We start from the raw sequence: 54,601 nt of genomic DNA, 5'->3' as shown, positions 1-54,601 counted from the left end.
GGGTGACCCCGTCGATGGCGACTCGCATCTCTGCCATGGTCAGACCCCCTCGGGAACGGGCGTGGCCGCCTTGAAGTCGCGGCCATACGCCGCGCCCGCCTTGTCGCTGGCCTTCAGGGCCTTGACGATTTGCTTGGTCTTGGTGCCCTCGGGCTGGATGCCCTGCTTGCGGGCTTCGCGATACAGGGACAGCTCCGCGTCCCACTGCTTCTGCACGGTGGCGTCGCCGCCGCCGATACCGCAGTAGGCGATGCGCATGTTCGCCGCGCGAGCGCACTCGCCCCAGGTGGCGTGATCCCGGGTGGGGCACCCGGAGCGGCAGTTCTCGCTGGTCACGAGGGCTCCTGAGTGAAGTTCGATTCGGTCACACTGACGCCGGCCGCGATGAGGGCGGCCTTCGTCGCGTCGTCCACGACGTGCTCGTGGCCACCCATGTAGCAGTGGGTGGCTGCGGCGATCTCGTCCTGGGTGGGGTACCGCACCGCGCGGTACGTGCCGCTGGAGTCCAGGATGGTGATACCCTGCGTCAGCTTGTAGAAGCGCATCAGGGCACTGCCCGGGACTGCCGGCCCCTCATCCACCGTGGGGGGCCGGAACAGCCACGTGCTCATCAGGACGCGTTGACCGTGGAGGTCGTCTCGGCGCGGATCAGCGCCTCGTTGCGGTAGATCTTCCAGCCCGCGACGCCGTACCAGCCCAGCGGCCGGAAGCGGCCGAGCTTGTCCGTGATCGGCCCCGCCGTCACGTGGAACTCCTCGGCGACGGCCTCGGCCAGCGCCTCGCGGCCCGCGTAGTACGTGCGGAAGCGGCGCACCGTGTTGTCGCCGGTGCCGGCGTCCACGGCGTTGTAGCAGCGGGGGGACTCGATGTAGAAGGCCCCTTCGTACGCGCCGAGTTCGCCCGCCCAAATGTTGCCGGCGGCCGAGTAGTTGTGCGGGTCACGCCAGGCGGCGGCGCCGGTCTCGGCGCGCAGGTCGTGGGAGACCTCCGGGTGGATCGCAGCCCAGTACAGGCCCTCCTTGCGCGGGACCGCCTTCGCGGCCCGGAGCTTGACCGGCGCGAGCCGGGCGATGGCGGAGTTGAAGGAGTCGGTGGCCGTCATCGTGGTCGCCGCCGGAGTGGAAACGGACCCGTTGGTGACGTACGAGACGTTGCCGCCCTTGCGCTGGATCACGTTGGTGCCCGAGCGCAGCTCGGTCTGCACGACGCGGTCGATGCTGTCGGCGGCGTTGTACGCGATGATGTTCGCGATGGCCGGGTCCACGTCGGACAGCGAGAAGAGGAAGAGCTTCCGCGTACGCAGGATGACGTTGCCGTACTCCTGGAGCGTCAGCGTGGTCTGGGTCGGGTTGCCCAGCGCCACGGAGTCGGGGTCCGTGGTCTCGCTCAGCGGCGTGGTCGCCGCCGCCATGTCCTGGTAGCGCTCCAGGACGATCGAGCCTCCGGGGCCCGTCAGGTTCGCCGGCCGCTTGTCAGCGACGGCGCGGAACATCGGCTCGTCACGGAGAGCGAAGCCGAATTCCTTGTCGAACGCGGTCTGGACCGCGTTGCTCATTGCCGAGGTGTCGGTGTACGCGTTGGCCATAGCCTCTCACCTCCCGGTATCCCGGGATGTCGAAGTGTCGGGGAGAGGTCAGGTCGGGGGCTCAGCTCCAGTTGTGCTGGTTGCCGTGAGCCTTCATCAGCTTGTGGAAGTCCTCGCGGGAGTCGGCGGCGGCGAGCGCCGCTGCGATCTCCTTGTCCGAGCCCTGAGGCGGGGCCACGCCCTGCGTGCCCTGCTCCATCATGCGCTGCATCTCCGCCTGACCGTCAGCCGGAACCGTGGAAGCCGGCGGCCCCTGCGGGGTCACCTCGCCCTGCGTCTGCTCCCCCTCGGGGAGCTTCGCCAGAGCGCCGCCGTTGGCGGTCAGCCACTCGTCCAGCTTCGCGGGGTCGCCCTGGTACAGGCCGGCGGCCTGCGGTGCGTACCCCTTGGCCTTGAGCGTGTTCTCCAGCTCGGAGCGCTGCTGAGCAGCCTTCAGGCGGTCGTTCTCCGCCTTCAGCTCGTTGACCTGTCCCGAGAGCTTGGCCAGCCCCTCGCGGAACCACTTGGGTCCCTGCTCGGTCTGCGCGCCCGTCTCGCCCATGGTCGACGCCTCGTCGCCCTCGTATCCGAAGTCGTACTCGCTCACTGCCACTCCCGTGTCTCTTCGCGGCCTGCTACTCCCCCCGGGGGAGGGGTCTCGCGCTCCGCTACCGGCCTTCAGCAGGGGACGGGGCCGGTCGGTCCGTCGGCGCGGAGAGTACATCGGCTACGCCGCTTTAACTAGCGGTGCTAGTTAAAGCGGCGTGCGGACAGCACGAAGCCCCCGACTTCGGTCGGGGGCTGGTGCTTGCTACGCCTTGTGGCGGGTGGTCTGAAGTCCCCGCCTCGTCACCGCTTCAGAACCGGCTTGAGCGCTACGTACGACGATACCCGGCATTCAGCCCCTGCGAGGTAGCTGCGCGCCCGCCTGCGAAGGCGGCCCGCTCCTGGGAGCGCAGGCGCTTGCCCTTCTCGAAGGCGCTCTCCGTGCCCATGGAGGGCGCGGCCCCGGGCGTGAAGACCTCCTGCTCCGCCTCGCGCTGGCCCCAGCTCGTGCCGTACACCGTGGCGAGGCCGCTCATGGCCTCGAAGCTGTCCGCGATGCGGGCGTACGCCGCCTCGGCGTCCTGACCGCCGATGCCCAGATCCGCATAGGACTCCAGGTCCAGGCGGTCGAGCTTGAAGCCGCGCCGCAGGGCGGCGGCGCCGATGGCGGAAGCGCTCATCTGCTTCTTCAGTACGGGCTCGGCCCGCTTGCGGTCCAGGAAGTACGCGGCGATGTCGGATTCGCTGACGCCGTACATCTGCTTCATGGCGTTGCGCGTCGTCGGATCGGTCTGGTTGACCCGCTCCATCGCCATGTCCACGCGGCTCTTGATCTCCGTCGGCGAGACGTCGCCGCCGATCCAGGACGTGAAGTCGGCCGGGTTGTCGTAGAACCCCTTCGGCATGCCGGCCGATTCGAGGATCTGGCGGTAGCTCGCCTCTGCGGCCAGGTACTCGCCGGGGTTCAGCACGGCCAAGCCCGCCTTGCGGCGGACCTCGTTCCCGGCGAAGCGCTCCTTGTACTCCTTGGTGTCCTGGAGCAGGAGCGCGATGGTGTCCGCGCCGTAGCCCTGCTTGACGTACTCATAGATCTTCCCGGCCAGGGACTCCAGGCCGAAGCGCTTGAACTCGTTGGACAGCGCCAAGTAGGCATCACGGTCGGAGCCGGTCAGATACTCCGCCCAGTTCGACCCGTTGCGCCCGGCTGATCGGGCGGTGCGGTCAGGGAGGGCGGGCGGCTTGGCCGCGTTCGCGGTGGGCATCAGTGGGTCACTCCAAAGGCGTTCAGCACCTGGTGAGCGGTGGAGAACATGCTCTCCCGGGCGTTGTTGGTCTTCTTCCAGAGCGGGTCGGAGCGTACGTCAGTCTCGAACTGCCACAGGGGCGTGGTGCCCTTGGCGGTCATCGCCTTCGAGACGTGCTTGTTGAAGAGGTCCACGTCGCTCTCGGGGAGTTCGAGCAGCGTGGAGACGGTCTTGAGGTACGGCGATGCCAGATCCATGACGTTCTGCCCGGCGAGGATCTGATCGCGGTACGCGGTGTACCGGGCAGCCGCCTGGCGGCGGATCTGGTCCTCGACCGTCGTCGCGGTCGACCTGCCGGAGACCACTGACTTGGCCTGGTCGCGGTACCAGCTGGAGCTGTACCGCAGCCCGTTGGCGTACGCCACGCCGTGCAGCTTGTCGAAGACCTCTCCGGCTTCGCCCCACATCATCTCGCCGTGCAGGCCCACCTGCGTGCCGAGCCAGTCCTTGACGCGCTGATCGCTCCAGCCCAGCGCGAGGCTGTTGTAAACAGCCTGCGTGAGCAGCTTGGACGGCTTACCGCCGCCCATCTGATTGCCCAGTCCGACCTCCACCGCGAGGCGGTTGAGCTTCGCTCCGGCCGCTTCGCTCTGCTGGCGAAGCGTCGCGGGATCGGTGTGCTTGGTCGTGAGGTACTTGCGCAGGGAGTCCGGCTGCGTGCGCCACCAGTTGGAGTTCTTCAGAGCCGCCTGGAAGCGCGCCGGGCTCCACGAGCCCGAGACGGCCTGTCCGAACAGCTTCTTCAGCTCCGCGCTGCTGTTGATCAGATTGGCCGACAGGCCGTACTGCTCGGCCAGCTCGTTCGCGTCGAGCTTGGGGACCACGGGCGCGGCGCCCGTGGCGGGAGCAGCGGGAGCGAAGCTTGTCGTTGAACTTCCGAGACCGCCGCCCTTGTAGCCGGCGGCGCGGCTCATCACGGAGTCGACGTACCCCTTGATCGAGGGACCTCCGGGCTGAGCCCGGGTGGACATGTGCAGGCTGGCCTGGCCGCTGTACCAGGCGCTAGCCGCGCCGCGGTAGCCGTACTTCTTCACGTAGCCGCCGAGGACGCCGCGAACCACCGCGTCCTGCGCTTCGGGGTTGTTCAGGTACTCCTGCGGCGTGAGGCGCCGCCCGTAGTACTTCGCGGTCCACGAGGGGACGTTCGCACCCATGACCTGATAGCGCCCGTACGCGCGGTCGCCACCCACCCACACGCCGACAGCCTTGTAGTTGCCGCCGGACTCCTGCTGAGTCAGCGACCACAGGAACGCCTCGAAGGTGATGTCGGCCATCAGTTCACCAGCCCCATCTGCGCGAGCACGTCACGCCCGATGCCGAGCGTCTTGTCCACGGCACCCCGCGTCCTGCCCCATTCGGGGCCGCTGCGCACCATCTGCGTGAAGTCCGTCAGGCTCATCGGGGACGGCTGGCCGTCAGGGCCGGAGCGGTTCAGCGCCGCCTTGATCTTCGGCGAGAAGACATCCACGTCCGACTCGGGAAGCTCCAGCTCCTGTGCGAGCGCCTGGCGGTAAGGCTGCGCCAGATCCTGCATGCTGGCGCCGGCAAGGATCTGTTCGGACCAGGCCGGGTAGAGCCCGGCCGCCTGCTCGCGCAGGCCGGCGGTGATCTTCTCCATGCTCGTCAGCCCTCTGACGAGGTACTGCGCATTGTTCAGGATGGACTGATCCGTGACGCTGACGCCGAGGCTGTACGCCTCGCGCCGGATCGCGGATGCCGCCTGACCGGCCATGCCGCCCAGGGTCTTCTCGGCGCCAAAGCGTACATACTGACCGACGAAGTTCATCACCTGCTCCTCGGCCCAGCCCAAGTGGACCATGTTGCGCGCGAGGAGGTCGACGTTCGTCGGCGACAGGATCGCGCCCACCTTCACGGCGATCTGCTGCGCCTGAAGGCGCGCGGCTTCCATGGTCGCCTTGTAGGTCGCCGGATCGGTTTTCGCCTGGGCCTGCGCCTGACGAGCGGTCTCTGAGGTGGTCTGCCACCACTTCGTAGTCTTCACCTCGGCCTGGAACTTCTCGGGCGTCCAGGTCTCCTCGACCGCCTGGTTCAGCTTCTTCCACAGCTCGGGCTGGCTCTTCATGAACGCGTAGCTCATGCCATACGCCTCCGCCAACTCCGTGGCGTCGAGCTTGGGCGCGACCTCAGCGGCTTCGCCGCCGCCGGACGCGGCATTCGCGTCCACGCCGGGGATTCGGCGTCCGCCCATCCAGCGGTCCATGTAGTAGCCCTCGGCAAGCGAGGAGATCTTCACGGGCTTGCCCGGGGCGGGGGCATGGATGAACTTCCCCCCGCCCATATAGATGCCGACGTGGTCGGGGCCGGAGCGCTTCCGGTCCGTGTCGAAGAAGACCAGGTCTCCCGGGCGCAGCGCGTCCGGCTGCACCGAATGACCTACGTTGATCTGGTCGTACGTCACCCGCGGCAGCTCGATGCCGTACGCCTTGTAGACCTGCTGGACCAGACCCGAGCAGTCAATGCCGTTCCGCAGGTCGTTGCCGCCCCAGACGTACTTGACTCCCAGGCTCTTGCGAGCCAGCTCGACCAGCTCTTCACCTCGCGCCATGGCTACCCCGGGTTCCCGAAGATCAGGTTCTCCAGCGCGCCCTGGTAGGTCGTGACCGCCTGGTTGACGCCGTACTCCTTGGTCTTCTTGATCTGCTGCTCGCCGATCAGCTTGCGGCCCTCACCCGTGAGGCCGCCGGAGGATTGCGTCTGCTGGGACAGGGCCTGGCCCGTGTCCATGTCGTACTGCGTGACCGTGGTCTGGGTGACCGGGCTCGACGCCTCGGCGGCGTTCAGCGCGCCCGCGAAGGCGGCCAGCTCCCCGGCGCCCGGGTCGCGGCCCATGAGCTGCTGGAAGAGCCCTGTGGCCACGGCCCTGGCCGTGTCCGGATCAGTCAGGTCGGTGCGCGTGTCGAGCTGGACGGCCCGGCCGCCGCCAAGGTACTTGCCGGGGCCGGCGAAGCGCTTCTCGCCCGTCTGGGTGTTGATCTCGAAGGCGCCCTGCTGCTTCCAGACGTCCTTCTGCGTGCCTCCGGCCGCCTTCACATAGCCGTCCAGCAGGTCGTACGGGCTGACCTGCTTGCCCGTAGCGCCGTACCGCCCGGCGGCCTTGACCAGCTTCTGCCAGGAGTCTTCCGCCTCCAGCGCGCCGGAGCCGACAGGCACCAGCCCGGCGACCACCAGCTTGCCGAGGAAGTCGCTGCGCTTCTTCGGCGTCCACTGGTAGAAGTCGTTCATCGCCTCCTGCTCGGACAGCCAGTTGATCGTCTCCTTGGGCATGAGCCCGTACTTCTCGTCCCGGGCGGAGGGCTTGAGCGTCTTGCCCATGAAGACCCGACCGCCGGTCGTGGCCGCGCCGGCGCCCATGATCGCCTTGAGCGCTTCCAGCTCGCCGCCCTTCGGCTGCGGGCCTGCGGTGACCGCCATTACGCCACCTCCTCCGCTTCCTCTTCGAGGACCTTGTCCACATCCACTCCCAGGTCACGAGCCAGGTACCTGCTGTGCAGGTCCCCAAAGCGGGTGTCCGCCTCCGCCAGGTCGTCTACGTATCCGGACCAGGAAAGGCGCAGGTCGGAATTCGACTTGGCGCCCAAGTCCTTTGAGCCGCCTGCTGCATCGCGGCGACTCAGTTCCTGCACGATCGCTGACCGGGCGGTCAGGTAGTTACGCAGGCCCTTGAGGTCCGTGCGGTTGGGGTTATCCGCCAGTGGCGATGACGCGATCTGCTCAAGGGCCGGGACCATCCGGTCATACTTCTGCGAATCGAAGGTATTGAAGTCCTTCGACCACTCTTCGTTGTAGTACGGGTTTGGCGACCCGTCCGGGAGGAGCCGGTCTCCGATCAGCTTGGCGACGGCGCTCTTCATGGCGGCGAACTGCTCAGCGCCAGGGTCGCTGAATCTCTTGAACCCAGCGGAGATGAGCTGCGCGCGGATGACGTTCTGGAGCTGCGTGAACTTGCTCCACCCGCGCCGACGCTCGTTCTCCGTCATCGCCTCTTCGGCGCTGAGCTTCCGCCGCTGCATCTCCGACCCGCCAGGGACGAGCGGGTGGGTGAGCTGGTAGGTGTACGCCTCCGGCGAGAAGGGGCCGCTGCCCTCCGGGCCGATGATGAGCGCGCCCAGCTCGGGGTTCTGCGCCAGCAGCTCCTCGTACTCCTTGGACAGCTCGACAGCCTTCGCCGTCGCCTCGGCACCGACGACGTTCTTCGAGGTCGCCTGAGCGAAGATGAAGTAGTCCTCACCGAAACGGGCCAGAAACTCCTCGTCCGCAGTGCGCGGGTCGCGACGTCTCAAGGCGTTGTACTGGTCACGGTAGAACTGGTACTGGTCCGGCTTGCCGGTGGCGAAGGGCTGCGTGAAGGCGGACGCCGCGGAGAAAAGCCAGTAGTTCCGCGTCATGTCCGCGATCTCGCGGGCACTCGGCATCGGCTTGCCCATGTTCGCGTGCTCGTAGGCGGCGCGCTGCATGATCTGGAGCTTCACGCGCTGGTAGCGCTCATCCGTGGTGTCCCACGCGGTGAGGAAGTTCTTCACCGTCCCGGGCAGGGTCTGATCCGCGACGCGACCGAGCGGCGTGTTGCCGAAAAGCGGGGACCCGGCCGTGGGGCCGTGGGGCAGGATGCCAAGATGCCGGGCGACCTCGCCCAGCTTCGGCTTGTCCTTGACGAACTCGTTCACGGGGATGGCCACCATGGGCCCCGTTCCGGGATTGAAGAAGGGGTCTCCCTGCGTGACGATGTTCATCGAGTCCTGGCTGATCGCCCAGTTGCCGCTGGAGTCCATGCCCAGCGCCTTGCCAATCGGGCCGTTGGCCACGAAGCTCGGGATGCGTGCCAGGATGACGCGATCCCCCTTGGGGATCATCTTCTTCTCGACCTTGCCGGTCTTCTCGTTATAGACCAGCGCCGTGCCGTCGCGGTCGATCTTGTTGCCGTCGCGGTCCTGCATCCACCCGGCCGCCGCCGGAGCGTTGTAGATGACGCCCGCGTACCCGACCACCTGGGGGCGGTCCGCGATGATGCGTGCCCAGCGCTGCCACGCTTCGGTTGTGGCCGCGAAGAACGGACTGACGAAGCGGAGCATGTGCCCCGCGTCCGAGCGGTGCGCGATGTCGAAGACCAAGCGCCGCGTGTCCTTGAGGGCGAGCCGCCGAGCCGTCTCGGCAATGCGGTCCGCGTCCTTCTGGGCGATCTTCGCGCCCTGCTTCAGCTCCTGCTGGGCCAGCGCCATGGCGTGCCCCTCGTAGAGCTGATTAAAGAGGGGGTGGCGGGACATCCTGTCCGCCGGAATCGAAGCAGCGTACTTGTACCACCAGTCGATCACGCGGTCAATGCCGCGAGACAGGTGGTTCGAACCGGCGAGCGCTTCGCCCAGCTGCGTGGTGTGTACGTTGAAGGGGTGCTCGCGCCGCTGCGCCGCTGCGCGCAGGACGTCGTGGTCCAGCTCGCCCCTCAGGGCGGCCTCGCGCAGCATCGGCGTGGGCAAGTACTCGTTCACCTCGTGCCAAACCGAAGCGGCCAGCTTCTGCGGCGTGGCGTACTTGATACCCAGGCGCCGGCGGTATGCCCGGCCCTCGGGGGTCCGGGAGAGCCAGTGCGCCAGCTGCTCGGGCGTCTCGCCCTTCACGGCGCGGAGCGCGAAGGCGTCTTGCATGATCTGGTGGTTAACCGCCTGATGCCAGGACGAGATGAACTTCTCCGGGTCCTGGGCGTACGAGATCGCCACGCCCTGCTTGCCGTACGCCTTCTGAAGGTTCGAATGCACGAGCTGCTTGTTCCGGGCAAGCATGGTGCGGAGCGAGTCGTCCGAAGAAATCATCTTCTGGAAGTACTCGCCACGCTCGCCGGCGAGCGCCGCCGGGAGCACTGTGCCGGGAGCAACCTCCACGCCCTTGTTCAGCTGGGAACTCTGGCGGTGGCCGCGCTCCAGGGCCGTGGAGATCTGGCTCAGCTCCGCCTCGGCGTCGGCCCTCCGGGCCGCCAGGTCAGCAAGCTGCTCGTCGTACTCGCCCAGCTTCGAACGCGGGCCGATCAGGCGCGTCTTCAGGCGCTCCTCGGCTCGGGCGATCTCGCCCGCATGCTTGTCCACCAGCTTCTGGTGAGCGGCAATCGTCTTCGCGTCCGTCGTCGCGGGGTCGAGCGCGTTCAGGCGGTTCGTCGCCCGGCGGTGCCGGTCGCGAGCGCGGCGGATGGAATCCTTGTGGATCATCTCGCGCGTCTGAACTTTCGCGCGCAGCACGTTCGCCTGGGGCTGGAGGAGCTTAACCTCCTCATCGATGTACTTCAGCCCCTCCTTGGCCGCAGCCTCCTGGGCCGCGTAGTGCCGCTGGGGCTTCCACAGTGCGAGGTTCGTCGCCAAGTTCTTGACGCCGTACCCGGCGCGGAGCGCCATGTTCGCGGCGCCAAGGCGGGCGACCTGGCCAACGAGGTCGTCCCCGAGAACGCGGGGGATGTAGCCGAGACGGAAAAGCGTGGCGAACTTCCACAGGTGGTTCATGTAGTCGAGGCTGTTAACCATCCAGTCGGTGTTGCCGATGGACCGGGTCCGCAGTGCCTTCAGGGCGCTGCTGTGACGCGCGAGCGTGGTGTCCAGCGCGTTGAGGTCGACCAGGACGTGGTCGTTGGCGAGCCTCGTGACGAGGTTCGGGTGAACCGCGAGCTTGCCGCCCTCGCCCATAAATTCATCCAGGTGAATGCGACGCCCGCCTTCGGTGACGGCGTCCGTGGAGTAGCGACGCAGTCGGTCCTGGCCGGCGGTGATGTTCGCCTGGTACTGGCCGTAGAGGGTGGCGGCCTCCTCCGGAGTGAAGCCGTGCTTCGCGGCGACCTTCTCGACGCCGAGCTTCTGGACCTTGTCCAGGTAGGCCAGGCGGTCGCCCTCGGTCTTGGTGATCAGGTACTCGTTCAGGAGCGACTGCCGCTCTGCGGCCTGGATGCCCGGGATGCGGGCGATCTGCCCGCGCAGCTCGGCAACGGAGTCGGCGTGGATGTCGTCCACCGAGATCAGCCCGTTGGGGTGCGCCTCTCCGAAGCTCCTCACCACCGTGAGGTTCGGCCCGAAGAAGTCGTTCGCGTACACGCGAGCCGTCGCGATGCGCGACGTCGGCGCCTCGCTCGTCCCCAGGGCGGGACCCGAGCGGTAGCTGGCCGCAGCTGAGGTGCGGCGGTGAGCACGATCGAAGGACCAGCGGGTCAGGTTCACTGCGTCCAGCTCGCCGTAGTGGTCGAGCATGGCGCCGAAGCGGCTGACAAGGTCCTCGTCCGCGTTGATCTGCGCGGTCAACGTCTTGATCCGGTCCTCCACCAGCGCCTGCGCGCGGGGGTTCTGCTGCGCGATCACGCGCGGGAGCGCCAGGTCCAGCTCGGAGAGCCGGGCGGTGTCCTGCTCCAGGCGCTGCGCGGCGACCGCGTTGCGCTCCTGGAGGAGCGCTCGGGCCTGGACGTCGCCGAGCGACGTACGCAGGAACAGGTTCACTTCCTCCGGGGAGCGGAGCGAGGAGATGATGCCGCCGGCCCGGGGGCCGAGCGCGCTCTTCTTGAACATGCTCAGGTTGTTGATCAGCGCCGGGTTGTCCCGGTTGGCCCAAAGGAAATCCTGCGCCCTGCCCATGGTGCTGTTGGCCATGATGGAGTCGATGTCGTCCGCGCTCCACCCTTCCGCAGGGCGGGGCTTGACAACGGCGCTCGTACGCACGGCGCCCGCGACCTTCCCGCCGAGAACGACGGGGTCGAGCCACCAGCGGGTGGCGAAGTCGGTGGCACCGGAGGCGAAGGTGAACCAGCTCTGGTCGCGGCGGATGCGCTCGACGGCGCGGTTGCCGACGACCGGCATTCCTGCCTGGCGCAGCAGCTCCTGCTGCTCGTCCTCGCCCATGTCCTTCCACCCGGGCGGCAGGTAGGCCGCCTCTGGTGTGGCGTAGAGCGGCTGGTTCTTCATAATGTCTTCGACTTCGCGGTGGTTCGCCCAGAACGCTTGCCCAGGGCTGACGTGCTCCGCCACGCGCCACGCCTGCGACCACGTCGAGCCCTTGAAGATGTTGCCGACGCCCTTGTCCTCGGCGGTCGTGCCGGCGAGCAGGAAGGTCGAAATCGGCTGGGAGATCGCGTTGTCGTACGTCCACTCCAGGCCGGCCATCGTCTTTTCGATGGGCTTCGCGCCGGGGCGCAGGAAGTAGCTCTCAATCGCGCGGGCCGAGGCGGTGTCCTTCTCCTCGGGGCCGATGTTCTGCACCCAGCCGCCGACGACCGGGACGACGATTGCGGCGTCCCGGATCTCCTTGAGCCAGTCACCCAGTCCCACTCACGCCTCCATCGGAGGCAGCGGAGCGGTGGCGTCCGGGTAGACGTTGAAGTCGGTGGGCGTCTTCTGGAGTCCGTACGCCAGGCCGTACCCCATCGTGTCGGGGTCGGCTCCGTTGAGCGCCATGTCCACCGCGAGTGCGGGGGTGTCCGGGAACAGGGAGACCATGTTCCCGAGCGCGTTGAACCAGCTCATCCCCATCAGGCCATGCCCTTCAGCTGACGCACGAGGTTCCGGGCCGCCTTGCTGGCGCCCGGGTGATTGGCCATCGATTCGAAGACCGGCAGGTACTTGACCAGGTTCTTGAGGTCTTCGTCCGGCTGGGACGGCAGACCCAGGGCCTCCAGTCCCGGACCCGCGCCCGCCGCAGCGCCGGCGGTCACCGGCTCGTCGGGCCGCTGCGACGGCTCACCGAAGCCGATGAGGTCCGCCGTCAGATCGACCGGCGCCGAAGGCGCAGCAGCCTCGCCGCCCGGGGAAGCGGCGAGCGGAGCAGCCTGCTGGAGCTGTTCCAGGTTCTGGCGCTCGCCGTACGCGCCGCCCGAAGGCGCGCGCACGGGCTGGCCCGGACCGCCGTCCGTGCGCTTGCTCAAAGCCCCCGGCCCGGAGACCGGGGCGGGGGAGGACGGCTGACGGTATCCACCGCTGGCCATGGGCTCCTCCTTGCTACTAATCCCAGCGGGACTAGTAGTTAGCTACTAGTGGTAGTAGTTAGCGCGGCTTGCGGCTGTCGTTGGACGAGGTCGGACCGGGGGTCGCGCCGAGCGTGGTGTTGCTCCAGCCGGTGACGCCCGGCGTGGTGGTGTTGCCGCCGGAGTCGCCGCTGTTCCCGCTCGCCTTCGGCTGCTGGGTGTGGACGGTGTCCATGCCGCCCTGGAGGTGCTGGAGAGGCTTCGAGGAGCCCTCGTGGAACGGGTCGCCGGTCAGTCCTTCGGACATGAAGATCACTTCCTGTTCTTCGGGTCGCTGTGGTCGTCGCAGTACTTGGGCTTGGCGCCCTTGCCGGAGCCTTCGCGCCGGAGCTTGGTGCAGGAACGGACTACACAGAACGAGTCGGAGAAGTCGGGCTCAGTCTCGGCGTCCGAGTGCTCGCGAAGCTTGACGGGACATCCCAGCCAGTGGGTGGCCACGCCGTTCTCGGCCGGACGGCCGCAGGTCTCGCACGTCATGCCGGAACCGCTCTCTTGACGGAGGTGGACAGGGAGGGCTTGCCGCCCGCCGTGAGACCGGCGAGCATCGACATCATGTCGGGAGTCCCGCCGGGGCCCATCTGAGCCTGACCCGGGGCGACGCCCCCGGGAGCGCCCGTGTTCGGGTTCATCTCGAAGGGCACCCCGGCGCCGCCCTCTTCGGCGCCGGGGGCCCCGGGCGGAGCCGCAGGCGCGGGAGGCGCGGGCTCCGGCTGGAACGCCTTCAGGACTGCCTCGTGCATCGGGATGCCCTTCTCGCGCATCTCGATGATGGAGGCCGCCTGGGCGAGCACCATGGTGGGGTCCATGCCCTGCTGGGCGAGGATGCCGGCAGACGACAACATGGCGAACACGCCCTGCTTGAGGGCGTCCGTCGTCTGCTCGATATCCACCTGCGCCTGCATTTGCGCCACGTCCATGTCCTGCGGAAGCTGCCGCTGGACGAAGTCGCGGGAAACGAGCTGATCGCCGCGGAGCTGGAGGAGGAAGACCAAGGCTTGGTTGGGGTTCATCCCGGAGGCAAAGCCGTACGACACCGAGACGGTGTAGTTGCCCTTGATGTCCTTGGACGGCGTGTAGCTCTCCTCGAAGGGAGTGCCGTTGATGACGCCGGAGATGGTCTTCTTCTGGTCAGGCCAGAACTTCTCGTCCATCTCGAAGCACAGCTCCAGGGCGCGCTCCAGCGCGTCCCCGATCATCATCTGGCCCGTGGCGATCTGGATGTCGTAACCGCCGTTCAGAGCGTCCACGCCCCGGCCGGTGATGATCGAGGCGTCCACGTCGCCCGTGGCCGCGGCCGGCGTGCGCGTGCCGCGCATGACCTCGCGGTCCAGAATGGACTCCTGCTGCCAGGCGACCGCGGGGACGTCCTGCCCGACGCGCCTGATTTTCTCCGGTGAGTTCGTGCGAATGATCGCGTCGTCCCCCATGGGGATGCGCTGGACGTCCGTCGGGACCGCGAGCGGCCCGCGCACGGTCTGCTGCGTGGCCTGGAGGCCGAGCATCGCCATCTTGTTGCGCGCGAGCATCGGGTAGATGACGTCATCGAACTGGCCGCGGTCTTCGCCGTCCCACTGGGGCTTGGTCGCCACGGCGACCGGCACCTTGCCGAAGCGGTTCGGCGTCACCATCAGAACGAGGTTCGAGCGCTCCGGCATGTAGAGGACGTAGTCGTACGCGTCGCAGAACTTGACCAGCTCCAGCTCGGTGTCGCCGGAGACCGCCTTCCCGAAGGGGTCGCGCTGCTTCCCCAGGATCGCTTCGGCGTGCTCGGGGAACTTCGCGGCGAGCGACTGCGCCTTCTCCCGCCAGACCTTGGAGTACGAACGGACCTCGCCGTTCAGCGTGTACTCGACGTACGTCTTCATCGGGTTGTCGAGCCGGATGCGAGGGCGGGCATTCGCGAAGTCCGGCTCGACAACGAACGGCAGGGAGCCGTAGGTCAGGTACCAGTCGGCACCGGTCGGCATCTGCTTCTTGAGCCGGGAGTCCGTGACGTAGGAGTACGCGATCTTCGTCTTCTTCGCGACGAAGCGCTTGCCGCGCTCGGAACTCGTCACACCGGAAGAGCAGTTGATCGACGGGAGCGGTGCCAGGTTCTCGGCGAGCTGGCGAGCAGCCGTGTCCAGCACGTTGGCCGTGACGGGCCGGGGCCACGCGTCCGGCAAACTGCCCGGTTGGATGTTGTTGATCTTCTGCGCGCGAGCGTCGAAGACCGTCTGGTGACGGCCGTCCCGCTCGATCGCGTCACGTCGCAGCGCTGCGACGCGCTGTGCGATCGGGCTGATATCCCGCATGCCCACCTCCCGGCGGCGAAGTGTACGTCCTGTACAGAGCCGCGCTAGCGGCGCCGGGTCAGCCCTTCAGGCGGAGCGCGAGCACGTCGGCCACCTTCTCCGCGAGCGCCGAGACCTGCGCGTCCGTCAGGCCGGTCGCCTTGATGCCGTCCACCTTCGCGGAGAGCGCCGAGACGGCCTTCGCCAGGCCGACGACGGAAGCCGAGGTGTTGTTGAGCAGCCCCCAGGCGTCGGTCTTGCCCTGCCCCTTGTACTGCCAGCCGCTGTACGGCACCTGCGCGTCGTAGATCTTCTTGAGCTGGGCTGCCTGCTCGGGGGTCATGTCGTCCTCCTCGATGGGTGCGGGCGATCCGTTCGCCCGGGCGACGATGCCCGGGAAGACGATCTCCCTGAACTGCTTGATGCGGGCCTTGCCGGGACAGGCCGTCCCGCTGACGGACCACTCCGGGAAGAGGGAGTGGTAACCGAAGCCCGGGTCGGTCGCCGTACGGCAGATGCGCAGCGGGATGCCGTGCGTCTTGTGCAGCCAAACGCCGAGGTCGATCAGCGCCGTCATCTGCGCCACGGTCCAGGGGTCCGTGTGCTCCAGGTTCGAGGCCGTCTCGATAGACACGGCGCCGGTCCCGTCGGACCGCAGGTTGGCCCGATAGTTCGCATCGGCCTTGGTCTGGGTGCCGATGAACTGTCCGAGACTGCCGTCGAAGTCCAGCCCAAAGTGGCTCTCCAGGCTGGTCGAGTCGCGCCAGTACTCGTAGATGCGACGCTCGTCCCACGGTGCCGCGATGCTGTGCATGATGAACTGCGTCGGCCTGATGGCCGCCTGCTGGTCACTCTCGGGCTGGAGTTCTAGCCTGATGGCGCCGGGATACCAGGCCATCAGCGGATCACCCCCTGTTCCAGGAGTCGCCCGACGACGGCGATCATGAGGCCCTTGTTCTGCTCGGGGACGTCCGCCCAGGGCTTGCGGGACGCCTCGCGGGTCTCGTAGCCGTGATTCGGCGCCAGTTCCTCATATGCCTCGTGGAACCGGCGGGCGATCTCTTCTGCGTGCTCAGCCATCACGCGCGCTCCGGCCAGTGCCAGGTGCCGCCCTCGTACGCCTCGGAGTGGACGCAGTCCTGATTGAAGAACATGCCGGTCGGGTTCAGCACGGCCAGCGAAACGACCGGGCCCCGCAGGTGCGGCCCCTCGTGACGTACCTCGGTGATGATGGCGGCGCGGCACTGCGAGGTGTACTCGCCGCGAGGTGTGCCGTAGCTGACGTAGTGCACGACCCGGCCCACGCTGGGCTTCTGTTCCACGACGTTCTCCTTCACCATCCCAGGGAGCCGTTCCAGGCTCCGGCGCCCTGCTGTTGCAGGGCGAGGTCTATGTCCACGACCATCTGGTTCGACTGGTCGTACTCCGAGGTGAACTCGGAGCTGTTCAGGTGCCAGCCGCCGTCGCCGGCGCCCAGCATCAGCTCGCGGCAGCGGATCTCCGCGAACCACAGCGCCATAACGGTGTCGGTCAGGCCCTTGGTCTCGGGGAACCAGGCGCACAGCTGCTCGATGAGGGCGCGCACGCCCTCGGACTGCGTCTGCGACGGCAGGCGGATCAAGTTCCGCCCTTCGCCCCACCCCTCGAAGAGCGTGGCCATGCTCGCCACGCCGAAGTCGCTGTCCCACTTGTTGGAGTTCGTGTGGTGCGGCGAGATCAGGCAGCCACGGGCGTGGAGGTACGAGCGGATCTCGGCGTCCTGCACGATGGACGCCTGGTACGCGTTCTTCTCGATCCGCCATTCCTGGATGCCGTACCGCTCCGTCAGGCGCTTGATCTCCGCACGCATGCGGTGCGGCGGCATGCCGCGCTCGTTGACCACGTCCAGCACCCACCGCTGACCGGTGCGCCGATCGAGGCCAACGATCAGCATCGCGGTACACCCGGCGGCGGCCGGGTCGAGCCCGGCGATCACGGTCAGCCCCTCCATGCCGTGCTGGCGGTGATCCGACTGCCCGGCGAACATGCGGCCCGGGTACCGGGCGCGGTCCACGCAGCCCTGCACGTCCTCCTGCTTGAAGACCGCGTCGTCGGCCACCTGGTCCTGCATATAGACCATGGACCAGTTCCGCGGCGCCATGCGGCTGCGCTTGCGCGCGAGCGCGGGGCCGGGCCATGCCGGCCACATGCCGTCAATCGGCCAGCCCTCGGCGATGGCCTGGTTCCGGGCCGCCTTCGAGACGGGCGGACGGTTCGTCCGCGGCCAGAGGGTGACCCAGTCCTTCGGGTCGTCGGCGAAGTGCAGGACCGCCGGCTGCGTCAGGTACGTCCAGGGCGACTTGCCGTCGGAGTAGTACTTCGGCTGAAGGATCTCGGAGTACAGGTCCACCGTCGCCATGCGCGTACCCACGAGCAGCATCCGGCCGCCCATGTCGGCCACGCGGGAGCCGACGATGTTCTGAATCCAGTCGATCTGCGCTTCGTACTGCTGATGGTTCGTGTTGTCCACGCAGTCGTCCATGATGACCAGATCCGTACGCGTGCCGTAGATCTGGCCGCCGAGGCCCACGGCTTCGCATGTGTAGTCCTTCTCGCCGGAGTCCACCCCGGCCACGCGGATCTGCGTGTTCGTCCAGGTGCTCGCGCCCTCGGCCCAGCCGCCAGGCGGGCCGAAGTCCCGCTGAAGCTCGGCGTACGCCTTGCTCTCGGCAAGCCTCTGCTTGATCGCGAAGAGGAACTTCGCGGCGAGCGACTGCGTCTTGGAGATGATCAGCACGCGGATGCTCGGGTCCTGGCAGATGCGCCACACCACGTAGTTCGTGGTGATGACAGTGCTCTTCGCGTGCTCGGGCGGCGTGTTGACGAGAATCGTGTCCGGGTCGCCCTGGATGTAGCGCTGCGCGGGATGCAGGTCCCGCGGCGGACGGCCCTCCAAGAGGTCGTACCACTGGAGGTGGTGTGCGGCGAGCTGCGTGTCCAGGTACCTCGCGCAGAACTCCGGGAAGTCGGGGACTTCCTTGCGCGCGGCCTCCGCGCCCTCCACCTTCGCCTGAAGTGCCCGGTCGATCAGGTCGCGGTAGTCCGGATCGGACTTGCGGTAGTACTCGTGCGTCTTGCGCGAGCAGCCGGCCTGTCGGCAGCCCTCCTCGATCGTGCCGCCCATGCGGACGGTCGCGATGATCGCCTTCTTCTTCTCCGCGGAGCTGAGCGTGCTGTTGCGGCGGTCCCTGGGCTTCAGGGGCGGCAGCTTCTCGGGGTCGGCAACGAGCTTGACCATCAGGCGGCTTCGGTGGTGACCAGGCAGCCTGTGGGCGTGATGCGCGTCAGCAGGCAGGAGTCCACCCAGTCCTGCCACTTGGGCTCCAGGGAGCCCTCCAGGATGACCACGTCCACCCGGCGGCCGTAGGTCGGCCCGCCAGGCATGACCGCATGCACGTCAGCGGCAAGGTCCTGGCCGCGAAGGACGTCGTTGCAGCGGCCGGGGTCGGGGACTACGGCGAGAATGCGCGTGTGCGGGTCCTCCGCAAGGAGGTTGCGGATGTAGTCCTCCGTCTTCACGCCCAGCTCCCCGGTTCCTGGGGGCCCGTCAGGGGGCCCGGCTGGGGGCGGAGGCTACATCCGGAGAAGCGAATCCACACAAGCAAGGGCTTTGCCTTCGCATTACCTTGCTTTGCCAATCCTTTACCCACGACACGCCGTGCTGATTTGCTTTTAGGTACCTTGCGTCAGCTAAGCTCGACCCAGCGAAGCTCGACCGGAGGAAAAGCACCTCCGCTCTCGCTTGAGCGGCCTGGAGGCCGCAGCATCGCCCCTGGTCAGGGGCGCCAGGCCCGCACCAGCGGGCCTTCTGCATGCTCGGGCCCAAAGGGCCCTGGAGCTGCCGGCCATAAAGGCCGGCGCAGAGCTGGGGGGTTTAGCTTCGAACGATGGGTTGACACCATCGCTCGCGCTCGGCCCCGGGTTTAACACCCGGGGGTCAAAGGTGAGCATGAGCCTTCGAAACGAAGGCAGCAGGGGGGAGAGCAGGCCCCTGAGGGGGCCGAGCGCGAGCAAACGAGGCGGACGGCCTCGCTTCAGCTTCGCTTCCGCTCTGCTGCCGAGCACAGCAGGGCCTCCGGCCCACTGCCCTTATGGGCAAGCTGCCGCCTTCGGCGGCAAGCTGAGGGGGAGCAGAGCTGCGGCCTGATGGCCGCTGCTGTCCACACACCTACCGGTGTGTGAGCTGCGTCCACCCATAGGTGGACAGCGCGCACGCGCGTGAGGCTTCGCCTCCCGCACCATCGCCGCCCGATGGCGGCGAAGCTGTCATCCCCTCAAGCACACGGCCTTGATGGCCGTGAGCTGTCGTACGCGGGCGTACGAGGCTGACGCCTCGCCGCCGCTCTCCTTCCGCCTTCCGGCGGAAGAGCTGTCCCCGTGACTCTGGGCCGCCGTAGCGGCCCTGCTGGGGGTAGAGCGCCGGCCTGGTGGCCGGAGCACGCGCACGCGCGCGAGAGGGCCTGTTGCGCCGCTTCTCTGCCGCCCGCAGGCCGGCTTCCGCGACCGCGGGCCGCATCGCCGGCCCGACCCGGGGTAAGCGTCGGCCTACGGCCGAAGGGCAGGGAGCATGCCGCCGTTCCCGGCGCGCGAAGTCTCCCTGCCGGTGCCCCGTGTGGCGCCTGTGACCTGCGCATCTGTTCGATGCAGCTCTCCCGGCCGATGGCCTTTCACGCCCTGCGCACATCCAGTGGTCTACCGCTCCGCATCCGGCGATCCGGACGATTCAAGAGAGAACCAGATTCTTGACCCTAGTGAGGCAACCCTCATTAGTGCAGGTCAGTGACCTAGACCAAAAGATCTTCGAAGAAGTTCGAGCGATGGGCTTGACCGGATATCCGGATGAGTGCAGTCTTAGGTCATCGCCACCGAGCAAGCCCAAACGGGCAAGAAACGGTGACGTTCGAGTGAGTCGAACTGCCCGTACTTCACGGGAAGTTCACAAGCTCGGCAGCGCCCGGAGCCTCCGCCCGCAAGGGGGAACGCGAAGAGAGCGCCAGTGCCTTGAGAACCGAATATCGAGATCTAGTGGGTGACGCACCGGACGTCGCGAGACCTGTACAGCGGCCCACGAAGGATGAGCGCGGATGAGAAACCGCGTGGATGCAATGCCGTGAGGCGTCGCGTCAGTGCACACGCCCCCTGGCACTGAGAAGGGGGCCGGTACGCAGCAACCGTGATGCTGCACGCGGCCTACGGGCCGCACGCAAGCAACGCAAGACGAAGACGAACGAGCCCGGCCGGGCCGGCAAGTAGGTTCCGGACTACGTGCCACTCCATTCGGTTGGGTTCAACGTGCGTACTGGTTCAAGGCCAGTCACGCCGGCCAGACGGCCGGGCTCGTTCGTCACTCGTCAAGTCGGCAGGGCCTGATCTCCCTGTCGGCCTGATGAGCCCCGATCAGTCAATGGAGAGGAACTGATCATGAGCGTTACCGAAGAGACGAAGCAGTGGTGCACTGACAGGCAGCACCCGTGGGTGACCTACAACCCGTGGCTGCACCGCAGTTACTGCCGTTGCGGCGAGCGCCAGGAGGACGGCGAGCGCCCCATGGACTGGCTGGCGAAGCGCGAGGTCTTCTCGTGCGGGGGCAAGTGATCATGAGCGGATACACCGACTGCGCATGCCGCGACTGCATGGACACCGTGGTGAGCAAGAACCCGGCACGGCCGGAGCTGTGCGAGTTGTGCCACGCCGCTGGGTGCGGCGACCCGGACGCCACGACGTGGCCGGAGTGCCAGCGCGACGACGCGAACAGGGGCGAGTTGACCATCCGCGATTGGTGGCTTGCCGAAGCGCGCCGCTACCTGGCACACGCTCGAAGCAACCGTCACAACCCGAGCATCTGGCACCAGGCTATGGCCGATGTCGCCTGGTGCAGGCGCATGACGCAGTGGACGTACTGACATGGCCGACCCCCGCATCACCCGCGCAGCGGCGCTGTACGCCGCATGGCTGGACGCGCACTCGGAGGCGTGAGATGCCCACCGTCAACATCAGTGAGCGTTTCGACGAGATCGATCGCGAGGAGAGATTTGGCCCCCACCGCAGCTCTCACCTTCGCGTGATCAACGGACGACTGTTCGCCTTCATACAGATGAAGAATGCCCGCGGCAAGGTGGTAGCGATCAGGGTTGCGGTCGCAGACCGGCCAGGCTACGTCCATGAGTTCACCCGCTGATCCGCAGCAGCATCGGGCGCACCTCAACGCAGGTGCGCCCCCTTGCTCTTACGGGTGAGAGCGCCGCCGGCTGATCCCTGGCGGTCCGATCTTCGGGAGAGGGAGATCATCATGAACGCCGATCTTGTCGGCACTGCGCCGCAAGTCGAGTGGAGCGATGCGCAGATGCGCGAGGCTCTGCGCATCGTGCTGCGCCACGTCCAGGGCGCCCCCAAGTCGCAGTTCGGCGACACGCGGGAGCGGTCGCGGTACATCCGGAGCATGGTGCGCCGCGTGTCCCACACCAGCCGCTTGCGACTGGAGCTGGGCGCGATCATGTACCTCTGCGAGAACATGGCGCTCACGCGCCAGGAGAAGACCCATTTGTACGACGTCTCTCACGCCCTGCGCGGCGAGATTGCCGAGCGCCGCACGAACGGGGGCGAGTGACCATGGATGACGAATGCGCCCTCTGTGGCGGACCCGGCGTCCCGCCCGGCGAGATCTACTGCTCCCCCGCGTGTGAGTACGCGGACGGTCCCGAGGACGAGAACGACGGCTTCTGACCCTGTAGCGCCATCGGGTGCCCGTCTCGCACGGGCGCCCCCTTGGTCTTGCAGAGACACGCACGACCACACCGCGCCTGATCCGCGCGGTGCCGAACTGCCTTTGGAGAGGGGCAGATCATGAGCATCACCCTGAACAAAACCCACCCCGGCGGAGATCTCCACATGGGCGCGCTGCTTCGCGGCGCGCTGGAGTTCCAGGGTGTTCGCGTCCGTGTGGACAAGCCGTACCGCTCGCTGCCGTGGGAGTACCTGGTAGCCGAGCACGAGGGCCACGCGCCGGTGTGGATTCACGCACTGTCGTGCAACGGCACCATCCACTACGACGTCCCCCGCGCCGAAATGTGGGCCGTGGCCGCAGTCGTCACCGACGACCTGAACACGCGGTTCGTCTATGACGGGTTCAGCGACAAGAACGCTCGCCCGGCCGCTCAGGCCGTCGCGATGGCTGCGGCGGTCGCCCGCCACTTCGGCCTCCCGGTCCGCGAGTACGGCGACCCGTTCGCGGAAGCCGGTGAGCAGGCATGAGTCAGGCAGCGCTTCAGGCGCAGCTGTTCACGCTCGACGCGCAGTACGAGCAGATCACGGGGCACAACGGCTTCCTCTACGCCTCCGGGGAGGGCCCCGGCGCGTACCACTTCACGGACGACCGTGTCGTCTACGGCGTGCGCAGCGCGCTCGCACACATGCGGGAGCTGCTGCACCAGGCGGCCCAGGAGATGGAGGAGAGCGCGTGAGCGAAGCGAAAGCGTGGGCGTACTCCACTACCGGCTGGAGCGCTCACAGCGGTGCCGGGGGTGCCCGTAACTGGTGGCTCGCCTACTACGTGGCCGGTGAGCAGGTGCGTACGCACGACGCCCGCAACGGTCGGCTGAGGCGCTTCGGGTCATACCAGACGGCTTCACGCGCCGCGAAGCGGCTGAACGCGGAGCTGGGCATCGTCGGCCCCCACTAGACCGCCCGGCTTCCCCCGGCCGGGCACCCGAGAGGCCCCCTGTATCCCCTGCGGGGGCCTCTCCCTTCCTCTCGTCCGTGCACCCTCAAGTCCGTACGTGCCCAACCTCTCCGGGGCGCGTGCGGGCCTGTGGTGGCATGGCCACCAAGCCCCCGCTGGTCCGCGGCACGCTCCGGGCCGGCGGGGGAGCCAAGCATGGCGGAGCCCCCGGGGAGACCCGGGGGCTCCTGATCTGCGGTCAGTAGCTACCGCAGCCGTTGCACGGGAACGGGGTCTGCGAGACGCAGTTGCCGTTGTCGTCGTACACGTAGATCACGCTCTTCTGACCCGAGCACGTCTTGGTGTTGGACGGGTTACCGGGAAGCGGGTCGGGCAACTGCTTGCCGCAGATCTGTCGGTGATCCTGCTCGTGTCCCATGGCTGTACCTCTCCACGTGTTCTGTGGCGGGCCGCCAGGTCCCGGCGCAGCCGGTGCAGTACCACGACCATGAGTCCGGGATGTCCGAGCGCATGTGCGTGGTGTCCTTCCAGAGCATCGGCTTCTCGGGGCACTGAGGGCATGACGGGGGCGCGAGCACCATGTGAATCTCCTCGAAGGGGTTGCACTTCACCGTGGCGCTTGCGCCTGTGGTGCGTGGTGCGGAACCGCTCGTCCCACTCGAACGGGGGACGGGACCCGCCCCGAGCGAAGTGCTGCCACCCGACCCCTGAGAGGAGGGTGCTCCGCCCGGGACGGGCGATCAGAGGCCCGGCGGAAGCGGCCGGGCGATGGCCATCGTCTCCGTGACGATGCGGAACAGGGTGTGCCGCTGACCGGAAGCGTCGAGCTGGGCCGCGTGCTTCATGGCCCAGTCCTGCGCCACGGCGTAGTCCCGATGGCCGGCGGACGAGTCCACACAGGACGGGTTCGCACAGACGACGGAGATCATGGGCGGATGGCCGTCCTCGGTCCTCAGAGAGAGGAGTGTCCACTTCTCAAAGCGGTAGACGCGCCGGGTCACCGCGACCAGCTCCGCTGCTCGTTGTAGGCGTGAACCTTCGCCAGCAGCTCCTGCGCCACCGAAGCGCGGCAGACCTGGAGGGCGTGCGCCACCCATTCCGCCTCGCCCGGAGCCTCCGGGTCGAGACAGATGTCCCGGCCGCTGATCTCCACGATCCGGCCCACCCGGCCGGTGGCCGTGTCCTTGGCCCAGTCACCCACTCGCAGGGGGGTGTTGCTCATGACGCCGCCTCTCCTTCGGCAGACAATGCGATTGAGCGTGTCGGCTTGATCACTTGCTGTGACGCCGCTCACTGGAATAGTCGACCGGTGGACCAGTCATGTCAATGGGGTCATGAAGAAGCCCCCGCCGAATGGACGGGGGCTTGGCCGGAATGGATCGGTCAGCGCATCGCGTACCCCTCCGTCCGGGCCCAGCGTCCGGCGGGGGTGACGCCGACCTCGTACGTCAGAGCCCTGCCGTCACCGTCGTAGGTGACGTGCCGGACCTCGGCGACGGCTTCCGGGCCGTCGAGCTGGAGAAGTACCAGCTCATCGGCGGTCGCGAGACGAGCCGTCCACCAGTCCCGCGCAGTGTGCGGGCGACGGCCCGTCTGCATCTCGACGTAGCGGGTCGTGCCCTCGCGGATGCGCTCGCGCTGGAGGAGGCGCGGCGCAGCCTCGGCCACCTCGGCCGTGAACCATGACCAGGAAGTGGCGGTTGCCCTATCACCCTCAAGGGTGACGCGGTGTCGCCTGGCGACGACGTCGCCCGCTTCGATGCCGAGTGCGGTGGCCACATCATCCGGCGCCGGAAGCATTTCGGCGCCCACGATCTCGGCGTGCTCGCCGGCCGTGTAGATGTGGCCGGTGTCCACCGATGCCTTGTACCGCTCACCCGCGGTGCGGGCGAGAAGCACCCGGTCACGCACGACCGAGCCGGTGCCCTGCCGGGTCTCGATCAGACCCTCGTGCCGGAGCACTTCCAGGGCCCGCACCACGGTGGCTCGGGAGACCGACCACCGCTCGGTCAGCTCGCGCTCGGACGGAAGAAGCTCTGAGGGCGCCAGGTCGCCCCGGACGATCCGACCCCGGAGGTCGGCCGCGATCTGGTCGTACTTCGGGAGTGCCATGATCTGCCTTTGCTCGACTAGTGGACTGGTCCAGCAGGCATGCTCTCCGGAGCACTCCGGACGGTCAAGTGCCGTCCGGTCCGTAGACGCCCGGTAGCTCCGGGCAGGGAGACCCTGACAGGGGCACGGCAAAGGACCGGCTGCGCCGGGCCGAGCGGGTTCGAATCCCGCACTCCCACGGAGGCGTGGCAGGCGCCACGAGGAACGCCGGGGCCTTCAGGACCCCGGCCAGCGCCTCGGGCGGGCTTTGCTCTTTAGCCGCCGGTGAGTTTCGCCCCAACTAAGTAAGACCTGCCAGGAGGGGCCGTAAGGGTCTGGTCAGCCTGAACCAAAACCAAGTGACCATGGCCCCCGCCAGTCGGCGGGGGCCGCCCATCCCCGGAGAGGAGAGAAGATCCCGATGTCTCGTCATCGGGGCATGCTCGTGCTGCTCCGCCCCCGCAGGGGGCACGGCGGTACGACGTACGCGAGGGTGCTTCGCACCCCCACCCCCCACACGGTCCAGCTCGTGGCCACCGCCGACTCCGGCGGTCGGCTGCGGGGAAGCGTCTGCACGATGCCCAAGGCGCTGATCACTCAGCGCCTGCGTGGCAGGCACCGCAAACGCCCCTTTCCGTGACACCACGGGATGCGGGTGCGGTGACCTGCGGTGACCACCACTGACCCACGGCCGGGCCCTGCTTTCAGGTCACGTTCGGTTAATTTTTCGGCAAGACAGCACCTGCGATGCCGGTACCGCCTGCACCTGCACCACACTGTCCATGCTGCCACCGACCGCACCTAATGAGGGGACCCCGCTGTGCCGCCGCGGAAGAGGATCGAATTGAGCCAGGACGTTCGCGAAGCTCTGGAAGAAGACCTGAAGCTCTCGTTTGAGGCGTACTGCCGCACAGAAGAGGACTTCAAGATCAAGCTGGCCCTGGCCAACAGGGCCGGGCTCACCATTCAGGACCTCTCCGACGTGATCAACGTCGGCAAGTCCACCGTCGGAGACTGGAAGAGGCAGGGTGAAGAAGCGCGAGATCGACGCCGTAGCGTCCGCCCTGGCGGACCCGGAGAACGCGGAACGGACGGCTGAAGAAGTCGCCGCCGCCGCGATACAGGCTCTGGATGACGTCCGCTCACGGACGCATCGCCTGGCCGTAGTCGGCCAGATCCAGTACGGGCCCCAGGACGAGACCCACACGGTCATCCTGGGGCCTTTCTCGTCCCCGCTCCTGCTCTCCGACCCGGACAAGCTCAAGGCCGCTCTGGAGCGGCCCTGCACGGACACCCGGGAGCAGGGCCGGGCGCTCGCCTGGGACCCGGCGAAGAAGACCGGCGCCGGGCGCTTCATGCTCGCGCCGATGTTCATGCGGGCGCGCGACGCCTGGGACTTCTACCGCGGCAGCGCGGTCGCCGAAGAGGTCGTCCAGGCCGTCTCCGTGCTACCGCGCAGCATCACGCCCGCCTGCCTGTGCGGGCTCAAGCATCGCCCGCCGTGTCGCTTCTGCGGCAAGGCCATCGAGACCACCTGCCCCCTGCACGACCCGGGGGCGCCAACGCACCGCTGCTCGACAGCAGCCTGACCGCGCCGGCGGGGCGCGGGACGGAGGTACGACATGCAGGACGGATCGATACGCGGCGAAGAGGCCAGTGTCTGGCTCAAGTCGCACTTCGCCGGCGAAGCCGAGCCGAGCATCGACATTGGTTGGCGCGACGAGACCCCCGTCTCCTCCGCCAGTCAGCGCCGCATCCTCGAAATCCTGTTCAGCCCCCGGGCTGACACCCCTTCAGCGTAAGATCCTGGCCGCATGGGTGACCCCGGCGGCGCAGCCACGCCCCGGGGTCTGGCCAGTCTTGAAGGGACTGACATGAGCAAGACTCTCACGTCCGCGATCGACGTCGCGGGCAGGGCTGCCTCGCCGAAGACGCTCCGGGCCGTCGCTTACCTCCGAGTGAGTACGGAGGAGCAGGTTAAGGGGTACGGCATTGCCTACACGGAAAAAAAGGTGCTCGCCTACTTCAAAAAGAAGGGGCACGAGCACGTCGGCACCTTTGTCGATGAGGGCCTGAGCGGCAGCCTCGAAGCACACGAGCGCCCCGACCTCAAGCGGTTGATGGAGCTGGCCCGGCAGACGCCGCGCCCGTTCGATCTGGTCGGCGTGAACGAGGGTCGGGCCATCGGTCGTACCGGCCGCGCCTTCTGGCGCTGGGTGTGGGAGCTGGAAGACCTCGGCATTTATGTAGCCGTGGCCTCCAAGGACTACGACAACTCGACGCCCAGCGGACGTAGCCAGATGCGCAAGGATGCCGATTACGCCGAGGAGGAGCGGGAGGCGATCCGCACCCGCACCCAGGGCGGCATCCAGGAGAAGGCGGAAGAGGGGCTGTACGTCGGAGGCAACGTCCCCTTCGGCTGGCGCGTCAAGAAGGGCAAGTTCAAGGTCGCCAAGAAGGAAGCCGCCTTCAGGCACTGGGCGAGAAGGCGGTTCCTCGCAGTGAGGAGCTGGGGGCAGGTCGCCGCCGAGGCGAACCTGGACCGCCGCTTCACGCGGTCCGGTCGTCCGTGGACGCGTAAGAACCTGCAACGCATGATGCTCAGTGAAGCATCGCTGCGAAACAGGATCTTGTGGCGCTCGAAGGGCGCCCGCAATTCCGACGGCAGCACCACCTTCGGCAGGGAGGCGGTCATCAAGCTGCCGAAGATCTTCTCGAAGAAGGAGGCGCAAGAGCTGCTGGATGCACAGAAGGTTGGTCGGACCCCCGCCAAGGGCCGAGCCTATCTCCTGTCCAGGAGCCTCATCAGCCCCTGCGGAAGCGTGTACGCCGGCCACAATCACCGGCCCGGGGTGTACAGCTACCAATGCCAGGGTCGTGCCGAGGAGTATCCCGGCGCCGGCAACGAGAAGTGCAGCTGCCCTCAGCTCGATGTCGATGCCGTTGAGACGGCGGTGTGGGGTGACATCGTGTCGCTCCTCGGCGACGCCGAGCGCATGAAGGCCATGGCCAAGGAATGGCTCGACGCCGCCTCGTCGGAGCACGTTGACCACGTCGCCCGCCTTGCCCAGCTGGATCAGCAGGTAGCCGAGCAGGATCAGGTGATTGCCATCACCAGGGGAGTGGCCGTCCGCCAGGCGGCCAAGCGCGGCCTCGCGGACGAAGAGGCCGAGGCCTTCGTGGAGGAGGCCATCAAGCCCCTGGAGGATGAGCTTCGCGGGCTGGACCGCCTGCGCCTGGAGGCGCTCAGCTGGCAACGCGAGGCCGAGCAGGCATCGCGCCGCGCGAATGACTTCGAGCGCCTGGCTGAGGCCGCCAGGAACAACCTGTCGTCCTTGACGCCGGAGCTGAAGGCCGAGCTGGTCAAGCTCCTGGAAGTCCAGGCGGAGGTTGTGCGCGCGGTCCCGCGGCAGCAGGGCATTCCTTGCCAGATCACCGAGTGGTTCAAGGAGAACGGCCGGGATGTCCCGGACCTGACCGACGAGGTATGGGCGCTCGTGGAACCGCTGCTCCGCCCGAAGCGGAGCGACGCGCTGCCGCCGCGCCCGAAGCTGGAAGCCATCCTCTTCAAGGCCCGCACCGGATGCCGGTACGAGGATCTGCCGGAGGAGTACGGCGCGTACCGCACCATCCGGACCCAGGCTCAGCGCTGGATGAACTCCGGCGTCTGGGATCAGGTGATGGAGCTTCTGAGGGACGCCCCGGGCCAGCCGGTCTGGCAGCCGGAGACCAGTCAGATCAAGGTCACCCTGAAGCCGCTGGCGATTGAGTCCAGCCTGGGCGGCGAAGAAGGCGACCGTTCGAGTACGGGCCTCCCACGCAGAACTCGGTGCGGTCGCCGAAGCCCTGGTGGGTCCGGTCCTGCGGCAGGATGCGCGCGTGCGCCCCGCAGTCCTTGACGAGCGTGGAGAGTTCGAGCAGCGCGAAGACGTCGTAACGGTGCACCACGTTGTCCCCGCCGGACTCCCGGTTCACCACCAGCAGGCACTCCGAGCCCCGGGGGAGCCCGAAGAACGCCTGCCTGCGGCGGAGCCGGCGCCGCCACTGGTACGTGCGGCCGAGCCAGCCGAGGGAGGCGCTGACCCCGGTGGCCAGCACCCCGAGCACGATGTTGCGCACGTCTTCGTTCATGGGCGCGCATGCTAGCGGCGATCCGGCATTCAGTTCGAGGCGTTCCTGACGGAAGGGCACCGGGGAAGTTACGCTGCGCGGACCGCAGTTGACTGGAGGTACGGATGCGTCGTTCCGCCGCAGGCAAGGTCTCGCTTCTCGCCGTCGCGGCGACGGTGCTCTCGGTGGGCGCCGCCGCACCGCCGACGGAGGCGGCGCCCCCCGTCAAGGAGCCCGTCGCGGTCGGCCACGGCGGCGCCGTCGCCAGCGTCGACGCCGACGCCTCGGCCGCCGGCGTCGAGGTGCTCCGCAAGGGCGGCAACGCGGTGGACGCCGCCGTCGCCGTCGCGGCGGCCCTGGGCGTCACCGAGCCCTACTCGGCCGGGATCGGGGGCGGCGGCTACTTCGTCTACTACGACGCCCGGAGCCGCACCGTCCACACGATCGACGGCCGCGAGACCGCGCCCCGCTCCGCCGGCGCGAACCTCTTCGTGGAGAACGGCGCCCCCATCCCCTTCGACGAGGCGATGACCAGCGGACGCGGCGTCGGCACCCCCGGCACCCCCGCGACCTGGGAGTCCGCCCTCGACGCCTGGGGCAGCAAACGGCTCTCCACCCTGCTCGCGCCCGCCGAGCGCCTGGCCCGCGAGGGCTTCACCGTGGACGAGACCTTCCGCTCCCAGACGGCCGCCAACGAGGCCCGCTTCCGCGACTTCCCGGCCTCCTCCGCACTCTTCCTGCCGGGCGGGCGGCTGCCCGAGGTCGGCTCGCGCTTCAGGAACCCGGACCTGGCCCGCACGTACGAGAAGCTCGGCCGCGAGGGCGTCGGCGCGCTTTACGAAGGACCGCTCGCCCGGGACGTCGTCACCACCGTCCGCAAACCCCCCGTCCGCCCCGGCGCCACCCGGAACGTCCGATCCGGGGACCTGACGGAGCGGGACCTGGCCTCGTACCGCACCGAGTTCCGCGCGCCGACGAAGGTCTCGTACCGGGGCCTCGACGTCTACGGCATGGCCCCCTCCTCCTCCGGGGGCACGAGCGTCGGCGAGGCGCTCAACATCCTGGAGAACACCGACCTCTCCCGCGCCTCGCAGACCCGCTACCTGCACCGCTTCGTCGAGGCCAGCCGCATCGCCTTCGCCGACCGGGGTCGCTGGGTCGGCGACCCGGCCTTCGAGTCCGTGCCGACGCGCGGCCTGCTCTCCCAGCGGTTCGCGGACTCCCGCGCCTGCCTCGTCCGCGACGACGCCGTCCTGACCAGCCCGCTCGCCCCCGGTGACCCGCGCGACCCGGTGCCCTGCGCCCCCGGCGGCACCGCCGCCCCCACCCCGTACGAGGGCGAGAACACCACCCATCTGACGGTGGCCGACAAGTGGGGCAACGTCGTCGCCTACACGCTCACCATCGAGTCCACCGGCGGCAGCGGGATCACCGTGCCCGGCCGGGGCTTCCTGCTCAACAACGAGCTGACCGACTTCTCCTTCGCCCCGGCGAACCCGGCCGTGCACGACCCGAACCTGCCCGGCCCCGGCAAGCGCCCGCGCTCCTCGATCTCCCCGACGATCGTCCTCGACCGGCACGACCGGCCCGTCCTCGCCCTCGGCTCCCCGGGCGGCGCGACCATCATCACCACCGTCCTCCAGACCCTCACCGGGGTCCTCGACCGGGGCCTGCCGCTGGTCGACGCGATCGCCGCGCCGCGCGCCAGCCAGCGCAACCAGGCCACCACCGAACTCGAACCCGGTCTGTGGGACAGCCCCGTCCGGGCCGAACTGGAGGCGATCGGACACCGCTTCCGGCAGAACCCCGAGATCGGCGCGGCCACCGGCGTCCAGCGCCTGCCGGACGGCCGCTGGCTGGCCGCGGCCGAGACGGTGCGGCGGGGCGGCGGCTCCGCGATGGTGGTCCGGCCGGCGGAGGGGCCGGGGACGCTCCCCCCGGTCCCTACGGCGCGGTGAGGACGCGCGGGCCGTCGTCCGTGATCGCCACCGTGTGCTCGGCGTGGGCGGCGCGCGAGCCGTCGCAGGTGCGGATCGTCCAGCCGTCCCGCGCCGTGTAGTGCTCGTCCGTGCCGCCGCCGATGAGCATCGGTTCGATCGCGAGCACCATCCCGTGACGCAGCTTCATGCCCCGGCCCGGGCGTCCCTCGTTGGGGACGCCCGGGTCCTCGTGCATGGCACGGCCGATGCCGTGGCCGCCGAACCCGTCCGGGATGCCGTATCCGGCGGCCCTGCAGACCCGGCCGATCGCGTGGGCGACGTCCCCGATCCGGTTGCCGACGACGGCCGCCGCGATGCCGGCCTCCAGGGCCTCCTCCGCCGCGGCGATCAGCCGGGCGTCCTCCGGCCGGGCCGGGCCGACCGTGAAGCTGACGGCGGAGTCCCCCGCCCAGCCGCCCAGCAGCGCCCCGCAGTCCGCGGACACCAGGTCCCCCGGCGCGAGCCGGGTGTCGTCCGGGACGCCGTGCACGATCGCGTCGTTCACCGAGAGGCACACGACCGCCGGGAACGGCACCGGTGCCCACTCCGGCCGGTAGCCGAGGAAGGGCGAGCCGGCCCCCGCCTCCGCCAGGACCTCGCGCGCGGCCCGGTCGAGGTCCGTCAGCCGGACACCGGGTGCCGCCTTCTCCCGCACGGCCGCGAGGGCGCGGGCCACCACCCGCCCGGTCTCGCGCATGGCCGCCAGGGATTCGTTCGTCTTGATCTCCACCATGACCAATTACTATACCGGTATTAGAATGGTCCCATGGTGCGCACCCCCCTGACCCCCGAAGAGCGCGAGCGCGGCGAGCGCCTGGGCCTGCTGCTGCGCGAGGCGCGCGGCGAGCGGTCCATGGTCGAGATCGCCGCGGCCGCCGGACTCTCCGCCGAGACCCTCCGCAAGATCGAGACCGGCCGGGCCCCGACCCCGGCCTTCTTCACCGTCGCGGCCCTCGCCGGCGTCCTCGGCCTCTCCATGGACGAACTGGCGACGCACTGCTCCCCGGCGCCGGTCCCGCTCTGAGCCGGGCCGGCGCCCGGGACGGCCCGGCGCGCCCCGTAGGCTCCCGGGCATGATTCCCGAGGAACTGCGGCGCGGTCGCTACGTCAGCCTGACCACCTTCCGGAAGGACGGCACGGGGGTCGCGACGCCCGTCTGGTACGCGGTGGAGGGCTCCGAGCTGTACGCCTGGACCCGCACCGACTCCTGGAAGGTCAAGCGGCTGCGGAACGACCCGCGGGTCGTGGCCGCCGTCTGCGACGTGCGCGGCAACGTCCCCGAGGGTGCCGAACGCGTGACCGGCGAGGCCCGCCTCGTGACGGGGGAGGAGCTGCGCCGGGTCCGGCGGCTGCTCCTGCGCAAGTACACCTGGCAGTTCTGGTGCGTCGACGTGCCGGCCACGGTCCTCCGGCTCGGCAGGCGCCCGCACACCGGGATCGTCGTGCGCTTCCCGTGAGCCCGGGCCGGCGCGCGCCGGCCCGGCGTCCGCAGGGGTCGGCGCACCCCGCTCGCGCACGGCCGTGCGTCCCGCTCGCACATGGCAGCGCGTCCCGCTCGCGCAAGGCCGCGCGGGCCCGTACGCATGGGGACGCGCGGGTCCGTACGTGTCCGATGTGGACCACTCGGGTATGAAACATGATCGACTCGGCCGCTTCGCGGCGGTGGTCTTGCTCCGGGGTGTGACGGGGCTTACGTTCTCCTCCTACGCATCGCGTCTACGTGCGTAGAGGCTCTCTGACGCCGTGCCGAAGGAGCAGCTCATGAACGACGTCGTACGCGCCGCGCTCGTCCAGGCGACCTGGACCGGGGACACCGAGTCCATGATCGCCAAGCACGAGGAGCACGCCCGCGAGGCCGCCCGGCAGGGCGCCCGGGTGATCGGTTTCCAGGAAGTGTTCAACGCCCCCTACTTCTGCCAGGTCCAGGAGCCCGAGCACTACCGCTGGGCCGAGCCCGTCCCCGACGGCCCGACCGTCCGCCGGATGCGGGACCTCGCCCGGGAGACCGGGATGGTGATCGTGGTCCCCGTCTTCGAGGTCGAGGGCGAGGGCTTCTACTACAACACCGCCGCCGTGATCGACGCCGACGGCAGCTACCTCGGCAAGTACCGCAAGCACCACATCCCCCAGGTCGAGGGCTTCTGGGAGAAGTACTACTTCCGCCCGGGCAACGCCGGCTGGCCGGTCTTCGACACCGCCGTCGGCAAGGTCGGCGTCTACATCTGCTACGACCGGCACTTCCCGGAGGGCTGGCGCCAGCTCGGCCTCAACGGGGCCCAGCTGGTCTACAACCCCTCCGCCACCCACCGCGGCCTCTCCTCCCACCTCTGGCAGCTGGAACAGCCCGCCGCCGCCGTCGCCAACGAGTACTTCGTCGCCGCCATCAACCGCGTCGGCGTCGAGGAGTACGGCGACAACGACTTCTACGGCACGAGCTACTTCGTCGACCCGCGCGGCCGCTTCGTCGGCGACGTCGCCTCCGACAAGGCCGAGGAACTCGTCGTCCGCGACCTGGACTTCGGCCTCATCGCGCAGGTCCGGCGGCAGTGGGCCTTCTACCGGGACCGCCGCCCCGACGCGTACGACGGGCTGGTGGAGCCGTGAGCGGCCTCCACGAGCGGCACCGGGCCGTCATCCCCGACTGGGTCGCCCTCTACTACCGCGACCCCATCGAGATCACCCACGGCGAGGGCCGCCACGTCTGGGACGCCGAGGGGCGCAGGTACCTCGACTTCTTCGGCGGCATCCTCACCACCATGACCGCCCACGCCCTGCCCGAGGTCACCAAGGCGGTCGCCGACCAGGCCGGACGGCTCCTCCACTCCTCCACCCTCTACCTCAACCGCCCGATGGTGGAACTCGCCGAACGCGTCGCCGCCCTCTCAGGCATCCCCGACGCCCGCGTCTTCTTCACCACCTCCGGCACCGAGGCCAACGACACCGCCCTCCTCCTGGCCACCGCGTACCGCCGCTCGAACCAGATCCTGGCGATGCGCAACAGCTACCACGGCCGTTCCTTCTCCACCGTCGGCATCACCGGCAACCGGGCCTGGTCGCCCACCGGCCTCTCCCCGCTCCAGACGCTCTACGTGCACGGCGCCGTCCGCACCCGGGGCCCCTACGCCGGGTACGACGACGAGCGGTTCACCGAGGCCTGCGTCGCCGACCTCGAAGACCTCCTCGGCCACACCCGGAACGTCGCCGCCCTCGTCGCGGAGCCGATCCAGGGCGTCGGCGGTTTCACCTCCCCGCCCGACGGCCTGTACGCCGCCTTCCGCCGCGTCCTCGACCGGCACGGCATCCTGTGGATCTCGGACGAGGTGCAGACCGGCTGGGGCCGCACCGGCGACCACTTCTGGGGCTGGCAGGCCCACGGCCAGGCGGGACCGCCCGACATCCTCACCTTCGCCAAGGGCATCGGCAACGGCATGTCGGTCGGCGGGGTCGTCGCCCGCGCCGAGGTCATGAACTGCCTCGACGCCCAGTCCATCTCCACCTTCGGCGGTTCGCCCGTCACCATGGCCGCCGGACTCGCCAACCTCTCGTACCTCCTGGAACACGACCTCCAGGGCAACGCCCGCCGCGTCGGGGGCCTCCTGCTCGAACGCCTCCGGGCCGTCTGCGCCGGCGTCCCCGCCGTACGGGAGGTGCGCGGCCGGGGCCTCATGATCGGCATCGAACTCGCCGAACCGGACACCGGCCGCGCGAACCCGGACGCGGCCGCCGCGGTCCTGGAGGCGGCCCGCGAGAACGGCCTGCTCATCGGCAAGGGCGGCGGCCACGACACCAGCGTCCTGCGCGTCGCCCCGCCCCTCTCCCTCACCGTCTCCGAGGCCGAGGAGGGCGCCGCCCTCCTCGAACAGGCGCTCCGGTCCCCGTGAAGCCGGAAGACCGCCGGTTCCGGCGGCCCGGCGGACCGGCGGCCCCGGTGGTCCCCGCAGTCCCGACGCATCGAGCAGGGAGAGTCCCGTGAGCACTCGTACCCTCATCAGGGGCGGCCTCGTCGTCACCGCCGCCGACGAGGTCCACGCCGACGTGCTGATCGAGGACGGCCGCGTGGCCGCCCTCGCGGCCCACGGCTCGGACGCGGCGGCCGGCTGGTCCGCCGGCCGGACCGTCGACGCCACCGGCCGCTACGTCATCCCGGGCGGCGTCGACGTCCACACCCACATGGAGCTGCCCTTCGGCGGCACCTCGGCCTCCGACACCTTCGAGACGGGCACCCGCGCCGCCGCCTGGGGCGGCACCACCACCATCGTGGACTTCGCCGTGCAGACCGCGGGCCGCTCCCTGCGCGAGGGGCTCGACGCCTGGTACGCCAAGGCCGACGGCGTCTGCGCGATCGACTACGCCTTCCACATGATCCTCTCCGACGTCAACGAGCACACGCTCAAGGAGATGGACCTGCTCGTCCAGGAAGGGATCACCTCGTTCAAGCTCTTCATGGCGTACCCGGGCGTCTTCTACAGCGACGACGGGCAGATCCTGCGCGCCATGCAGCGCTCCGCCGGCAACGGCGGGCTGATCATGGCGCACGCCGAGAACGGCATCGCCATCGACGTCCTCGTGGAGCAGGCCCTCACCCGGGGCGAGACCGACCCCCGGTACCACGGGGAGGTCCGCAAGGCCCTCCTGGAGGCGGAGGCCACCCACCGGGCGATCCAGCTCTCCCGGGTCGCCGGAGCACCGCTGTACGTCGTCCACGTCTCCGCCCGGGAGGCCGTCGCGGAGATCGCCGCCGCCCGCGACAAGGGGCTCCCCGTCTTCGGCGAGACCTGTCCCCAGTACCTCTTCCTGTCCACCGACAACCTCGCGGAGCCGGGCTTCGAGGGCGCCAAGTACGTGTGCTCGACGCCGCTGCGGCCGAAGGAGCACCAGGCGGCGCTGTGGCGGGGGCTGCGGACGAACGACCTCCAGGTGGTCTCCACCGACCACTGCCCGTTCTGCTTCACGGGCCAGAAGGAGCTGGGGCGGGGGGACTTCTCGAAGATCCCCAACGGCCTGCCGGGGGTGGAGAACCGCATGGACCTCCTCCACCAGGCCGTCGTCGACGGGCACATCTCCCGCCGCCGGTGGATCGAGATCGCCTGCGCCACCCCGGCGAGGATGTTCGGCCTCTACCCGCAGAAGGGCACGATCGCCCCCGGCGCGGACGCCGACATCGTCGTCTACGACCCGCACGCCACCCAGGTGCTGTCGGCCGGGACCCACCACATGAACGTCGACTACTCGGCGTACGAGGGGAGAACGGTCACCGGCCGGGTCGAGACGGTCCTCTCGCGCGGCGAACCCGTCCTCGACCGGCGCACGTACGTCGGCCGCGCCGGACACGGGGCCTTCGTCCCCCGTTCCACCTGTCAGTACCTGAACTAGGAGGCCACCCCGTGGACTTCGGACTCGTCCTGCAGACCGACCCGCCCGCCTCGCGGGTCGTCGGCCTGATGCGCCGGGCGGAGCGCAACGGCTTCCGCCACGGGTGGACCTTCGACTCCGCCGTGCTCTGGCAGGAACCCTTCGTCATCCACAGCCAGATCCTCGAACACACCACCAAGCTCCATGTGGGCCCGATGGTGACCAACCCGGGGACGCGGGCGTGGGAGGTGACGGCCTCCACCTTCGCCACCCTCAACGACATGTTCGGCAACCGGACCGTGTGCGGCATCGGGCGCGGCGACTCCGCGATGCGCGTCGCGGGCCGCAAGCCCAACACCCTGGCCCGCCTCGGCGAGGCCATCGACGTCATCCGCGACCTGGCGGAGGGCCGCGAGGCCGAGGTCGACGGCAACCCGATCCGCATCCCCTGGATCAAGAACGGCAAGCTGCCGGTGTGGATGGCGGCGTACGGCCCCAAGGCCCTCGCCCTCGCCGGGCGGAAGGCCGACGGCTTCATCCTCCAGCTGGCCGATCCCTTCCTCACCGAGTGGATGGCCGGGGCCGTCCGCGAGGCCGCCCGGGACGCCGGGCGCGACCCCGACGCCCTCACCGTCTGCGTCGCCGCCCCCGCCTACGTCACGGCCGACGACTCCCCGGAGGCACTGGCCCACGCCCGCGACCAGTGCCGCTGGTTCGGCGGCATGGTCGGCAACCACGTCGCGGACCTGGTCGCCCGGTACGGCGAGCACTCCGGCATGGTCCCGGAGGAACTCACCGCGTACATCAAGGACCGGCACGGCTACGACTACGCGCACCACGGCCGGGCCGGCAACCCCGACACCGCCTTCGTGCCCGACGAGATCGTCGACCGCTTCTGTCTGATCGGCCCCGCCGAGGCGCACGTCGAGAAGCTGCGACACCTGAAGGACCTCGGCGTCGACCAGTTCGCCGTCTACGCGATGCACGACGCCCAGGAGGCCACCATCGACGCGTACGGCTCCGGGATCATCCCCGTGATCAACTCCTGACCTCCCGCCGTCCCGTCAAGCGGAACCCTTCGACCGGTCCCATTCGGTGTCCATGCGCGGCAGCGGAGCTGTACGTTGCGGAGAGAGGCCTTGAGGCGACGTGAGGGTGGGTGGGGACTTTGCTGGCCGAGACGTTGACCGCGTTGGCGGCGGCGGGTGGCGGGGCGGTGGTCCAGGCCGCGGGGACCGACGCCTGGTACGCGGTGCGGCAGCGGGTCGCCGCGTTGTTCGGCCGCGGTGACGCGGAGCGGGGGCGGACCGAGCTGGAGCGGCTGGACCGGACGGCACGGGCCCTGGAGCCGGGTGCCGTCACGGACCCGGACCGGGAGCTGTCGCGCCAGGAAGGCATGTGGCAGGAGCGGTTCGAGGTCCTGCTGGAGTCCCTCGGCGCGGGAGACCGGGAGCGGGCGGTCCAGGACCTGCGCGCCCTGCTGGCCTTCGTCGCCGGTGCGGGGGACGACACGGCGCTGGCGACCGGGAACGCCCTGGCCCGGGACGGCGGCAGCGCCGTGACCGGGGTGAAGCGGTCGGGCGGCGGCCGGGCCGCGCGAGCCGTGAACACCGGGGCCGCGGAGGCCACCGGCGCGGGGTCCAGCGCGGTCAGCGGCATCGTGGCCGAGTAGACGGCCGGGGCGACGCATGGCCAAGTGGCGATGGGGCAGAAGGCGAGACCCCGGCAAACGCACCCCGGCCGGGGGCACGGTGGGCGGCGTCCCGCCCGCGCAGCAGGTGTCGGGCACCGGAAACGCGAACGCGACGCACGGCGGCATCGCCGTCTCGGGCATCTACAACGACCATTCCAGCGTGGTGCTCCCGCCGGAGGCGGTGCGGCCCGTGGGCGAGGTGAGAGCCCGGCCGGGACTGGACAACCTGCCGTACCGCACGGCCCACTTCGTGGGGCGCGCCACCGAACTCGACCGCCTCGACGCCGCCATGAGGAAGACCGGTGGCGTGTGGATCCAGGCCGTGCACGGCCTCGGCGGGGTCGGCAAGAGCACGCTGGCCGTGCACTGGGCGGCCACCCGGGCCCGGAAGCACCGCCTCGCGCCCATCCGGTGGATATCCGCCGACAGCGCGGCGGGCGTGGAGCGGGGCCTGGCCGCCCTGGCCACCGCCCTGCAGCCCGCGACCTCCAAAGCGCTGACGGTGGAAGCCCTGGCCGAGAACGGGATGCAGTGGCTGGCCACGCACAGCGGCTGGCTGCTCATCCTGGACAACGTCAACCACCTCGCGGACATCGCCCCGCTCCTGGCCCGCGTGCCCAGCGGTCGCTTCCTCATCACCAGCAGACTCGCCACGGTGTGGCACGACGCCGCCGAGGTCATCCGGCTCGACACCCTGCAGCCGGCCGAATCACTGGCCCTGTTCACGCGCATCGCGAACGTCGGCGGCGACCGGGACCTGTCCGGAGCGGCCGAAGTCTGTGCGCAACTGGGGCATCTTCCCCTGGCCGTCAGACAAGCGGCCTTCGCCCTCGCCGAGAACCCCCTGCTGACCCCGGGCAGGTACCTGGAACGGCTCCGGCGGAACCCCGGCCCGCTGTACCTGCGGGGCGGCGAGGGCGCCATCGACCCCGAACACACCGTCGCCCGCGTCTGGCGCGTGACGCTGGACCTCCTCGCCGAACAGCAGCCGCTGGCGGCCGACGTGCTGCGCACCCTGGCCTGGTACGCGCCTGACGGCATTCCCGCCGGGCTCCTGGACGGCGGGGGCGAACCGGCCGAGGTCGACGACGCGATCGGCGCCCTGAACAGATACAGCATGATCACCGTGGACCCCGGTGCCCGAGCCCTCTCCGTCCACCGGCTGGTCCAGTCCGTGGCCCGGACCTCCGCCGACGACGACCCGCACCGCGCGCCCGGTCTCATCACCGAGGCCCGGGAGCGTGCGACCGCCGCACTGGAGGCCGCCGTCCGGCCGACCGACTGGCAGGACGCCGCCACCTGGCCCACCGGGCGCGTCCTGCTCCCGCACATGGACGCCCTGGCCGACCACACGCCGGTGAGCGCCGACACCGGCATCACGGCACGGCTCCTCGTCCACGCCGGTGTGTTCCTCACCAGCCAGGGACTCGCCGTCCGAGCCGTCGCGCACCTCCGCCGGGCCCTCGACCACCACGAGCGGGAACTCGGCCACGACGACATCCACACGCTCACCTGCCGTCACAACCTGGCGCACGCCCACGAGACGTCGGGGCACGTGAAGCGGGCCATCCCCCTGTACGAGCGGGCCCTGCGCGACGAGGAACGCGTACTGGGGGCAACGCATCCACTCACCCTCGCCAGCCGCAACAACCTCGCCGACGCCTACAGGGCCGCCGGCGATCCGGACAAGGCGCTCGCCCTGCTCGGAGGGAATCCCGCGTACGGCCCGCTCATCGGCCCGCTTCCCGGCGCGTCCGAGGACGGCGAGGGCATCACCGCTCTCGCCATGCGCAACACCCTCGCCCACACACGGCTGACGGCGGGGCACCACGACGAGGCCGTTCACCTGTACGGGGAGAACCTCGACGCCTCCGTCCGCGCGCTCGGGGAGGACCACCACCTCACCCTGGTGACGCGGAGCAACCTGATGGCCGCGCGCGCGGCGTCGACGGATCCGCGAGAGACCGTCCGTCTCGTCGAGGAGGTCCTCGGCGACATGGAACGCGTCCTGGGCGATGAGCACCCCGACACCCTCGTCATGCGGGGCAATCTGGCGGGTGCCTGCCGGAAGGCCGGTGAGCTCGACCGGGCCGTCGCGCTGTTCGACGAGGTACTGCCGGTCATGGAGCGCGTGCTCGGCGAGAACCACGGTACGACTCGCGCCGCCCGCGTCGCCCTCGCTCTCGCGTGCCGCGCGGCCGGCGACCCGGACCGGGCAGCGCGCCTCGCCGCCCCGAGGCCGGACCCGCCGGCCGGTCCCGGCGCACCGTCGGCGCACCGTACGGACCCCACCGATCCCGGTGCGGCGGCGGTCCTTCCGGAGGAGGGGCGTCCCGACACCCGCGGCGCCGACATCGGCTACGGGTTCCTGGCCGTCGGCGACGTGGACCGCGCCGTTCCCCTCCTGGAGCAGGCCGTCCGCGACGACCGGCGCCGGCTCGGCGGGGACGACCCCGGCTCGCTCACCACCCGCCACAACCTGGCGGTGGCCCACCTCAAGGCGGGACGCGCCGAGCGCGCCGTTCCGCTCTTCGAAGAGGTCCTCCGGGCGCGGGAGCGCTCACTGGGGGAGGACCATCCCGGCACCCTCACCAGCCGCAGGCATCTCGCGGACGCCCACCGCGAGTCGGGCGACTTCGACCGGGCCCTCCCGCTCTACGAGCGGACGTTCCGCGCGCGGACACGAGTCCTCGGCGCGCGGCACGAGGACACCCTCGCCGTCCTCGGCATGCTCGCGCACACCTATCGGCTCGCGGGCCGGCCGGACCGGGCCGCGCCGCTTTTCGAGCAGGCGCTCCACGGGCAGGAGCGGGTGCACGGACCCCACCATCCCGACACGCTCACCGTCCGCAACAATCTCGCCGGGGCCTACCTGGACGCGGGTGAGATCCACCGGGCCGCGCTGCTCCACGAGGAGAACGCCACCGCGTGCGCCCACGCCCTCGGGGAGGACCATCCGCACACCCTCGTCGCCCGCCACAACCTGGCGGTCGCCCACGCCGCCTCCGGAGACTTCGGCCGGGCCCTCCCGCTGCTCGAAGCCACGTTCCGGCGACAGCGGAGGGTCCTGGGAGCGGATCACCCCGACACCCTCTCCACGCAGCTGAGTCTGGCCGGCGCGTGCCGGGCGGCCGGACTGCGGCGCCAGGCCCGGAGTCTGTACGGGCAGGCCCTCTCCGGGTGCCGTCGCACCCTCGGGGAGGAGCACCCCCTGACGCGAGCCGTGCGCCAGGGCCTGGCGTCCACCAGGCGGTCCGGGCGCCGGCGCTGAGCGCCGCGCCCCTCGCTCCGGCGCACCGCCTTCACGAGGTGCGGGACGGCCGCTCCCCGGTCACCCGTGCGATCCAGTCGAGGTACGACCCGACGCGGGTGTTCACGGCGGGGGAGTCGGTGGCGCACCCCCGCCCGTAGGAGACCAGGCCGACCAGGTACGGCTTCCGCGCCACCGTGCGGACCAGGGGGCCGCCGGAGTCGTACTGGCAGGTGTCCCGCCCGGGGGAGTACGTGCAGAGCTGGGCGGGCGTCACCCGGAACGATCCCCTGGCCTCGCAGGCCGCGTTGTCCACGGTGTCGAGGGTCACGGTCCGCAGGACGTCGGAGGCGCGTCCGCCGAACGAGGTGGCGCCCCACCCCGGCGCCTCGACCCGGACGCGGCCGGAGGCGTCGCGGGCCCGGCGGGAGGGGAGGGCGACCGGGCGCACGTCCGCGCCGGACGCGACCGGCTCGGCCAGCCGGACGAGCGCGATGTCGTTCCGCTGGGTCTCCGGGTCGTACTCCGGGTGCGGCAGGAACCGGGCCGGGGTTGCGAGGACCGCGTGCGGGCTGTCGGTCCCGCTCGTCAGGTCGTGGTCCCCGAGGAGCACGCCCACCCGCGCGGTGCTGCCGTACGCGCCCGTCAGGCAGTGCGCGGCCGTCAGCACGTACCGGTCGCCGATCAGCGCCCCGCCGCACATCACCCGCCGTTCGGCCAGGTCCACGAGCCCCGCCATGAACGGGTACTGGTGCGGCCGGGCCTCCCGGCCCCCGACGACCGCGTGCGCCGGCGCGGACGCGAGCGGGCTCACGCCCATCACCGCTCCCGCGACCGAGGCCACGAGCTTCCGCGTCCCTCCCATGAGCCCTCCGAACCGTCGACGCCGCACTGCCGGGGCCACCCGCGTGCAGAGACGTTTCCTCCGCGTGCTCTCCGGCCCGCGTCGGCATCAACGAACCGGGCGGAACCCGGTCACCCCGGCCCGGGCCCGGACTGGTGTTCGGCGGGAGGGAGCGGGGGAACCGGGGGCGCGCGGGCGCGGAACTGACGGAGCGGGGGTGGTGCGCGGGCGGGGGACCGGAGCGGGGGTGGTGCGCGGGCGGGAAGCCGACGGAGCGCGGGCGGGGGACCGGAGCGGGCGGCTACGGCACGCGCGCGGTCCACTCCTCGGTGGCGAACTTCGTCCGCACCAGCTCCTCCGCCCGGACCCGTTCCTCCTCCGTGACCTCCCCGGCGGTCAGTCCGTAGCGGTCGCGGAAGGAGGCGATCATCTTCTCGATCACCTGCTCCCGGGGGAGGCCCGTCTGGCGCCGGAGCGGGTCCACCCGCTTCTTCGCGCTCCTCGTGCCCTTGTCGGACATCTTCTCCCGGCCGATGCGCAGGACCTCCAGCATCTTGGCGGCGTCGATGTCGTACGACATGGTCACGTGGTGCAGGACGGCCCCCGGTCCGCCGTCCGGTCCGACCACCCGCTTCTGGGCGGCGCCCGCGATCTTCCCGGCCTCGGTGGCGATGTCGTTGAGCGGCTGGTACCAGGCCTTGATCCCCATGTCGCCGAGCGCGCCGAGGACCCAGTCGTCGAGGTAGGCGTAGCTGTCGGCGAAGGACAGGCCCTGCACGAGGGCGTCCGGGACGGAGAGCGAGTACGTGATCGTGTTGCCCGGCTCGACGAACATCGCCCCGCCGCCGCTGATCCGCCGCACCACCCGGACGCCGTGCCGCCCGGCGGCCTCCGGGTCGACCTCGTTGCGCAGGGACTGGAAGCTGCCGATGATCACCGCGGGCGAGGCCCACTCCCAGACCCGCAGGGTCGGCGGCCGGCGGCCGGCCGCGACCTCCGCCGTCAGGACCTCGTCCAGGGCCATGTGCAGGGCGGGGGACTGCGGGGGCTCGTGGATCAGCCGCCAGTCGTAGTCGGTCCAGTCCGTGGCGTGGGCGAGGGCGCGGCGGACCGCGATCCCTACGCCCTCCGACGTCAGCCCGAACATGTGCGTGCCCGGCGGCAGCGCCGCGTCGATCCGCGCCGCGAGCCCGGCGGCGTCCGCGTCGGCCGGCGCGCCCTCCAGGGCCCGGTCGATCGCCAGGATCGCCTCGTCCGGCTCCAGGAAGAAGTCGCCGGCGACCCGGACGTTCCGCAGGACACCGCCCTCGGAGTCGAGGTCGACGACCACCAGCTTTCCGCCCGGGACCTTGTACTCGCCGTGCACGGACTCCTCCTGCGGGTAAAGGGATGAACTCGGCCAAAGAGTACTCTCCGGGGGAACGGCCGACGACGGATGCGCCGCGGCGCCCGCCGGGACGCGCCGCACTGTCCGCCGAGGCGCGCCGCACCCGTCCGCCGGGACGCGCCGTACCGTCCGCCGGAGCGGCGTGATGGGATGGACGCGTGATCGAAGACTTCCTTGAGCACGTCCTCGCCGGCGGTACGACCGAGGTGGAGGAGGCGGTCCGCGAGGCCGCCGCCGCCGAGATCATGCCCCGCTTCCAACGGCTCGCCGTCCACGAGGTCGTCGAGAAGAACGGCCCGCACGACCTGGTCACCGTCGCCGACCGGGCCGCCGAGGCCCACCTCACCGCCTCCCTCACCGCGCTCCTCCCCGGTTCCGCGGTCGTCGGCGAGGAGGCCGTCCACGCCGACCCGGCGGTCTACGACGCGCTCGGCGGCGACGCGCCCGTCTGGATCGTCGACCCCGTCGACGGCACCCGCCAGTTCGTCCACGGCGACCCCGCCTTCTGCACCCTCGTCGCCCTCGCCCGGCACGGCGAGGTCCTCGCCTCCTGGACGTACGCGCCCGCCCTGGAGCAGATGGCCGTCGCGGTCCGCGGCCGCGGCGCCACCCTGAACGGGCAGCCGCTGCGCGCCGGCTCGCCCGCGCCCGGCGAGGTCCTGGAGATCGCCTCCTCGCACCCCGACTACACCACCCCCGAGCAGCGGCACGCCCTGCGCGGCCTGGACACCGACGGCGTCCGCCCCCGCCCCTGCGGCTCCGCCGGGCTCGAATACCTGGCCGTGGCGCGCGGGGAGCTCTCCGGGGTCGCCTTCTCCTGGGAGTACGCGTGGGACCACGCGGCCGGACTCCTCCTGGTCGCCGAGGCGGGCGGCGCGGACACCACGGTCGCCGGGGAGCCGTTCCGCCTCGCAGGGGGCAACGCGCTGCCGTTCACGGCGGCCCGCGACGCGGCGACCGCCGAGCGGATACGGACCCTCCTCGGAGGCGGTGGGGCCGCCGAGCCGGGCCCCCTATCCTGAGAACCCGGCCACCGGCTGACGAAGGAGCCCGCGGGTGACGAACAGGACACCGATGCTCGACGCCGTCGTCGTGGGGGCGGGCCCCAACGGACTGACCGCCGCCGTCGAACTGGCCCGCCGCGGCTTCTCCGTGGCCGTCTTCGAGGCCAGGTCCACCGTGGGCGGCGGCGCCAGGACCGAGGAGCTGACCCTTCCCGGCTTCCGGCACGACCCCTGTTCCGCCGTGCACCCCCTCGGCGCCGGTTCGCCCGTCTTCGGGACGATGCCCCTCGACCGGTACGGACTGGAGTGGCTCCACCCGGAACTGCCCATGGCCCATCCGTGGGACGACGGCACCGCCGCCGTCCTCGCCCGCTCCGTCGCCGAGACCGCCGCCTCCTTCGGCCCGCGCGACGCCGGGGCCTACCGCCGGCTCGTCGCCCCCTTCCTCGGGAAGTGGGACACGCTGGCGGCGGACTTCATGCAGCTCCCGCTCACCGCGCTGCCCCGCGACCCGGTCACCCTCGCCCGCTTCGGCCTCGCCGGACTGCCGCCCTCCACCTGGCTGATGCGCCGCTTCCGGGACGAGAAGGCCCGCGCGCTCTTCGCCGGGCTCGTCGGCCACGTCATCGCCCCCCTCGACGGCTTCGCCACCGGCGCCGTCGGCCTCGTCTTCGCGCTCGCCGCCCACGCCGGCGGCTGGCCGCTGCCCCGGGGCGGCTCGCAGTCCCTCTCCGACGCCCTCACCGCGTACCTCAAGGACCTCGGCGGCGCCGTCCACACCGACTACGAGGTCAAGCGCCTCGACGACCTGCCGCCGGCCCGCGCCTACGTCTTCGACACCTCGCCCACGGCCCTCGCCCGGATCGCCGGCTTCGGCGGCCACTACGACCACTACACGTACGGCGCCGCCGCCTTCAAGATCGACTACGCCCTGGACGGTCCCGTGCCGTGGACCGCCGAGGAACCCCGCCGCGCCGGCACCGTCCAGATCGGCCCCACCGCCGGGGAGATCGGCACCGCCCTGAACCAGGCGTCCTCAGGCACCGCCCCCGACGTGCCCTTCCTCATCACCGCGCAGCCCAGCCTCGTCGACCCCTCCCGCGCGCCCGCGGGCAAGCACGTCTTCTGGGCGTACGGCCACGTGCCCCACGGCTGGCGCGGCGACCTCACCGAGGCGATCGAGCGCCAGATCGAACGCTTCGCCCCCGGTTTCCGCGACCGCGTCCTGGCCCGCGCCACCGCCGGCCCGCCCGAACTCGCCGCCCGCAACGCCAACTACGTCGGCGGCGACATCGCCTGCGGCGCCGCCCGCGGCCTCCAGCTCCTGCTGCGCCCCACCCTGTCGCCGCGCCCCTACGACACACCGCACCCCGCGGTCTTCCTCTGCTCCTCCGCCACCCCGCCCGGCCCCGGCGTGCACGGCATGTCCGGCCACAACGCGGCGAAGGCGGTCTGGCGGCGACTGCGCGCCCCCGCCCGCGAAAATTAGACTGGTCCCCATGGCCAAGTACTTCGACGTGCACCCCGACAACCCGCAGCCGCGCACCATCTCGGCGGTGGCCGACAGCATCCGGAACGGGGCGCTCGTCGCGTACCCGACCGACTCCTGCTACGCGCTCGGCACCCGCATGGGCAGCCGTGACGGCATCAGCCGCATCCGGACGATCCGCGACCTGGACGACCGGCACCACTTCACCCTCATGTGCCGGGACTTCGCCCAGCTGGGCCAGCTCGTGCACATCGACAACGACGTCTTCCGCGCCGTCAAGGCGGCCACCCCCGGCCCGTACACCTTCATCCTGCCCGGCACCAAGGAGGTGCCGCGCCAGCTCCTCCACCCCAAGAAGAAGACGGTCGGCGTCCGCATCCCCGACCACGTCGCCACCCAGGCGCTCCTCGCCGAACTCGGAGAGCCGATGCTCTCCAGCACCCTGCTCCTGCCCGACGAGGCCGAACCGCTGACCCAGGGCTGGGAGATCAAGGAACGGCTCGACCACCAGGTCGACGCCGTCCTCGACTCCGGCGACTGCGGCACCGAACCCACCACCGTCGTCGACTTCTCCGGCGGCGAGCCCGAGATCGTCCGCCGGGGAGCGGGGGACACCGCGCGGTTCGAGTAGGAAGCCCCCCGGGGGCCGGACGGCCATGTCGTTTTTCCGCCAGCCCGGACGCCGTCCGCCCCCGACCATGGAGACATGCACACCGACACCGAGCGCTGCGTACGGGCCGTCCGCTCGAAGGACGCCCGCTTCGACGGCGTGTTCTTCACGGCCGTCCGCACCACCCGGATCTACTGCCGGCCGAGCTGCCCGGTCGTCCCGCCCAAGCCCGAGAACATGGAGTTCCACCCCAGCGCCGCCTCCTGCCAGCGCGCCGGCTTCCGGGCCTGCAAGCGGTGCCGGCCCGACACCAGCCCCGGCTCGCCCCAGTGGAACGTCCGGGCCGACGCCGTCGCCCGCGCGATGCGGCTCATCCAGGACGGCGTCGTCGACCGGGAGGGCGTCCCCGGCCTCGCCCGGCGGCTCGGCTGGTCCACCCGCCAGATCGAACGCCAGCTCCTCGCCGAACTGGGCGCCGGCCCCCTCGCCCTGGCCCGCGCCCAGCGCGCCCAGACCGCGCGGGTGCTCATCGAGACGACCCCGATGCGCCTGGGCGAGATCGCCTTCGCCGCCGGGTTCTCCTCCATCCGCACCTTCAACGACACCGTCCGCGAGGTCTTCGCCCTCACCCCCGGCGAACTGCGCGCCCGGGCCGCCCGCCCGGCCGCGCTCCGGGCGCCCACCCCCGGCGTGATCTGCCTCCGGCTGCCGTTCCGCGCGCCCTTCGAACCCTCCAACGTCTTCGGCCACCTCGCGGCGACCGCCGTCCCCGGCGTCGAGGAGTGGCGGGACGGCGCCTACCGGCGGACCCTGCGCCTCCCGTACGGGCACGGCGTCGTCGCCCTCGCCCCCCGCGCCGGCCACGTCGCCTGCCGGCTCTCCCTCACCGACCCCCGCGACCTCACCCACGCCATCAGCCGCTGCCGGCGCCTCCTCGACCTCGACGCCGACCCCGTCGCCGTGGACGAACGGCTGCGCGCCGACCCGTCGCTCGCCCCGCTCGTGGACGCCGCGCCCGGCCGCCGGGTGCCCGGCTCCGTCGACCCCGCCGAGTTCGCCGTACGGGCCGTCCTCGGCCAGCAGGTCTCCACCGCCGCAGCCCGCACCCACGCCGCCCGGCTCGTCGCCGCGCACGGCGTCCCCGTCGACGACCCCGAGGGCGGCCTCACCCACCTCTTCCCGGAACCCGGCGCGCTCGCGGCCCTCGACCCCGAGACCCTGGCCCTGCCCCGCAGCCGCCGCACCACCCTCCTCACCCTGGTCCGGGCCCTCGCGGGCGGCACGCTCGCCCTCGGCCCCGCCGACGACCGCGAGGAGGCCCGCGCCCGGCTGCTCGCCCTGCCCGGCTTCGGCCCCTGGACCACGGAGATCATCGCCATGCGGGCCCTCGGCGACCCCGACGCCTTCCTCCCCGGCGACCTCGGCGTCCGCCGCGCCGCCGAGCGCCTCGGCCTGCCCGTCACCCCGGCCGCGCTGACCGCCCGCGCCGCGCACTGGCGCCCCTGGCGCGCCTACGCCGTCCAGTACCTCTGGGCGACCGACGCCCACCCGGTCAACCACCCGCCCTCCTGAGGAGACCGCCCCCGTGCCCACCGTCCAGCACACCGCCGTGGACAGCCCGTACGACCCGCTGACCCTCGTCGCCGTCGACGGGGTCCTCAGCCGCCTCCACATGACCGGCCAGCGCCACCGCCCGCCCGAGGAGACCTTCGGCGCACCCGACCCGCGCCCCTTCGGGGAGGCGATCCGCCAGCTCGACGCCTACTTCGCCGGCGGACTCACCGAGTTCGACCTGCCGCTGCACCTCGTCGGCACCCCGTTCCAGCTGCGCGTCTGGGAGCGGCTGCGCCTCATCCCGTACGGGGAGACCCGGACGTACGGCGAACTCGCCGAGGAACTGGGCAGCCCCGGCGCCTCCCGCGCCGTGGGCCTCGCCAACGGCCGGAACCCCGTCGGCATCATCGTCCCCTGCCACCGGGTGGTCGGGACCGGCGGCGGGCTCACCGGCTACGGCGGCGGCCTCGACCGCAAACGGCGGCTCCTGGCCTTCGAGTCGGGTACGCCGGAACCCGACGCCCTCTTCTGAACCCCGCCCCCTTTCCCGGCCGGGGTGTTAGGTTCCCGGCATGGCCAAGGTGAACATCGGGCTCGACGCCGAACTCGTCGTGGAAGTCATGGTCCTGGCGGGGATCAACAACCCCCAGGACGCCGTCGAGGCGATCGTCCGCGACTACATCGCCCGCGGCCACCGCACCGAGGCCCTGGTCGCCGGCCGGGACGAACCGCGGCGCACCGGAGAGATCGTCCCGCCCGAGCCCCCGCAGGGCTGAGACAACCCGAGCCCCCCTGGGGAGCTGAGGCGACCCGAGCCCCCCGGGCCGAGACCGCCGGGGCCTCAGCCCTCCCGGTCCGGGGGCTCCGCGTCGCGGCGCGCCCTCGCCGCGCGCCGCAGCCGGGGATGACGGTCGCCGCCCTGCTCGGTCATCGCCTCGCCGACCATGGAACGCACCGCGTCCCGCAGCCCGTGCAGGGCCTGGTGCCGCGCCGGGCCCGCCCCCGGGTCCTCCCGCAGCTCCTTCACGAGCGCCCAGCAGAGCGCCAGCATCGCCACCACGAACGGCAGCGCCACCAGGATCGTCGCCGTCTGGAGCGAGTCCAGGCCGCCCACCACGAGCAGCGCCGCCGCCACGGCTGCCATCAGGACGCCCCAGACCACCACCAGCCAGGTCGGCGGATGGAGCGAACCGCGGCTCGTCAGCGACCCCATCACCAGGGAGGCCGAGTCGGCGCTGGTGATGAAGTACGTCATCACCAGGAGCATCGCCACCACCGACGTGAGCGTGCCCAGCGGCAGCGCCTCCAGCATCCCGAACAGCGAGGCCTCCGCCCCGTCCTTCACCGTCGCCGCCAGGTCCGCGGCGCCCGTCGACTCCAGCCGGATCGCCGTGCCGCCCATCACGCAGAACCACACCACCGTCGCCCCCGACGGCACCAGCAGCACGCCCACCAGGAACTCCCGGACCGTCCGGCCCCGCGAGATCCGGGCGATGAACGTGCCGACGAAGGGCGCCCAGGACAGCCACCACGCCCAGTAGAAGATCGTCCACGTCCCCAACCAGCCGGGGTCGGTGAACGCCCCGGTCCGGGTCGCCATCGGCAGCAGCTGGTGCAGGTAGCCGCCGACGGACGCCGGGATGGTGTCCAGGACGTAGACGGTCGGCCCGAGCAGGAAGACGAAGAGCATCAGACAGGCCGCGAGGACGACGTTCAGCGTGGACAGCCACTTCACGCCCTTGTGGAGGCCGGAGAAGGCCGACAGGACGAAGGCCGCCGACAGCGCCACGATGACGACGAGCTGGACGCCCTTCGTGTTCTCCACGCCCATGGTCAGGTTCAGCCCCTCGGCGACCTGGAGGGCGCCGAGCCCCAGGCTCGTCGCCGTGCCGAACACGGTCGCGAACACCGCGAGCAGGTCGATCGCCTTGCCCGGCCAGGAGGCCGCCCGCCGCGCCCCCATCAGCGGCACGAAGGCGGAACTCAGCCGGTTCCCGCGCCCCTTGCGGAAGCCCGCGTACGCCAGGGCGAGGCCCGTGATGCCGTAGATCGCCCACGGGGTGAGCGTCCAGTGGAAGAACGAGTACTCCATGGCGGTGAGGGCCGCCCCGCCCGTCCCCGCGGGGACCCCGCTCGCCGGCGGCGGGTCCAGGAAGTGCTGGAGCGGCTCCCCGACCCCGTAGAACATCAGGCCGATGCCCATGCCGGCGCTGAACATCATCGCGATCCACGCCAGGTTCGTGAACTCGGGCTCGGAGTCGTCCGGGCCCAGCCTGATCCGGCCGAACCGGCTCAGCGCCAGCACCACGCACAGCACCAGGAAGACGTCCGCCGCGACCACGAACAGCCAGGCGAAGTTGGAGAGGACCCAGTCCAGGGCCGTGGAGGAGGCACTGTCGAAGGACTCCTCGCCCAGGGCCGCCCAGGCCACGGCCGCGACGACGGCCGTGACCCCGATCCCGATGACCTTGCCGTCAGGCGCGTGCCGCCCGTCCGGGGCTGCCGGGGCGCGCTCGCTCGGTTCCGTGCTCATGCGACCCCACTATGGTGCGGAACGTCCGTGCGGCGGGGGGTGGCACGCCGTCCGGCGGTCCGGATAGGGTCGGCGGCGGCGCGACTGCACGTTCGAAAGCAAGGGATGCAAGGTGACGGACGGAGCAGCAACTGAGGTCGCCCGCGTGCTCGTGGCGGCCGACAAGTTCAAGGGTTCGCTCACGGCGGTGGAGGTCGCGCGGCGGGTCTCGGCGGGTCTGCGGCGGGTCGTCCCGGACCTCGTGGTGGAGACGCTGCCGGTCGCGGACGGCGGCGACGGCACCGTCGCGGCGGCCGTCGCCGCCGGGTTCGAGCGCCGTGAACTGACCGTGACGGGGCCGCTCGGCGAACCGGTCACCGCCGCGTTCGCGCTGCGCGGCACCACCGCCGTCGTCGAGATGGCGGAGGCGTCCGGCCTCCAGCTCCTCCCGCCCGGCGTGTTCGCCCCGCTCACCGCGACCACGTACGGTTCCGGCGAACTGCTCCGCGCCGCCCTGGACGCCGGTGCGACCACCGTCGTCCTCGGCGTCGGCGGCAGCGCCACCACCGACGGCGGCGCCGGGATGCTCGCCGCGCTCGGCGCCCGCTTCCTCGACGCGACGGGCGAGCCCGTCGGCCCCGGCGGCGCGGCCCTCGCGGACCTGGCCTCGGCCGACCTCACCGGCCTCGACCCCCGCTTCGCCACGGTCGACCTGATCCTCGCGAGCGACGTCGACAACCCCCTCACCGGTCCCAAGGGCGCCCCCGCCGTCTACGGCCCGCAGAAGGGCGCCACCCCGGACGACGTCCGGACCCTGGACGCGGCCCTCGCCCACTTCGCCACCGTCCTGGAGAAGGCCGTCGGCCCCCGGGCGGCCGAGGCCGCCGCCGCTCCCGGCGCGGGCGGCGCGGGCGGCGTCGGCTACGGCGCCCTCGTCCTCGGCGCGAGCTTCCGTCCCGGCATCGAGCTGATGCTGGAGGTCCTCGGCTTCGCCCCCGCACTGGAGCGCGCCACCCTCGTCATCACGGGCGAGGGCTCCCTCGACGAGCAGACCCTGCACGGCAAGGCCCCGGCGGGCGTCGCCGCGGCGGCCCGCGCCGCGGGCAAGGAGGTCGTCGCCGTCTGCGGCCGCCTCGCCCTGCCCGCCGAGTCCCTGGGCAGGGCCGGCATCCGTCGCGCCTACCCCCTCACGGACCTGGAACCGGACACGGCGAAGTGCATCGCGAACGCGGGCCCGCTCCTGGAGGACGTGGCGGCGGGCATCGCGCGCGACTTCCTGTCGTAGCACCGCGCCGGGCGCGCCGCCCGCACGGGCCGGGAGGACCACCGGGCCCGTACGGGCGGCACGCCCCCGTCCCCACCGCGCGGACGGCCACCGCCCCGGCCCCCCGGACCCGTTCAGCCTTCCGGACCCGTTCAGCCCCCCGGCCCGTTCAGGCCTCCGGCCCGTTCAGCTCTCCGGCCCGTTCGGCTCTCCGGCCCATTCAGCGCCCCGGACCCGTTCAGGCCTCCGGCCCGTTCAGCCCCCCCGGGCCTGCTCAGCCCTCCGGCCCGGTCAGGCGGAACGCGTCCAGGGCCAGGGTCATCTCCGTGAGGTCCCGGGGCCGGGACAGCGACCGCGACGTGAGCTGTTCGAGCCGCCGCAACCGGTTGAAGACCGTGTTCCGGTGGCAGTACAGACGTCCCGCCGCCCGCCCCGCCGAGCCCTCGCACTCCAGCCACGCGTCCAGGGTCTCCAGGAGCACCGCCCGGTCCGCCGGTTCCAGTTCCAGGAGGCCGCCCAGGACCTCCGAGACCAGCAGCTCCGCCATCTCCGGCCGGCCCACCACCAGCGCGCCCGCCATCCGGCGGTCGAGCCGCACGATCTGCCGGCTGCCCGGCGGACACGTGCGCAGCGCCAGCTCCGCGAGCCGCCGCGCCCGGCCCAGCCCGGTCAGGCCCACCACCACCGGACTGATCCCGCCCGGCCCCGGACACCGCCCGTCGAGGAGTTCCGACAGGGCGTCCAGCCCCGCGTCCCCGGTGAACGCCGCCACCCCCAGCTCGCAGTCCGCGCCCATCCGCCACAGGAACCGCACCCCCTCGCCCTGCACCTGACGGTGGAACGGCTCCCGCTCCTCCCGCCGGTCGTAGCGCAGCACCACCACCGCGTACCGTCCCTGCTCCGCCAGGTCCAGGCCCGCCGCCGCCCGCGCCACCAGCTCGGGCGAGTGCCGGTCCTGGAGGAGCGCGTCGAGGAGCGCCTGCAACTGCTCGTCCGTACGGCTGCGCAGCTCCAGCTCCGTCTCCCGGTACGCCTCCGACGCCGTGTCCGCCTGCGCGTCCACCGCCGACCACACCGTCGTCGCCGACTGCGTCAGCGCCGCCAGCCGGGCCGCGTCCGCCCCCGCGTCCTCGATCAGCGCGTCCCACACCAGGTGCCCGGCGTGCCGGTAGGCGTGCACGACCAGTTCGAGCGGCATGCCCTGCGCGGCCCGCCGCCGGCCCAGCCGGTCGGCGTGCTCCAGGTCCCGCCGGGGCGAGTCGCGGGGCGCCGAGATCATCTCGATCCCGATCCGCATCGCCTCGTGCGCCTCCTGCCAGTGCTGGTCGTACGGCATGATCCGCCCGTAGGCGGGCTCGTACGCGTGAAGTTCCCTCAGATGCTCGTCCACCAGCTCCGGCACCCGCTCCAGAAGGTCCGCGCACGCCCGGGCGAGCACCTTCCAGTCGTCACCGGTCCGCCGTCTGCGCCGTCCCATGCGGGCAGGATTCCCCCTCCCGGCCCCTCCCGCACACCCCTGGAGCGCGGTGTTGTGCGCGTGCACAACCCCCCGCCGCGCCCGCTGGTCACCGGCAGCGTTTCCGCCCCGGGACGTGGACGCGCGGTCCGGCGCGGTGCTGGGGTGAGCGCCACCGAACGGCCGGGCCGACGAGGGCGCCCGGCGAAGGGGGAGACATGGGAGGTACCGCACCCGCCCTGGAGGTCACGGACCTGACGGCGGGATACGGCCCGGTGCGCGCGCTGCGCCGGGTGTCGCTGACCGTCCCGGCGGGCGCCGTCGTCACCGTCCTGGGCGCCAACGGGGCCGGCAAGTCGACCCTGCTGCGGGCCGTCTCGCGCACCCTGCGGTTCCACGGCGGCGGCGTGGTCTCCGGCACGGTGAGCCGCGACGGACGGCCGCTCGACGGGCTGCCGCCCGACCGGATCGTCGCCGCCGGGGTCTCCCAGGTGCCCGAGGGCCGCCAGGTCTTCGCCCGGATGACGGTCGAGGACAACCTGCGCGCCGGCGCGCTCGGCAGCCGGGGCGGCCGGGCCGCCAGGGCCGCGGCCCTCCGCCGGGTCCACGACCTCTTCCCGGTCCTCGCCGAGCGCGCCCGCCAGCCGGCCGGACTGCTCTCCGGCGGCGAACAGCAGATGCTCGCCGTCGGCCGCGCCCTGATGGCCGCGCCCGGCCTGCTCCTCCTGGACGAACCCTCCCTCGGTCTCGCCCCGCTGATGGCGGCCCGGATCGCGGACGCCGTCCGGGAGATCAACGCCCAGGGAACCGCCGTGCTCCTCGTCGAGCAGAACGCGGCGCTCGCGCTGCGCCTCGCCTCCCTCGCGTACGTCCTGGAGGTCGGCGAGGTCACCCTCTCCGGTCCCGCCGCCGAACTCGCCGCCTCCGACGAGGTGCGCCGCCGCTACCTGGGCGTGGTCGACGAGGACGCCGCCGCCGACGCGGCCCGCGCCGCCACCGCCCCTCCGGTCCTGTCCCGCTGGGAGGAGACCCGATGACCCCGTCCCCCCGGCCCGGCACGTCCGGAACCGGACCGCCCCCCGCCCTCCACGTCCGCGACCTCACCGTCCGGTTCGCCGGGCTCACCGCCCTCGACGCCGTCGGCTTCACCGTCCGGCCCGGCACCGTCCACGCCCTCATCGGCCCCAACGGGGCCGGCAAGTCCACCTGCTTCAACGTGCTCTCCGGCGTCTACCGCGCCACCTCGGGCTCCGTGCGCCTCGGTCCGCACGAACTGACCGGCCTGCCCCCGCACCGGATCGCGGACCTGGGCGTCGGCCGGATCTTCCAGAACCTGGCCCTGCCGCCCCGCGCCACCGTCGAGGACAGCCTGATGCTCGGCCGCCACCGGCTCACCCGCACCGGCTTCCTCGCCGCCGGGCTCCGGCTCCCCTCCGCCGTCCGCGAGGAGGCCCGGCACCGGGCCAGGGTCCGGGAGATCGCGGCCTTCGTCGGCCTGGAGCGGCAGCTCGCCAGCCCCGCGGGCTCCCTCCCGTACGGGCAGCAGAAGCTCGCCGAACTCGCCCGCGCCCTCTGCACGGAGCCCGCCCTCCTGCTCCTCGACG

The 54,601-nt window shown here is 70.9% G+C and carries 59 protein-coding genes and 1 pseudogene (2 of these 60 cut by a window edge); 30 read left to right on the top strand and 30 right to left on the bottom strand.

What is annotated here, in order from left to right:
* The 20 genes from ACZ3IL_RS15110 to ACZ3IL_RS15015 all read right to left on the bottom strand — a co-directional run.
* Positions 1–37 carry the beginning of a hypothetical protein gene (locus ACZ3IL_RS15110; protein ID WP_467390356.1) on the bottom strand. 401 nt of this gene lie to the left of the window's left edge, so 37 of the gene's 438 nt are visible here — the first part of the coding sequence; the start codon lies at positions 35–37; the stop codon falls past the left edge of the window.
* A 2-nt stretch (positions 38–39) separates the two neighbouring features.
* Positions 40–336, bottom strand: a complete 297-nt coding sequence (locus ACZ3IL_RS15105) for a hypothetical protein (protein ID WP_467390354.1) — start codon at positions 334–336, stop codon at positions 40–42.
* Entirely contained in the window at positions 333–545 is a 213-nt protein-coding gene (locus tag ACZ3IL_RS15100; RefSeq protein WP_467390352.1) for a hypothetical protein, read from the bottom strand. The genes ACZ3IL_RS15105 and ACZ3IL_RS15100 overlap by 4 nt, the downstream gene beginning before the upstream one ends.
* A gap of 65 nt (positions 546–610) precedes the next feature.
* Positions 611–1,585 (bottom strand): N4-gp56 family major capsid protein, encoded by a 975-nt coding sequence (locus tag ACZ3IL_RS15095; protein ID WP_467390350.1) that lies wholly within the window; start codon positions 1,583–1,585, stop codon positions 611–613.
* A gap of 61 nt (positions 1,586–1,646) precedes the next feature.
* Positions 1,647–2,171 carry a hypothetical protein gene (locus ACZ3IL_RS15090; protein ID WP_467390348.1) on the bottom strand — a complete coding sequence of 175 codons (525 nt, stop codon included), beginning with the start codon at positions 2,169–2,171 and terminating at the stop codon, positions 1,647–1,649.
* 268 nt (positions 2,172–2,439) lie between these two features.
* Positions 2,440–3,372: a hypothetical protein gene (locus ACZ3IL_RS15085; RefSeq protein WP_467390346.1), complete on the bottom strand. Its 933-nt coding sequence runs from the start codon at positions 3,370–3,372 to the stop codon at positions 2,440–2,442.
* Positions 3,372–4,568 carry a hypothetical protein gene (locus tag ACZ3IL_RS15080; protein ID WP_467390344.1) on the bottom strand — a complete coding sequence of 399 codons (1,197 nt, stop codon included), beginning with the start codon at positions 4,566–4,568 and terminating at the stop codon, positions 3,372–3,374. The genes ACZ3IL_RS15085 and ACZ3IL_RS15080 overlap by 1 nt, the downstream gene beginning before the upstream one ends.
* 119 nt (positions 4,569–4,687) lie before the next feature.
* Positions 4,688–5,980, bottom strand: a complete 1,293-nt coding sequence (locus tag ACZ3IL_RS15075) for a C40 family peptidase (RefSeq protein ID WP_467390342.1) — start codon at positions 5,978–5,980, stop codon at positions 4,688–4,690.
* 2 nt (positions 5,981–5,982) lie between these two features.
* The gene (locus ACZ3IL_RS15070) at positions 5,983–6,846 is read right to left on the bottom strand and encodes a hypothetical protein (RefSeq protein WP_467390341.1); all 864 of its coding nucleotides are present in this window, start codon (positions 6,844–6,846) and stop codon (positions 5,983–5,985) included.
* On the bottom strand, positions 6,846–11,720 hold the full coding sequence (locus ACZ3IL_RS15065) for a hypothetical protein (protein ID WP_467390340.1): 4,875 nt from the start codon (positions 11,718–11,720) through the stop codon (positions 6,846–6,848). The genes ACZ3IL_RS15070 and ACZ3IL_RS15065 overlap by 1 nt, the downstream gene beginning before the upstream one ends.
* On the bottom strand, positions 11,721–11,915 hold the full coding sequence (locus ACZ3IL_RS15060; RefSeq protein ID WP_467390338.1) for a hypothetical protein: 195 nt from the start codon (positions 11,913–11,915) through the stop codon (positions 11,721–11,723).
* A gap of 5 nt (positions 11,916–11,920) precedes the next feature.
* Complete coding sequence (locus tag ACZ3IL_RS15055; RefSeq protein WP_467390336.1) at positions 11,921–12,373, bottom strand: hypothetical protein; 453 nt, start codon at positions 12,371–12,373, stop codon at positions 11,921–11,923.
* Positions 12,374–12,431: 58 nt separating this feature from the next.
* Positions 12,432–12,659, bottom strand: coding sequence for a hypothetical protein (locus ACZ3IL_RS15050; protein WP_467390334.1), 228 nt, complete (start codon positions 12,657–12,659; stop codon positions 12,432–12,434).
* 5 nt (positions 12,660–12,664) lie between these two features.
* On the bottom strand, positions 12,665–12,889 hold the full coding sequence (locus ACZ3IL_RS15045; RefSeq protein ID WP_467390332.1) for a hypothetical protein: 225 nt from the start codon (positions 12,887–12,889) through the stop codon (positions 12,665–12,667).
* A complete protein-coding gene (locus ACZ3IL_RS15040) occupies positions 12,886–14,706 on the bottom strand; it encodes a hypothetical protein (protein WP_467390330.1) in 1,821 nt (606 codons plus the stop codon). The genes ACZ3IL_RS15045 and ACZ3IL_RS15040 overlap by 4 nt, the downstream gene beginning before the upstream one ends.
* A 58-nt stretch (positions 14,707–14,764) precedes the next feature.
* Entirely contained in the window at positions 14,765–15,583 is an 819-nt protein-coding gene (locus tag ACZ3IL_RS15035) for a peptidoglycan recognition protein family protein (protein ID WP_467390328.1), read from the bottom strand.
* Positions 15,583–15,765, bottom strand: a complete 183-nt coding sequence (locus ACZ3IL_RS15030) for a hypothetical protein (RefSeq protein WP_467390326.1) — start codon at positions 15,763–15,765, stop codon at positions 15,583–15,585. The genes ACZ3IL_RS15035 and ACZ3IL_RS15030 overlap by 1 nt, the downstream gene beginning before the upstream one ends.
* On the bottom strand, positions 15,765–16,007 hold the full coding sequence (locus tag ACZ3IL_RS15025; RefSeq protein WP_467390324.1) for a hypothetical protein: 243 nt from the start codon (positions 16,005–16,007) through the stop codon (positions 15,765–15,767). Before ACZ3IL_RS15025 ends, ACZ3IL_RS15030 begins: the two co-directional genes overlap by 1 nt.
* An 11-nt stretch (positions 16,008–16,018) precedes the next feature.
* Complete coding sequence (locus ACZ3IL_RS15020; RefSeq protein WP_467390322.1) at positions 16,019–17,962, bottom strand: phage terminase large subunit family protein; 1,944 nt, start codon at positions 17,960–17,962, stop codon at positions 16,019–16,021.
* Positions 17,962–18,108 (bottom strand): hypothetical protein, encoded by a 147-nt coding sequence (locus ACZ3IL_RS15015; RefSeq protein ID WP_467390320.1) that lies wholly within the window; start codon positions 18,106–18,108, stop codon positions 17,962–17,964. Before ACZ3IL_RS15015 ends, ACZ3IL_RS15020 begins: the two co-directional genes overlap by 1 nt.
* A 2,037-nt stretch (positions 18,109–20,145) precedes the next feature.
* On the opposite strand from ACZ3IL_RS15015, the gene ACZ3IL_RS15010 reads away from it, so the two are divergent.
* The 7 genes from ACZ3IL_RS15010 (at position 20,146) to ACZ3IL_RS14980 (ending at position 22,402) form a co-directional block, all read left to right on the top strand.
* Entirely contained in the window at positions 20,146–20,319 is a 174-nt protein-coding gene (locus ACZ3IL_RS15010) for a hypothetical protein (protein WP_467390318.1), read from the top strand.
* Between the two features lie 2 nt (positions 20,320–20,321).
* Positions 20,322–20,627, top strand: a complete 306-nt coding sequence (locus ACZ3IL_RS15005) for a hypothetical protein (RefSeq protein WP_467390316.1) — start codon at positions 20,322–20,324, stop codon at positions 20,625–20,627.
* Positions 20,628–20,701: 74 nt separating this feature from the next.
* Positions 20,702–20,902, top strand: coding sequence for a hypothetical protein (locus ACZ3IL_RS15000; RefSeq protein ID WP_467390314.1), 201 nt, complete (start codon positions 20,702–20,704; stop codon positions 20,900–20,902).
* A 165-nt stretch (positions 20,903–21,067) separates the two neighbouring features.
* Positions 21,068–21,331, top strand: a complete 264-nt coding sequence (locus ACZ3IL_RS14995; protein WP_467390312.1) for a hypothetical protein — start codon at positions 21,068–21,070, stop codon at positions 21,329–21,331.
* A 236-nt stretch (positions 21,332–21,567) separates the two neighbouring features.
* Complete coding sequence (locus ACZ3IL_RS14990) at positions 21,568–21,975, top strand: hypothetical protein (RefSeq protein WP_467390310.1); 408 nt, start codon at positions 21,568–21,570, stop codon at positions 21,973–21,975.
* Entirely contained in the window at positions 21,972–22,184 is a 213-nt protein-coding gene (locus tag ACZ3IL_RS14985) for a hypothetical protein (protein WP_467390308.1), read from the top strand. Before ACZ3IL_RS14990 ends, ACZ3IL_RS14985 begins: the two co-directional genes overlap by 4 nt.
* Positions 22,181–22,402 (top strand): hypothetical protein, encoded by a 222-nt coding sequence (locus tag ACZ3IL_RS14980; RefSeq protein WP_467390306.1) that lies wholly within the window; start codon positions 22,181–22,183, stop codon positions 22,400–22,402. The genes ACZ3IL_RS14985 and ACZ3IL_RS14980 overlap by 4 nt, the downstream gene beginning before the upstream one ends.
* A gap of 238 nt (positions 22,403–22,640) precedes the next feature.
* On the opposite strand, the gene ACZ3IL_RS14975 is transcribed toward ACZ3IL_RS14980, so the two are convergent.
* From ACZ3IL_RS14975 to ACZ3IL_RS14960, 4 genes are all read right to left on the bottom strand, one after another.
* Positions 22,641–22,820, bottom strand: a complete 180-nt coding sequence (locus ACZ3IL_RS14975; RefSeq protein WP_467390304.1) for a hypothetical protein — start codon at positions 22,818–22,820, stop codon at positions 22,641–22,643.
* 322 nt (positions 22,821–23,142) lie between these two features.
* Positions 23,143–23,499, bottom strand: coding sequence for a DUF7848 domain-containing protein (locus ACZ3IL_RS14970; protein ID WP_467390302.1), 357 nt, complete (start codon positions 23,497–23,499; stop codon positions 23,143–23,145).
* Complete coding sequence (locus ACZ3IL_RS14965; RefSeq protein WP_467390301.1) at positions 23,400–23,624, bottom strand: hypothetical protein; 225 nt, start codon at positions 23,622–23,624, stop codon at positions 23,400–23,402. Before ACZ3IL_RS14965 ends, ACZ3IL_RS14970 begins: the two co-directional genes overlap by 100 nt.
* 161 nt (positions 23,625–23,785) lie before the next feature.
* The gene (locus ACZ3IL_RS14960) at positions 23,786–24,514 is read right to left on the bottom strand and encodes a GntR family transcriptional regulator (RefSeq protein ID WP_467390299.1); all 729 of its coding nucleotides are present in this window, start codon (positions 24,512–24,514) and stop codon (positions 23,786–23,788) included.
* A gap of 400 nt (positions 24,515–24,914) precedes the next feature.
* On the opposite strand from ACZ3IL_RS14960, the gene ACZ3IL_RS14955 reads away from it, so the two are divergent.
* The 5 genes from ACZ3IL_RS14955 to ACZ3IL_RS14935 all read left to right on the top strand — a co-directional run bounded on the left by ACZ3IL_RS14955 (position 24,915) and on the right by ACZ3IL_RS14935 (position 28,392).
* Positions 24,915–25,133, top strand: a complete 219-nt coding sequence (locus ACZ3IL_RS14955; RefSeq protein ID WP_467390297.1) for a hypothetical protein — start codon at positions 24,915–24,917, stop codon at positions 25,131–25,133.
* Positions 25,134–25,337: 204 nt separating this feature from the next.
* Complete coding sequence (locus ACZ3IL_RS14950; RefSeq protein ID WP_467390295.1) at positions 25,338–25,592, top strand: hypothetical protein; 255 nt, start codon at positions 25,338–25,340, stop codon at positions 25,590–25,592.
* On the top strand, positions 25,522–26,082 hold the full coding sequence (locus ACZ3IL_RS14945) for a hypothetical protein (protein WP_467390293.1): 561 nt from the start codon (positions 25,522–25,524) through the stop codon (positions 26,080–26,082). The genes ACZ3IL_RS14950 and ACZ3IL_RS14945 overlap by 71 nt, the downstream gene beginning before the upstream one ends.
* Before the next feature lie 33 nt (positions 26,083–26,115).
* Complete coding sequence (locus ACZ3IL_RS14940; RefSeq protein ID WP_467390291.1) at positions 26,116–26,295, top strand: hypothetical protein; 180 nt, start codon at positions 26,116–26,118, stop codon at positions 26,293–26,295.
* Positions 26,296–26,367: 72 nt separating this feature from the next.
* A complete protein-coding gene (locus ACZ3IL_RS14935) occupies positions 26,368–28,392 on the top strand; it encodes a recombinase family protein (RefSeq protein WP_467390289.1) in 2,025 nt (674 codons plus the stop codon).
* Here ACZ3IL_RS14935 and ACZ3IL_RS14930 read toward each other — a convergent pair.
* A pseudogene (locus tag ACZ3IL_RS14930) lies at positions 28,283–28,624 on the bottom strand (hypothetical protein); the annotation flags it as partial. The gene ACZ3IL_RS14935 and the pseudogene ACZ3IL_RS14930 overlap by 110 nt on opposite strands.
* A 104-nt stretch (positions 28,625–28,728) precedes the next feature.
* Here ACZ3IL_RS14930 and ggt point away from each other — a divergent pair.
* Complete coding sequence (gene ggt, locus ACZ3IL_RS14925; RefSeq protein ID WP_467390287.1) at positions 28,729–30,561, top strand: gamma-glutamyltransferase; 1,833 nt, start codon at positions 28,729–28,731, stop codon at positions 30,559–30,561.
* On the opposite strand, the gene map is transcribed toward ggt, so the two are convergent.
* Positions 30,548–31,315, bottom strand: a complete 768-nt coding sequence (gene map / locus ACZ3IL_RS14920; protein ID WP_467390285.1) for a type I methionyl aminopeptidase — start codon at positions 31,313–31,315, stop codon at positions 30,548–30,550. The two genes, ggt and map, sit on opposite strands and share 14 nt — an antisense overlap.
* A gap of 33 nt (positions 31,316–31,348) precedes the next feature.
* Between map and ACZ3IL_RS14915 the strand changes: the two genes are divergently transcribed.
* The 8 genes from ACZ3IL_RS14915 to ACZ3IL_RS14880 all read left to right on the top strand — a co-directional run bounded on the left by ACZ3IL_RS14915 (position 31,349) and on the right by ACZ3IL_RS14880 (position 40,898).
* Positions 31,349–31,606, top strand: coding sequence for a helix-turn-helix domain-containing protein (locus ACZ3IL_RS14915; protein WP_467390283.1), 258 nt, complete (start codon positions 31,349–31,351; stop codon positions 31,604–31,606).
* Between the two features lie 49 nt (positions 31,607–31,655).
* Positions 31,656–32,039: a PPOX class F420-dependent oxidoreductase gene (locus ACZ3IL_RS14910; RefSeq protein WP_467390281.1), complete on the top strand. Its 384-nt coding sequence runs from the start codon at positions 31,656–31,658 to the stop codon at positions 32,037–32,039.
* Positions 32,040–32,343: 304 nt separating this feature from the next.
* Positions 32,344–33,186: a nitrilase-related carbon-nitrogen hydrolase gene (locus tag ACZ3IL_RS14905; RefSeq protein ID WP_467390279.1), complete on the top strand. Its 843-nt coding sequence runs from the start codon at positions 32,344–32,346 to the stop codon at positions 33,184–33,186.
* Positions 33,183–34,463 carry an aspartate aminotransferase family protein gene (locus tag ACZ3IL_RS14900; protein WP_467390277.1) on the top strand — a complete coding sequence of 427 codons (1,281 nt, stop codon included), beginning with the start codon at positions 33,183–33,185 and terminating at the stop codon, positions 34,461–34,463. The genes ACZ3IL_RS14905 and ACZ3IL_RS14900 overlap by 4 nt, the downstream gene beginning before the upstream one ends.
* Positions 34,464–34,551: 88 nt before the next feature.
* The gene (hydA, locus tag ACZ3IL_RS14895; protein ID WP_467390275.1) at positions 34,552–35,955 is read left to right on the top strand and encodes a dihydropyrimidinase; all 1,404 of its coding nucleotides are present in this window, start codon (positions 34,552–34,554) and stop codon (positions 35,953–35,955) included.
* Between the two features lie 11 nt (positions 35,956–35,966).
* Complete coding sequence (locus tag ACZ3IL_RS14890; RefSeq protein ID WP_467390273.1) at positions 35,967–36,983, top strand: TIGR03842 family LLM class F420-dependent oxidoreductase; 1,017 nt, start codon at positions 35,967–35,969, stop codon at positions 36,981–36,983.
* Positions 36,984–37,093: 110 nt separating this feature from the next.
* Positions 37,094–37,606, top strand: coding sequence for a hypothetical protein (locus ACZ3IL_RS14885; protein ID WP_467390271.1), 513 nt, complete (start codon positions 37,094–37,096; stop codon positions 37,604–37,606).
* 16 nt (positions 37,607–37,622) lie between these two features.
* Complete coding sequence (locus tag ACZ3IL_RS14880) at positions 37,623–40,898, top strand: tetratricopeptide repeat protein (RefSeq protein ID WP_467390269.1); 3,276 nt, start codon at positions 37,623–37,625, stop codon at positions 40,896–40,898.
* Positions 40,899–40,929: 31 nt separating this feature from the next.
* Here the strand turns inward: ACZ3IL_RS14880 and ACZ3IL_RS14875 are convergent, their stop codons facing one another.
* Positions 40,930–41,742, bottom strand: a complete 813-nt coding sequence (locus ACZ3IL_RS14875) for a serine protease (RefSeq protein ID WP_467390267.1) — start codon at positions 41,740–41,742, stop codon at positions 40,930–40,932.
* A gap of 280 nt (positions 41,743–42,022) precedes the next feature.
* Positions 42,023–43,087, bottom strand: a complete 1,065-nt coding sequence (locus tag ACZ3IL_RS14870; protein ID WP_467390265.1) for a lipoate--protein ligase family protein — start codon at positions 43,085–43,087, stop codon at positions 42,023–42,025.
* A gap of 179 nt (positions 43,088–43,266) precedes the next feature.
* Between ACZ3IL_RS14870 and ACZ3IL_RS14865 the strand changes: the two genes are divergently transcribed.
* The 6 genes from ACZ3IL_RS14865 to ACZ3IL_RS14840 all read left to right on the top strand — a co-directional run bounded on the left by ACZ3IL_RS14865 (position 43,267) and on the right by ACZ3IL_RS14840 (position 48,541).
* Positions 43,267–44,130 (top strand): inositol monophosphatase family protein, encoded by an 864-nt coding sequence (locus ACZ3IL_RS14865; RefSeq protein ID WP_467390263.1) that lies wholly within the window; start codon positions 43,267–43,269, stop codon positions 44,128–44,130.
* Positions 44,131–44,182: 52 nt separating this feature from the next.
* Positions 44,183–45,601, top strand: a complete 1,419-nt coding sequence (locus ACZ3IL_RS14860) for a phytoene desaturase family protein (protein ID WP_467390491.1) — start codon at positions 44,183–44,185, stop codon at positions 45,599–45,601.
* Between the two features lie 10 nt (positions 45,602–45,611).
* Entirely contained in the window at positions 45,612–46,232 is a 621-nt protein-coding gene (locus tag ACZ3IL_RS14855) for an L-threonylcarbamoyladenylate synthase (RefSeq protein WP_467390261.1), read from the top strand.
* A gap of 75 nt (positions 46,233–46,307) precedes the next feature.
* A complete protein-coding gene (locus tag ACZ3IL_RS14850; protein WP_467390259.1) occupies positions 46,308–47,783 on the top strand; it encodes an AlkA N-terminal domain-containing protein in 1,476 nt (491 codons plus the stop codon).
* Between the two features lie 13 nt (positions 47,784–47,796).
* On the top strand, positions 47,797–48,297 hold the full coding sequence (locus tag ACZ3IL_RS14845) for a methylated-DNA--[protein]-cysteine S-methyltransferase (RefSeq protein ID WP_467390257.1): 501 nt from the start codon (positions 47,797–47,799) through the stop codon (positions 48,295–48,297).
* A 40-nt stretch (positions 48,298–48,337) separates the two neighbouring features.
* Positions 48,338–48,541: a type II toxin-antitoxin system VapB family antitoxin gene (locus ACZ3IL_RS14840; protein ID WP_467390255.1), complete on the top strand. Its 204-nt coding sequence runs from the start codon at positions 48,338–48,340 to the stop codon at positions 48,539–48,541.
* Between the two features lie 65 nt (positions 48,542–48,606).
* Here ACZ3IL_RS14840 and ACZ3IL_RS14835 read toward each other — a convergent pair whose 3' ends face one another.
* On the bottom strand, positions 48,607–50,298 hold the full coding sequence (locus ACZ3IL_RS14835; RefSeq protein ID WP_467390253.1) for a BCCT family transporter: 1,692 nt from the start codon (positions 50,296–50,298) through the stop codon (positions 48,607–48,609).
* A 112-nt stretch (positions 50,299–50,410) separates the two neighbouring features.
* Here ACZ3IL_RS14835 and ACZ3IL_RS14830 point away from each other — a divergent pair, with 112 nt between their 5' ends.
* The gene (locus tag ACZ3IL_RS14830; RefSeq protein WP_467390251.1) at positions 50,411–51,562 is read left to right on the top strand and encodes a glycerate kinase; all 1,152 of its coding nucleotides are present in this window, start codon (positions 50,411–50,413) and stop codon (positions 51,560–51,562) included.
* A gap of 253 nt (positions 51,563–51,815) precedes the next feature.
* Here the strand turns inward: ACZ3IL_RS14830 and ACZ3IL_RS14825 are convergent, their stop codons facing one another.
* Positions 51,816–53,018, bottom strand: a complete 1,203-nt coding sequence (locus tag ACZ3IL_RS14825) for a PucR family transcriptional regulator (RefSeq protein ID WP_467390249.1) — start codon at positions 53,016–53,018, stop codon at positions 51,816–51,818.
* Positions 53,019–53,215: 197 nt separating this feature from the next.
* Between ACZ3IL_RS14825 and ACZ3IL_RS14820 the strand changes: the two genes are divergently transcribed.
* Together ACZ3IL_RS14820 and ACZ3IL_RS14815 are read left to right on the top strand one after the other, a co-directional pair.
* Positions 53,216–54,034 carry an ABC transporter ATP-binding protein gene (locus ACZ3IL_RS14820; protein ID WP_467390247.1) on the top strand — a complete coding sequence of 273 codons (819 nt, stop codon included), beginning with the start codon at positions 53,216–53,218 and terminating at the stop codon, positions 54,032–54,034.
* Positions 54,031–54,601, top strand: the 5' portion of a protein-coding gene (locus ACZ3IL_RS14815; RefSeq protein ID WP_467390245.1) for an ABC transporter ATP-binding protein. Its footprint extends 242 nt past the window's final position; 571 of the gene's 813 nt are visible here — the first part of the coding sequence; it begins with the start codon at positions 54,031–54,033; its stop codon lies beyond the right edge, outside the window. Before ACZ3IL_RS14820 ends, ACZ3IL_RS14815 begins: the two co-directional genes overlap by 4 nt.

This window comes from Streptomyces sp. NPDC014907 (genome assembly GCF_055562975.1).
The sequence above is the reverse complement of the archived record's forward strand: the minus strand, read 5'-3'. Positions and strand labels throughout refer to the sequence as shown.

What these genes read in the sequence shown, in the direction of transcription:
- ACZ3IL_RS14965 (WP_467390301.1), bottom strand. Translation starts at nt 23,624, where the DNA reads ATGAGCAACACCCCCCTGCGAGTGGGTGACTGGGCCAAGGACACGGCC.
- ACZ3IL_RS14835 (WP_467390253.1), bottom strand. Translation starts at nt 50,298, where the DNA reads ATGAGCACGGAACCGAGCGAGCGCGCCCCGGCAGCCCCGGACGGGCGG.
- ACZ3IL_RS14915 (WP_467390283.1), top strand. Translation starts at nt 31,349, where the DNA reads ATGGTGCGCACCCCCCTGACCCCCGAAGAGCGCGAGCGCGGCGAGCGC.
- ACZ3IL_RS15055 (WP_467390336.1), bottom strand. Translation starts at nt 12,373, where the DNA reads ATGGCCAGCGGTGGATACCGTCAGCCGTCCTCCCCCGCCCCGGTCTCC.
- ACZ3IL_RS14850 (WP_467390259.1), top strand. Translation starts at nt 46,308, where the DNA reads ATGCACACCGACACCGAGCGCTGCGTACGGGCCGTCCGCTCGAAGGAC.
- ACZ3IL_RS14940 (WP_467390291.1), top strand. Translation starts at nt 26,116, where the DNA reads ATGCAGGACGGATCGATACGCGGCGAAGAGGCCAGTGTCTGGCTCAAG.
- ggt (WP_467390287.1), top strand. Translation starts at nt 28,729, where the DNA reads ATGCGTCGTTCCGCCGCAGGCAAGGTCTCGCTTCTCGCCGTCGCGGCG.
- ACZ3IL_RS14875 (WP_467390267.1), bottom strand. Translation starts at nt 41,742, where the DNA reads ATGGGAGGGACGCGGAAGCTCGTGGCCTCGGTCGCGGGAGCGGTGATG.
- ACZ3IL_RS15060 (WP_467390338.1), bottom strand. Translation starts at nt 11,915, where the DNA reads ATGAGCTGGTTCAACGCGCTCGGGAACATGGTCTCCCTGTTCCCGGAC.
- ACZ3IL_RS15005 (WP_467390316.1), top strand. Translation starts at nt 20,322, where the DNA reads ATGAGCGGATACACCGACTGCGCATGCCGCGACTGCATGGACACCGTG.
- ACZ3IL_RS14935 (WP_467390289.1), top strand. Translation starts at nt 26,368, where the DNA reads ATGAGCAAGACTCTCACGTCCGCGATCGACGTCGCGGGCAGGGCTGCC.
- ACZ3IL_RS14880 (WP_467390269.1), top strand. Translation starts at nt 37,623, where the DNA reads ATGGCCAAGTGGCGATGGGGCAGAAGGCGAGACCCCGGCAAACGCACC.
- ACZ3IL_RS14860 (WP_467390491.1), top strand. Translation starts at nt 44,183, where the DNA reads ATGCTCGACGCCGTCGTCGTGGGGGCGGGCCCCAACGGACTGACCGCC.
- ACZ3IL_RS15085 (WP_467390346.1), bottom strand. Translation starts at nt 3,372, where the DNA reads ATGCCCACCGCGAACGCGGCCAAGCCGCCCGCCCTCCCTGACCGCACC.
- ACZ3IL_RS14995 (WP_467390312.1), top strand. Translation starts at nt 21,068, where the DNA reads ATGCGCGAGGCTCTGCGCATCGTGCTGCGCCACGTCCAGGGCGCCCCC.
- ACZ3IL_RS14955 (WP_467390297.1), top strand. Translation starts at nt 24,915, where the DNA reads ATGTCTCGTCATCGGGGCATGCTCGTGCTGCTCCGCCCCCGCAGGGGG.
- ACZ3IL_RS14970 (WP_467390302.1), bottom strand. Translation starts at nt 23,499, where the DNA reads ATGGGTGGCGCACGCCCTCCAGGTCTGCCGCGCTTCGGTGGCGCAGGA.
- ACZ3IL_RS15080 (WP_467390344.1), bottom strand. Translation starts at nt 4,568, where the DNA reads ATGGGTGCGAACGTCCCCTCGTGGACCGCGAAGTACTACGGGCGGCGC.
- map (WP_467390285.1), bottom strand. Translation starts at nt 31,315, where the DNA reads ATGGTGGAGATCAAGACGAACGAATCCCTGGCGGCCATGCGCGAGACC.
- ACZ3IL_RS14820 (WP_467390247.1), top strand. Translation starts at nt 53,216, where the DNA reads ATGGGAGGTACCGCACCCGCCCTGGAGGTCACGGACCTGACGGCGGGA.
- ACZ3IL_RS15010 (WP_467390318.1), top strand. Translation starts at nt 20,146, where the DNA reads ATGAGCGTTACCGAAGAGACGAAGCAGTGGTGCACTGACAGGCAGCAC.
- ACZ3IL_RS15050 (WP_467390334.1), bottom strand. Translation starts at nt 12,659, where the DNA reads ATGTCCGAAGGACTGACCGGCGACCCGTTCCACGAGGGCTCCTCGAAG.
- ACZ3IL_RS15035 (WP_467390328.1), bottom strand. Translation starts at nt 15,583, where the DNA reads ATGGCCTGGTATCCCGGCGCCATCAGGCTAGAACTCCAGCCCGAGAGT.
- ACZ3IL_RS15020 (WP_467390322.1), bottom strand. Translation starts at nt 17,962, where the DNA reads ATGGTCAAGCTCGTTGCCGACCCCGAGAAGCTGCCGCCCCTGAAGCCC.
- ACZ3IL_RS14825 (WP_467390249.1), bottom strand. Translation starts at nt 53,018, where the DNA reads ATGGGACGGCGCAGACGGCGGACCGGTGACGACTGGAAGGTGCTCGCC.
- ACZ3IL_RS14985 (WP_467390308.1), top strand. Translation starts at nt 21,972, where the DNA reads ATGAGTCAGGCAGCGCTTCAGGCGCAGCTGTTCACGCTCGACGCGCAG.
- ACZ3IL_RS14960 (WP_467390299.1), bottom strand. Translation starts at nt 24,514, where the DNA reads ATGGCACTCCCGAAGTACGACCAGATCGCGGCCGACCTCCGGGGTCGG.
- ACZ3IL_RS14975 (WP_467390304.1), bottom strand. Translation starts at nt 22,820, where the DNA reads ATGGGACACGAGCAGGATCACCGACAGATCTGCGGCAAGCAGTTGCCC.
- ACZ3IL_RS14905 (WP_467390279.1), top strand. Translation starts at nt 32,344, where the DNA reads ATGAACGACGTCGTACGCGCCGCGCTCGTCCAGGCGACCTGGACCGGG.
- ACZ3IL_RS15040 (WP_467390330.1), bottom strand. Translation starts at nt 14,706, where the DNA reads ATGCGGGATATCAGCCCGATCGCACAGCGCGTCGCAGCGCTGCGACGT.
- ACZ3IL_RS15015 (WP_467390320.1), bottom strand. Translation starts at nt 18,108, where the DNA reads ATGCCTGGCGGGCCGACCTACGGCCGCCGGGTGGACGTGGTCATCCTG.
- ACZ3IL_RS15000 (WP_467390314.1), top strand. Translation starts at nt 20,702, where the DNA reads ATGCCCACCGTCAACATCAGTGAGCGTTTCGACGAGATCGATCGCGAG.
- ACZ3IL_RS15100 (WP_467390352.1), bottom strand. Translation starts at nt 545, where the DNA reads ATGCGCTTCTACAAGCTGACGCAGGGTATCACCATCCTGGACTCCAGC.
- ACZ3IL_RS15095 (WP_467390350.1), bottom strand. Translation starts at nt 1,585, where the DNA reads ATGGCCAACGCGTACACCGACACCTCGGCAATGAGCAACGCGGTCCAG.
- ACZ3IL_RS15075 (WP_467390342.1), bottom strand. Translation starts at nt 5,980, where the DNA reads ATGGCGCGAGGTGAAGAGCTGGTCGAGCTGGCTCGCAAGAGCCTGGGA.
- ACZ3IL_RS14855 (WP_467390261.1), top strand. Translation starts at nt 45,612, where the DNA reads ATGGCCAAGTACTTCGACGTGCACCCCGACAACCCGCAGCCGCGCACC.
- ACZ3IL_RS15030 (WP_467390326.1), bottom strand. Translation starts at nt 15,765, where the DNA reads ATGGCTGAGCACGCAGAAGAGATCGCCCGCCGGTTCCACGAGGCATAT.
- ACZ3IL_RS15070 (WP_467390341.1), bottom strand. Translation starts at nt 6,846, where the DNA reads ATGGCGGTCACCGCAGGCCCGCAGCCGAAGGGCGGCGAGCTGGAAGCG.
- ACZ3IL_RS14910 (WP_467390281.1), top strand. Translation starts at nt 31,656, where the DNA reads ATGATTCCCGAGGAACTGCGGCGCGGTCGCTACGTCAGCCTGACCACC.
- ACZ3IL_RS14990 (WP_467390310.1), top strand. Translation starts at nt 21,568, where the DNA reads ATGAGCATCACCCTGAACAAAACCCACCCCGGCGGAGATCTCCACATG.
- ACZ3IL_RS14840 (WP_467390255.1), top strand. Translation starts at nt 48,338, where the DNA reads ATGGCCAAGGTGAACATCGGGCTCGACGCCGAACTCGTCGTGGAAGTC.
- ACZ3IL_RS15045 (WP_467390332.1), bottom strand. Translation starts at nt 12,889, where the DNA reads ATGACGTGCGAGACCTGCGGCCGTCCGGCCGAGAACGGCGTGGCCACC.